The sequence below is a fragment of the Azospirillum sp. UENF 111221 genome (assembly GCF_058780625.1).
Window position 1 is genome coordinate 528,778 of the sequence record NZ_JBSNCH010000003.1, and the last position, 57,099, is coordinate 585,876.

Annotated in this window: 51 protein-coding genes and 1 pseudogene (2 of these 52 cut by a window edge); 23 read left to right on the forward strand and 29 right to left on the reverse strand. The window is 66.9% G+C overall.

The window, feature by feature from the left end:
• From ACWPN3_RS10540 to ACWPN3_RS10580, 9 genes are all read right to left on the reverse strand, one after another.
• A protein-coding gene (locus ACWPN3_RS10540) for a flagellar export chaperone FliS (protein ID WP_109447158.1) crosses the window boundary here: on the reverse strand, positions 1-293 show its 5' portion. Its footprint begins 187 nt before the window's first position; only the first 293 of its 480 coding nucleotides appear in the window; it begins with the start codon at positions 291-293; the stop codon falls past the left edge of the window.
• Between the two features lie 39 nt (positions 294-332).
• The gene (gene fliD, locus ACWPN3_RS10545; RefSeq protein ID WP_492242735.1) at positions 333-2,012 is read right to left on the reverse strand and encodes a flagellar filament capping protein FliD; all 1,680 of its coding nucleotides are present in this window, start codon (positions 2,010-2,012) and stop codon (positions 333-335) included.
• Between the two features lie 166 nt (positions 2,013-2,178).
• Complete coding sequence (locus ACWPN3_RS10550) at positions 2,179-3,003, reverse strand: flagellin (protein ID WP_098736547.1); 825 nt, start codon at positions 3,001-3,003, stop codon at positions 2,179-2,181.
• A 122-nt stretch (positions 3,004-3,125) separates the two neighbouring features.
• The gene (locus ACWPN3_RS10555) at positions 3,126-3,947 is read right to left on the reverse strand and encodes a flagellin (RefSeq protein ID WP_492261427.1); all 822 of its coding nucleotides are present in this window, start codon (positions 3,945-3,947) and stop codon (positions 3,126-3,128) included.
• 96 nt (positions 3,948-4,043) lie between these two features.
• Entirely contained in the window at positions 4,044-5,801 is a 1,758-nt protein-coding gene (gene flgK / locus ACWPN3_RS10560) for a flagellar hook-associated protein FlgK (RefSeq protein ID WP_492242737.1), read from the reverse strand.
• A 49-nt stretch (positions 5,802-5,850) separates the two neighbouring features.
• On the reverse strand, positions 5,851-6,411 hold the full coding sequence (locus ACWPN3_RS10565) for a hypothetical protein (protein ID WP_492242738.1): 561 nt from the start codon (positions 6,409-6,411) through the stop codon (positions 5,851-5,853).
• Between the two features lie 101 nt (positions 6,412-6,512).
• Positions 6,513-6,770 carry a hypothetical protein gene (locus ACWPN3_RS10570; RefSeq protein WP_109447148.1) on the reverse strand — a complete coding sequence of 86 codons (258 nt, stop codon included), beginning with the start codon at positions 6,768-6,770 and terminating at the stop codon, positions 6,513-6,515.
• 4 nt (positions 6,771-6,774) lie between these two features.
• Positions 6,775-8,085: a flagellar hook protein FlgE gene (gene flgE, locus ACWPN3_RS10575; protein WP_492242739.1), complete on the reverse strand. Its 1,311-nt coding sequence runs from the start codon at positions 8,083-8,085 to the stop codon at positions 6,775-6,777.
• A gap of 36 nt (positions 8,086-8,121) precedes the next feature.
• A complete protein-coding gene (locus ACWPN3_RS10580) occupies positions 8,122-8,817 on the reverse strand; it encodes a flagellar hook assembly protein FlgD (RefSeq protein ID WP_492261347.1) in 696 nt (231 codons plus the stop codon).
• Between ACWPN3_RS10580 and ACWPN3_RS10585 the strand changes: the two genes are divergently transcribed.
• Positions 8,744-8,998 carry a hypothetical protein gene (locus ACWPN3_RS10585; protein ID WP_247873021.1) on the forward strand — a complete coding sequence of 85 codons (255 nt, stop codon included), beginning with the start codon at positions 8,744-8,746 and terminating at the stop codon, positions 8,996-8,998. The genes ACWPN3_RS10580 and ACWPN3_RS10585 overlap by 74 nt on opposite strands.
• An 87-nt stretch (positions 8,999-9,085) precedes the next feature.
• Here the strand turns inward: ACWPN3_RS10585 and ACWPN3_RS10590 are convergent, their stop codons facing one another.
• Positions 9,086-9,595, reverse strand: a complete 510-nt coding sequence (locus ACWPN3_RS10590; protein WP_492242742.1) for a hypothetical protein — start codon at positions 9,593-9,595, stop codon at positions 9,086-9,088.
• Positions 9,596-9,767: 172 nt separating this feature from the next.
• On the reverse strand, positions 9,768-11,891 hold the full coding sequence (locus ACWPN3_RS10595) for a 3-hydroxyacyl-CoA dehydrogenase NAD-binding domain-containing protein (protein WP_492242743.1): 2,124 nt from the start codon (positions 11,889-11,891) through the stop codon (positions 9,768-9,770).
• A 224-nt stretch (positions 11,892-12,115) separates the two neighbouring features.
• On the opposite strand from ACWPN3_RS10595, the gene ACWPN3_RS10600 reads away from it, so the two are divergent.
• On the forward strand, positions 12,116-12,901 hold the full coding sequence (locus ACWPN3_RS10600) for an SDR family oxidoreductase (protein ID WP_492242744.1): 786 nt from the start codon (positions 12,116-12,118) through the stop codon (positions 12,899-12,901).
• Between the two features lie 56 nt (positions 12,902-12,957).
• On the forward strand, positions 12,958-13,239 hold the full coding sequence (locus tag ACWPN3_RS10605) for a GNAT family N-acetyltransferase (RefSeq protein ID WP_109452797.1): 282 nt from the start codon (positions 12,958-12,960) through the stop codon (positions 13,237-13,239).
• On the opposite strand, the gene ACWPN3_RS10610 is transcribed toward ACWPN3_RS10605, so the two are convergent.
• The 3 genes from ACWPN3_RS10610 to ACWPN3_RS10620 all read right to left on the reverse strand — a co-directional run bounded on the left by ACWPN3_RS10610 (position 13,236) and on the right by ACWPN3_RS10620 (position 15,884).
• Positions 13,236-13,922, reverse strand: coding sequence for a cupin domain-containing protein (locus ACWPN3_RS10610; protein WP_109447136.1), 687 nt, complete (start codon positions 13,920-13,922; stop codon positions 13,236-13,238). The genes ACWPN3_RS10605 and ACWPN3_RS10610 overlap by 4 nt on opposite strands.
• Positions 13,919-14,506, reverse strand: coding sequence for a sigma-70 family RNA polymerase sigma factor (locus ACWPN3_RS10615; protein WP_492242745.1), 588 nt, complete (start codon positions 14,504-14,506; stop codon positions 13,919-13,921). Before ACWPN3_RS10615 ends, ACWPN3_RS10610 begins: the two co-directional genes overlap by 4 nt.
• Positions 14,507-14,645: 139 nt before the next feature.
• Positions 14,646-15,884, reverse strand: a complete 1,239-nt coding sequence (locus ACWPN3_RS10620) for an MFS transporter (RefSeq protein WP_492242746.1) — start codon at positions 15,882-15,884, stop codon at positions 14,646-14,648.
• Positions 15,885-16,169: 285 nt separating this feature from the next.
• Between ACWPN3_RS10620 and ACWPN3_RS10625 the strand changes: the two genes are divergently transcribed.
• From ACWPN3_RS10625 to ACWPN3_RS10640, 4 genes are all read left to right on the forward strand, one after another.
• Positions 16,170-16,985 carry an enoyl-CoA hydratase/isomerase family protein gene (locus ACWPN3_RS10625; protein ID WP_109447130.1) on the forward strand — a complete coding sequence of 272 codons (816 nt, stop codon included), beginning with the start codon at positions 16,170-16,172 and terminating at the stop codon, positions 16,983-16,985.
• A 32-nt stretch (positions 16,986-17,017) separates the two neighbouring features.
• Entirely contained in the window at positions 17,018-18,199 is a 1,182-nt protein-coding gene (locus tag ACWPN3_RS10630) for an acetyl-CoA C-acyltransferase family protein (RefSeq protein ID WP_492242747.1), read from the forward strand.
• Between the two features lie 244 nt (positions 18,200-18,443).
• Positions 18,444-19,625: a quaternary amine ABC transporter ATP-binding protein gene (locus ACWPN3_RS10635; RefSeq protein WP_109447126.1), complete on the forward strand. Its 1,182-nt coding sequence runs from the start codon at positions 18,444-18,446 to the stop codon at positions 19,623-19,625.
• Complete coding sequence (locus tag ACWPN3_RS10640) at positions 19,618-20,544, forward strand: ABC transporter permease (RefSeq protein WP_492242748.1); 927 nt, start codon at positions 19,618-19,620, stop codon at positions 20,542-20,544. The genes ACWPN3_RS10635 and ACWPN3_RS10640 overlap by 8 nt, the downstream gene beginning before the upstream one ends.
• A gap of 2 nt (positions 20,545-20,546) precedes the next feature.
• Here the strand turns inward: ACWPN3_RS10640 and betI are convergent, their stop codons facing one another.
• The gene (betI, locus tag ACWPN3_RS10645; protein ID WP_109447122.1) at positions 20,547-21,122 is read right to left on the reverse strand and encodes a transcriptional regulator BetI; all 576 of its coding nucleotides are present in this window, start codon (positions 21,120-21,122) and stop codon (positions 20,547-20,549) included.
• A gap of 192 nt (positions 21,123-21,314) precedes the next feature.
• Here betI and ACWPN3_RS10650 point away from each other — a divergent pair, with 192 nt between their 5' ends.
• From ACWPN3_RS10650 to ACWPN3_RS10675, 6 genes are all read left to right on the forward strand, one after another.
• Complete coding sequence (locus ACWPN3_RS10650) at positions 21,315-22,289, forward strand: choline ABC transporter substrate-binding protein (protein WP_492242749.1); 975 nt, start codon at positions 21,315-21,317, stop codon at positions 22,287-22,289.
• A 243-nt stretch (positions 22,290-22,532) separates the two neighbouring features.
• Entirely contained in the window at positions 22,533-25,220 is a 2,688-nt protein-coding gene (locus tag ACWPN3_RS10655; protein ID WP_492261348.1) for a sensor histidine kinase, read from the forward strand.
• The gene (locus tag ACWPN3_RS10660; protein WP_492242751.1) at positions 25,221-26,843 is read left to right on the forward strand and encodes an ABC transporter substrate-binding protein; all 1,623 of its coding nucleotides are present in this window, start codon (positions 25,221-25,223) and stop codon (positions 26,841-26,843) included.
• Between the two features lie 46 nt (positions 26,844-26,889).
• Entirely contained in the window at positions 26,890-28,329 is a 1,440-nt protein-coding gene (locus ACWPN3_RS10665) for a sensor domain-containing diguanylate cyclase (protein ID WP_492242752.1), read from the forward strand.
• Between the two features lie 380 nt (positions 28,330-28,709).
• Positions 28,710-29,684, forward strand: coding sequence for a pyridoxal-phosphate dependent enzyme (locus ACWPN3_RS10670; RefSeq protein WP_492242753.1), 975 nt, complete (start codon positions 28,710-28,712; stop codon positions 29,682-29,684).
• A 234-nt stretch (positions 29,685-29,918) separates the two neighbouring features.
• A complete protein-coding gene (locus ACWPN3_RS10675) occupies positions 29,919-30,575 on the forward strand; it encodes a YitT family protein (RefSeq protein WP_492242754.1) in 657 nt (218 codons plus the stop codon).
• Between the two features lie 32 nt (positions 30,576-30,607).
• Here the strand turns inward: ACWPN3_RS10675 and ACWPN3_RS10680 are convergent, their stop codons facing one another.
• From ACWPN3_RS10680 to ACWPN3_RS10690, 3 genes are all read right to left on the reverse strand, one after another.
• Complete coding sequence (locus ACWPN3_RS10680) at positions 30,608-31,330, reverse strand: protein tyrosine phosphatase family protein (RefSeq protein ID WP_109447108.1); 723 nt, start codon at positions 31,328-31,330, stop codon at positions 30,608-30,610.
• Between the two features lie 79 nt (positions 31,331-31,409).
• Positions 31,410-32,408, reverse strand: a complete 999-nt coding sequence (locus ACWPN3_RS10685; RefSeq protein WP_492242755.1) for a hypothetical protein — start codon at positions 32,406-32,408, stop codon at positions 31,410-31,412.
• A 5-nt stretch (positions 32,409-32,413) separates the two neighbouring features.
• A complete protein-coding gene (locus ACWPN3_RS10690; RefSeq protein ID WP_492261349.1) occupies positions 32,414-32,893 on the reverse strand; it encodes a hypothetical protein in 480 nt (159 codons plus the stop codon).
• Between the two features lie 467 nt (positions 32,894-33,360).
• Here ACWPN3_RS10690 and ACWPN3_RS10695 point away from each other — a divergent pair, with 467 nt between their 5' ends.
• Positions 33,361-33,483, forward strand: a complete 123-nt coding sequence (locus ACWPN3_RS10695; RefSeq protein WP_492261350.1) for a hypothetical protein — start codon at positions 33,361-33,363, stop codon at positions 33,481-33,483.
• A 22-nt stretch (positions 33,484-33,505) separates the two neighbouring features.
• On the opposite strand, the gene ACWPN3_RS10700 is transcribed toward ACWPN3_RS10695, so the two are convergent.
• Positions 33,506-35,095, reverse strand: a complete 1,590-nt coding sequence (locus tag ACWPN3_RS10700; RefSeq protein ID WP_492261351.1) for a bifunctional metallophosphatase/5'-nucleotidase — start codon at positions 35,093-35,095, stop codon at positions 33,506-33,508.
• A gap of 180 nt (positions 35,096-35,275) precedes the next feature.
• Between ACWPN3_RS10700 and ACWPN3_RS10705 the strand changes: the two genes are divergently transcribed.
• The gene (locus ACWPN3_RS10705; protein WP_492261352.1) at positions 35,276-36,022 is read left to right on the forward strand and encodes a type 1 glutamine amidotransferase; all 747 of its coding nucleotides are present in this window, start codon (positions 35,276-35,278) and stop codon (positions 36,020-36,022) included.
• Here the strand turns inward: ACWPN3_RS10705 and ACWPN3_RS10710 are convergent.
• From ACWPN3_RS10710 to ACWPN3_RS10745, 8 genes are all read right to left on the reverse strand, one after another.
• Complete coding sequence (locus tag ACWPN3_RS10710; protein WP_492261353.1) at positions 35,932-37,584, reverse strand: NTP transferase domain-containing protein; 1,653 nt, start codon at positions 37,582-37,584, stop codon at positions 35,932-35,934. The genes ACWPN3_RS10705 and ACWPN3_RS10710 overlap by 91 nt on opposite strands.
• A gap of 126 nt (positions 37,585-37,710) precedes the next feature.
• Entirely contained in the window at positions 37,711-38,427 is a 717-nt protein-coding gene (locus ACWPN3_RS10715) for an XdhC family protein (protein ID WP_492242760.1), read from the reverse strand.
• The gene (locus ACWPN3_RS10720) at positions 38,424-38,753 is read right to left on the reverse strand and encodes an XdhC family protein (RefSeq protein WP_174469352.1); all 330 of its coding nucleotides are present in this window, start codon (positions 38,751-38,753) and stop codon (positions 38,424-38,426) included. The genes ACWPN3_RS10715 and ACWPN3_RS10720 overlap by 4 nt, the downstream gene beginning before the upstream one ends.
• On the reverse strand, positions 38,750-39,967 hold the full coding sequence (locus tag ACWPN3_RS10725) for a vWA domain-containing protein (RefSeq protein WP_492242761.1): 1,218 nt from the start codon (positions 39,965-39,967) through the stop codon (positions 38,750-38,752). Before ACWPN3_RS10725 ends, ACWPN3_RS10720 begins: the two co-directional genes overlap by 4 nt.
• A gap of 7 nt (positions 39,968-39,974) precedes the next feature.
• The gene (locus tag ACWPN3_RS10730; protein ID WP_492242762.1) at positions 39,975-40,898 is read right to left on the reverse strand and encodes an AAA family ATPase; all 924 of its coding nucleotides are present in this window, start codon (positions 40,896-40,898) and stop codon (positions 39,975-39,977) included.
• Between the two features lie 217 nt (positions 40,899-41,115).
• Positions 41,116-41,907 (reverse strand): FAD binding domain-containing protein, encoded by a 792-nt coding sequence (locus ACWPN3_RS10735; protein ID WP_109447090.1) that lies wholly within the window; start codon positions 41,905-41,907, stop codon positions 41,116-41,118.
• Positions 41,908-41,935: 28 nt separating this feature from the next.
• The gene (locus ACWPN3_RS10740) at positions 41,936-44,332 is read right to left on the reverse strand and encodes a xanthine dehydrogenase family protein molybdopterin-binding subunit (RefSeq protein ID WP_492242763.1); all 2,397 of its coding nucleotides are present in this window, start codon (positions 44,330-44,332) and stop codon (positions 41,936-41,938) included.
• A gap of 79 nt (positions 44,333-44,411) precedes the next feature.
• Complete coding sequence (locus ACWPN3_RS10745; protein ID WP_492242764.1) at positions 44,412-44,912, reverse strand: (2Fe-2S)-binding protein; 501 nt, start codon at positions 44,910-44,912, stop codon at positions 44,412-44,414.
• Positions 44,913-45,257: 345 nt separating this feature from the next.
• On the opposite strand from ACWPN3_RS10745, the pseudogene ACWPN3_RS10750 reads away from it, so the two are divergent.
• The 6 genes and pseudogenes from ACWPN3_RS10750 to ACWPN3_RS10775 form a co-directional block, all read left to right on the forward strand.
• Positions 45,258-45,827, forward strand: a pseudogene (locus ACWPN3_RS10750) (TAXI family TRAP transporter solute-binding subunit); the annotation flags it as partial.
• A 64-nt stretch (positions 45,828-45,891) separates the two neighbouring features.
• Positions 45,892-46,233: a TAXI family TRAP transporter solute-binding subunit gene (locus ACWPN3_RS10755; RefSeq protein WP_492261354.1), complete on the forward strand. Its 342-nt coding sequence runs from the start codon at positions 45,892-45,894 to the stop codon at positions 46,231-46,233.
• A gap of 25 nt (positions 46,234-46,258) precedes the next feature.
• Positions 46,259-48,349, forward strand: coding sequence for a TRAP transporter permease (locus ACWPN3_RS10760; protein ID WP_492242765.1), 2,091 nt, complete (start codon positions 46,259-46,261; stop codon positions 48,347-48,349).
• A gap of 1 nt (position 48,350) precedes the next feature.
• Positions 48,351-48,728: a DUF1850 domain-containing protein gene (locus ACWPN3_RS10765; protein ID WP_109447080.1), complete on the forward strand. Its 378-nt coding sequence runs from the start codon at positions 48,351-48,353 to the stop codon at positions 48,726-48,728.
• A gap of 171 nt (positions 48,729-48,899) precedes the next feature.
• Positions 48,900-50,333: a sodium:proton antiporter gene (locus tag ACWPN3_RS10770; protein WP_492242766.1), complete on the forward strand. Its 1,434-nt coding sequence runs from the start codon at positions 48,900-48,902 to the stop codon at positions 50,331-50,333.
• 265 nt (positions 50,334-50,598) lie between these two features.
• Positions 50,599-51,753, forward strand: coding sequence for an acyltransferase family protein (locus tag ACWPN3_RS10775; RefSeq protein ID WP_492242767.1), 1,155 nt, complete (start codon positions 50,599-50,601; stop codon positions 51,751-51,753).
• A gap of 167 nt (positions 51,754-51,920) precedes the next feature.
• Here ACWPN3_RS10775 and ACWPN3_RS10780 read toward each other — a convergent pair whose 3' ends face one another.
• Entirely contained in the window at positions 51,921-55,043 is a 3,123-nt protein-coding gene (locus ACWPN3_RS10780) for an efflux RND transporter permease subunit (RefSeq protein WP_492242768.1), read from the reverse strand.
• On the reverse strand, positions 55,040-56,158 hold the full coding sequence (locus ACWPN3_RS10785) for an efflux RND transporter periplasmic adaptor subunit (RefSeq protein WP_492242769.1): 1,119 nt from the start codon (positions 56,156-56,158) through the stop codon (positions 55,040-55,042). The genes ACWPN3_RS10780 and ACWPN3_RS10785 overlap by 4 nt, the downstream gene beginning before the upstream one ends.
• 90 nt (positions 56,159-56,248) lie before the next feature.
• Between ACWPN3_RS10785 and ACWPN3_RS10790 the strand changes: the two genes are divergently transcribed.
• Both ACWPN3_RS10790 and ACWPN3_RS10795 read left to right on the forward strand, forming a co-directional pair.
• Positions 56,249-56,890 carry a TetR/AcrR family transcriptional regulator gene (locus ACWPN3_RS10790; protein ID WP_492242770.1) on the forward strand — a complete coding sequence of 214 codons (642 nt, stop codon included), beginning with the start codon at positions 56,249-56,251 and terminating at the stop codon, positions 56,888-56,890.
• Between the two features lie 33 nt (positions 56,891-56,923).
• Positions 56,924-57,099, forward strand: the 5' portion of a protein-coding gene (locus ACWPN3_RS10795) for a YchJ family protein (protein WP_492242771.1). 298 nt of this gene lie beyond the right edge of the window; only the first 176 of its 474 coding nucleotides appear in the window; it begins with the start codon at positions 56,924-56,926; the stop codon falls past the right edge of the window.

Consider the following 57,099-nt stretch of genomic DNA (forward strand, 5'->3'; position numbering starts at 1 on the left):
CTGGCGGCGGCGCCGGCCTGCGCGATCAGCCGGTGGTAGAACCGGCGAAGCGTCAGCGCGACATCCTCATTTTTGTCGAAAACCAGAATGGAATCAAGGCCCGCGAACACCATGACCGCGTTTCGGATCGCGGTGTGGTGCGCCTCGAAGCGACGGTCGGCAGCGGCATCGCGGGCGGCGTACAAATGGGTCATCGCCCGCTCGTACAGCCGCACCACCGCCATCAGCGGCGGCACCGCGCTGTTGGCGACGGCATAGGCGTTCAGGGCCTTCGAATAGGCGGAATTGCGCATGGCGCCAAATCCTCATCGTTGGATGAACCTCGACCGGTGTCAGCTGTCGCTGCTGCTGTCCTTGTAGGTCAGCTGTTTCAGCAGCAGCGCCGCCTGTTCCGCCGCCGCCTCCAGCCTGGCGTAATAGGCGGTCAGGGTGCTGCGGTAGGTCTCGGCCTTGGTCTTGATGTCGGTGGACCGGCTTTCCAGCTCGGTGTCCCGGGTTTCCAGATCGTCGATGGCGGTGGCGAGGTCGCTGCCGTAGGTTGCCGACGCATCGTCGATGACGCCGAACAGCTTGTCGGCCAGACCCTGCGAGAAGTCGATGTCCACGCTGCCGCTGTTGCCGGTATAGACCAGCACGATGCCGTCATAGGCAGTGCCGGCCGCGCCGATGATGCGGTTGCCGCTGACGGTGAACAGGCTGCTGTCGCCATTAACGGAGGCGGAGTTGAGCGTCCCGTCGTCGCCGCGCACGATGTCCAGCGTGAAGGAGAGCGCCGAGGCGCTGCTGGTGTAGCGCAGCAGCGACATCTGGCTGGACGACGAGGTCATGTTGAGGCCGAGCAGTTGCTTGACCGCGTCGACGTCGCTGCTGAGGATGCTGTTCAGCGTGTCCTCGTCCAGCTCCAGCTCGTTGGAACTGTTGAAGCTGATGCCCAGCGAGGCCATCGACAGAACCGTGCCGTCGTCGGTGGTGATGGAGGTGTTGAGCGCGCTGTTCACCGACCGGACGATCTGCCGCAGCAGGCTGTCGGAAAACAGCGTGGCGTCGCTGGACGCCGTGCCGTCGCTGGTCGTCGCCTGCTGCGTCACCACGAAGTCGCGATATTCGTTGTAGGCATCGACGAAGCTGGTGATCGCCGACTTGATCGAGGACAGGTCGGTCGATACCTCCATCGAGATCGCCGTGCCCGGGCTGGCGCTGTAGAGGTTCAGCGTCACGCCTTCGATGGCGTCGTCGATGGTGTTGGAACTGCGGGTGATGGTGACGCCGTCCACCTCGACGATCGCCTTCTGCACGGCGACCAGCTCGTTCTTGATGGCGCCGTCGCTGTCCGTCAGCCCGAGCGAGGAGAGGACGCCGTCGCCGCCGTCGGTCATCGAGATGGCCTGGCCGGTGTTGGAGGTCAGGATCAGCTGATAGCTGCTGTCGCTGACCTGCACGATGCTGGCGGTGACGCCGCTGGTCGACTTGTTGGCGTTGATGGCGTCGCGCAGGTCGGTCAGGCTGTCGTCGCTCTCCATCGCGATGGTGACGGCGCTGCCGTCGGCCGCCTGGAGCGTGAAGCTGCCGGAATAGCCCAGCGCGTTTGTTTTGCTGGCGACGCCATCCGCCGCGATCTTGTGCTTGGTGGCGAGCTGCTGCACCACGACCGAATAGGTGCCGACCTCCGTATCGTCGTCCACCGTGGCGCTGAACACGTCGTCGTCGCCGACATAGGCGGTCCGCTGACCGAACAGGTTGGAGGACGCGCCGGTGGAGACGCTGCGGTTGCGCAGCCCGTCGATGGCGTCGCCGACCGCCTGCAGCTTATCCTGAAGGTCGGTGTAGGCGGTGATCTTCGCTTCGTTCGCGGTGATCTTGGTGTCGATGCGGTCGGCCTTGGCCAGCCGCGCGTTCACCTTGGCCTCGATCAGCAGGGAATAGTCGATGCCGGTGCCGGAATCGCTGGAGGACAGCGCCGAATAGCCCGTCGTCGCGGCCGTGCTGGAGGTGGTGGAGCTGACGGTGGTCATGGCAAGGCTCTCCCGGTTCCGGCCGCGCGGGACGCGGCGGATGGCACGGCGATGCGGGCTTTTGCGGCACTGATGGTGGTAGGAAAGCGGCCGCCGGCGGGGGCGCCCCACGAGTGTGTGAGGCTGTGCGGGACGCGGCACCCTTGCCCGGCGGCCTTGCGAACCGTCAGCGGAGAAGGGAGAGCAGATTCTCGGGCATCTGGTTCGCTTGGGACAGCACGGCGATGGCGGCCTGGGTCAGGACCTTCTCCGATGCCAGTTTGGATTGTTCCTCGGCCACGTCGACGTCCATGATCTTGGACTGGGCGGCCTCGGTGTTCTCGATGGTGGTGTCGATCATGTCGCTGCGGAATTCGAAGCGCGAGATCAGCGCGCCGACATCGGCACGGGCATCCGACAGGGTGGTCACCGCGGTGTCGAGCGCCGTCAGGGCGGCGGCGGCGGTGGCCGAGGTGCCGACATCCAGCGTGTTGATGCCCAGCCCCGTCGTGGTGACGCCGGCGATCTGCACGGTGATGTTGTCGTTCGACGTGGTGCCGACGCGGAAGGAAACGCCGGTCGACCAGTTGGTCGCGCCGTCGAGCAGGGATTCGTCGTTGAAGCGGGTGCCGGACGCGATGCCGTCGATTTCATCCTGCAACTGCTGGAATTCGGCGTCGAGGTAGGAGCGCTCGTTGTCGGTGACCGAGCCGGACAGCGACTGCGTGGCGAGCGAGCGCATGCGCTGCACGATGTCGGAGATGCTGGACATGCCTCCGTCGGCGGTCTGGAGGATCGACGAGCCGTGCGACGCATTGGTGGCCGCCTGGTTCAGCACCGTGACGTCGGATTTCAGCGAGGTGCCGACGGCGAGACCGGCGGCATCGTCCGACGCCTTGGTGATGCGCGAACCGCTGGCGATCTTCGAGACCGAGTCCGATTGGTTGGTCGAGTTGATGTTGAGGTAACGAAGGGCCGAATTGGAAGCCGTGTTGGTCGAGATGACGGGCATGATGTGGTCTCCTGATCGAACCGGGCCGTTTCGGCGACCCTCACTGGGACTCACGGGGCACGCGGCGAAAGCTGGCGGACTTTTTCGATGGGGTTAGCGCTTTTTTGCGAAGCCCCCGATCCTCACAGGTATTTGGACAGGTTGTTCTCTTCGAGGATCTTCATCAGGCTCATGGTCGCCTCCAGCGAGGCCTGGAGCTGCGACAGCTTGGTGGTGGATTCGGCCAGATCGACGCTGCGGATGTCCTCCACCTGGGTTTGCAGCACCAACTGCTCGTCGACATGGCGGTCGATGGTGTTCTCCAGCGAGGAGCTGGCCGCACCCAGCTTCGCCTGGACCATCGACAGTCCGTCGGTGGCGTCGGAGGCGAGCTGCGTCGCCTCCGCCAGCAGATCGGTGTCGACAGGATCGGTCGACATGTTGGCGATCAGGCTGAAGGCGCGCAGGGCTTTCTCGAAGGCCGGCTGGTCGGCGGTGACGCCGTAGGACAGCACGAAATCGTCGGCGGCCTGGAAATGGGCGACGGTGGAATCGCCCTGGTAATAGCCGGTATCGGCACTGGAGGGATAGGTTGCCGCACTGTAGCTGTCGAGGTCGACCGCCGGCTGGTCGGTGCGCCCCCCGGCGAACAGATAGCGGCCGTCCTGCCGCGTGTTCAGCAGCCCGCCGAGTTCCTCCATCAGCTGTCCGGCCTCCGCCACCACGCCTTCGACGCCGGCCGCATTGTTGCCCTGCAGGCCGGTGATCAGTGCGCTGAGGCGGGAGGTCAGGTCGGACATGCCGCCGACGGCGTCGTACATCGACTGGATGCGGCCATTCACGACCTCGCCCTCGTCGATATACTGCTCCAGCCGGCGGTAATGGCTTTCGAGATTGACCAGCCGGCCGCTGTCCGAGGCGATGCCCTTGTAGTCGGTGGAGTTCAGCCCCGATGCCGAGCGGATTCTGTTCCGCGGCCACCTTGGCCTCGGCCTTCATCATGTATTGGACGAGCGTGTTCTGATGGTTGTAGGTCGCGACCCGTTCCATCGCGGTCTCCTCTACTGGACCATGTCGAGCGCCGTGCTGAACATCTCCTGCAACGTCTTCATGACCGCGGCGGCGGCCTCGTAGGCGGATTGCAGGGTGGAGATCGCGGCGGTCTCCTCGTCGACATTCACGCCGCTCTGCGACGAGAAGGTCGATTCGAGGCTGCTGGTGTAGGTGTTCTGGCTGTCGTAGGCGGTGGATGCCTTGTCGGCGAGCGTCGCCGCCCCCTGGATCACCGCACCGGCATAGCCGGCGAAGCTCGTGCTGCGGGCGCTCAACGACCCGGCGGCATCGAAGTCGTAGCTGGCGGAAAAGGCCGCCGACAGCGCCTTCGCCACCGACCCCTCGCCGCTGGTCAGCGCCGTACCGCCGGCGGCCATTCCGCTGGCGGAGGACAGGACCCCGGTGGCGAGAAGGCTGCTGTCGTTGGCGATGCGGGACGCGACCTTGATGTCGGAGGCCCCGGTGCCGGTCAGCAGGTCGTTCAGGCCGTAGGCGTCGGAGAAGTTGCCGGTCGTGCCGTCGTTGGCGTCGCCGCCCAGCGCGATGCCGTTGCCGGTGCCGGTGGTGGCGATGACCAGCTTGCCGTCGGCGGAGATCGAGGCCGACGCGCTGCTCATTGTGTTGATGGCGTCGACGACGTCCTGAAGGGTCGATTTGGTCGACAGCTCGATGTCGAGGACCTCCGCCGCCGTGCCGGAACTGTCGGTGACGGCGACGCGCAGGGTGCCCTCGGTCACTTTCAGCGCATCGCTGGCCGAGACTGTCTCGGTGCCGGTCAGGCTTTGCGGGGCGGGGTAGGAGGTTCCCTGGTTCTGGATGGCGTTCAGCCTGTCCATCAGGGTGGTCGCCAGCTCGTCCAGGCCGGCCTGTTGCGCCGGCAGGTCGGTGTCGCGCAGTTGAACCAGCGCGCCCAGGGTACCGCCGAGCGACGAACCGGTGATGTCCACCCCGTTCAGCATGATGCCGCCGAAGCCGCTGCTGCCGCTGGCGCTGTACACCGTGCTGGCGCTGACCGAGGCAGCCGGCGTGTAGGACAGCTCGTGCACCTTGCTGTCGAGCAGGGACTTGCCCGACGCGGTCGAGATGCGCATCAGCCCGCTGTCGTCGACCTGATAGGTGACGTCGATGGACTTGGACAGGCTCTTCAACGCTGTGTTGCGCTGGTCCTCCAGGTCGGTGACGTTCTGGCCCAGCGCCTTGCCCTTCACGATCCGGTCGTTGAGGGAATCGATGCTGCTCAGCGTCTCGTTGATGGTGTCGACGGTGGTGGCGATCTCGTCGTCGGCCTGGGCGCGCAGCGACTGGATGGATGAGGAGGTGTTGCGCAGCGTCTCCGCCAGGTCCGACAGATCCTGCACGGTGGCGGCCTTGGCGCTCTCGCTTTCGGGAGAGGTCGCCAGCGTGCCCAGCGTGTCGGCCAGCGCGTCGATCATCGACCCGATGTCGGTGCCGCCGCTGTCGTCGCTGCTGACGCTGCCGAAGGCCGACTGCATCTGGTCGAGATAGCTGTTGCGGGTGTCGGTGTAGCCGAGGTCGGACTGGGCCGAGACGAGCGTCTTCAGCAGATAGCGGTCGACGTTGCTGCTGACCGCGGTGACGTCGACGCTGGCGACATTCACGCCGGTGCTGCGGGTGACGTTGGATGCCGTCTTGCGGGTGTAGCCGTCGGTGTCGGCATTGGCGACGTTGGAGGAGGCGACGGCGATGCCGACCTCGGACGTGCGCAGCGCCGATGTGGCGATGGAACTGGCGACGCGAAGCGACATTGCAGGCCTCCTTTCCGTTTATCGGCGCGAAGCCGTCAGGCCGAAACCGTCAGGCCGTCAGGCCGACGACATGGCCGGTGGTGCGCATCGCCACCCGTGCGCCATAGCGGGCACCAGGGCCATAGGCGACGCCATAGACGCCAGCCGGGGCGGTGGATGCGGCGCGCAGGGCGGCGCCGATGGCGTTCTGGCGGGCGCGATGGACCTTGATTTGCGCCTCCATCTCCCGCATGCGGGCGGCCAGTGTCGGCAGGACCCGGTCGGCGGCGGCCTTGGCGGCGCCGCGCACGGCGGGGGCGACGCGCTTGCTGCGCGTCTGCGCCAGCGCATCGGCCAGCCGGTCCTTCCAGCTGCGCAGCAGCGTCTGCATGTCGCCCGCCGCCAGCAGCGCATCGCGCGGCCGTCCTTCGCGCACCGCCGCCTCGGCCCGCGTTGCGGCGCGGTCCAGTTCGGCGACGAAGGCCTCCAGCACCTCGACCGCATCGACGCGGAGGAAGACGGTCGGGGTTTCCGGCTTGCCGGTCTGGTCAGCGAGTTGGGCGGGGGCCTGGGCCTTGGTCAGAACGGGCTTCGGCGGGGCCGGCTTGCGCAGGGTCTGCTTGAGCGCCATGGCGATAGCTCCGGGTTTTGGATGTCGGTTCCACGGCGGGCGGTCCGAAAACTGGCGGGGAATTTTCGAGGGGAGCGTCGGCTTCGGTTGCGCACGCCCGCTCACCGCCGCGCCGCCATCGCCCGCCCATAGGCGCTCATTGCGGCATTGGCGACCCGGCCGCGGTGGATCCGGGCTCCCAGCGCCCGCTTCTCCACATCCAGCCCGTCGATCAGCGCGATCAGATCGTCGGCCATCGCCAGCCGTTCGGCCTGCGTGGCGGTCCTCGCCAGCAAGGCCCGCGCCTGGACCGTCAGCCGCCGGTGCTCCATCAGCAGGGCGTCGGCGCGGGCGAAGCGTTCGTCGGGTGCGGCTGCCATGGCGTCAGCGCTTCATCGAAATCAGCGTGTCGATCATGTCCTGCGCCGTCGTCATCACCTTGGATGCGGCGGAATAGGCCTGCTGCGCGACGATCATCCGGCTGAACTCGTCGGTCAGCTCCACGGTGGAGCTTTCGAGCGAGCCGGCCTCTATCTCGCCGGCCTTGCCGTCGCCGGCGGTGCGCAGCTGGTAATTGCCGGACTCGAAGGTCTGGGTGAAGGTGGTTCCGCTCTCGCTCTCCAGCCCGTTGGCATTGGCGAAGGTCGCGATGGGGATCTGGTAGATCGCCCGCGTCTCGCCATTGTCGAAGGTGGCGCGCACCACGCCGTTGCTGTCGATGGTGGTCCCGGTCAGCGTGCCGGGCTCGTAGCCGTTGCCGGTGGCGGTCCAGTCGCCGATGGCGGCGGTGCTCTCGCCCGATGCGTATTGCGTCAGCCCGGTCGTGCTGTTGGCGCCGCCGATCGACATCGTCACCGTGCTGTCGCTGGCGCCGGTGGTCCAGCCGCCGACCGAAAAGCCGATGGCCGACGGATCGACGCTGGTCGTGGTGCCGCTGCTGTCGGTCTGGGTGGCGCTGGCCAGCGAGCCGTCGCTGTTGAAGGAGATGGAGATCGGGAAGCCGGAGATCGTGCCGGTCGTGGTCGTGCCGTCGGCCGAGCTGGTCGGGTCGGATGCGTTGAGCGACCAGGTGTTGTCGGCCGTCTTGCTCCAGCTCATCGTCACCGAATGACTGTTGCCGAGGGCGTCGAACAGTTCCACGTCGGTGGTGAAGCTGTCGCCGGTCGCGGCGTCGGACGGCAGGTTGGCCTCGATGTCCAGCGTCGAGGTCGCCTTGGGCGTGCCCTTGATGCTGGTCAGGTTGATCGCCTCCAGGCTGTCGGTGGAGGTCTTGTTGCCGGCCTTGATGGTGCCGTCATCGCCCACCGCCCAGCCATAGAGGTAATACCCCTCCGAATTGACCAGATTGCCGTTGGAATCGGTGGAGAAGGAGCCGTTGCGCGTGAAGTAGGTGCCGCCGCTCGACGTCTTGTCCGACACGACGAAGAAACCGTCGCCGTTGACCGCCATGTTGGTGGTGGTCGCCGACGACTGGATTTCGCCTTGGCGGCTGACGCTGCGGGTGTTGGACGCGATGACGCCGCCGACCTGCTCGTCCACCGTGGTGGTCTTGTTGATGTAGGAGGTGAACTCCGTCACCGTGCCCTTGAAGCCGGTGGTGCTGGAATTGGCGATGTTGCTGGAGATGCTGGCGAGCGCCTTGCTCTGGGCGGTCAGCCCGGACGTGGCGCTGTACATTGCGCTGGTGAGGCTCATGGCGGCACCTGTCTTTGAAATTGTCCGGGGGAGGGGTCAGGAAACCGTCAGCACCTTGTCGGCCGACAGGCTGACGCCGCCGACGCTCAGCACCGCCGTGCCGGACGAGCTGTCCACGGCGGTCACGGTGCCCTTGAAGCGAGTGGTGGTGTCGATGGCCTTGCCGTTGGCGTCGAGCGCCGTCACCGACAGGGTGTAGGTTCCGCTGCTGTAGCTCTTGCCGTTGGTGCCGACGCCGTCCCAGGTCACCTCGTGCGTGCCGGCGGCGGTGGAGGAGCTGACGTCGCTGTAGACGGTGTTGCCGCTTGAATCGGTGATGGTCAGCTTGACCGAGGACGCGGCGGAATCGAGGTCGTACTCCCAGCTCGCCTCGCCGTCCTGCAACGGGGTGGTCGAGCCTTCGGCCTCGACCGTCTTGCCGTAGTAGTTGACGGCGCCGCTGCCGGACCCGAGGGAGGAGGACAGGGTGCTGCTGAGGTCGGACACCGTGCTGTTCAGCTCGTCGAGCTTGTCGTTGATCGACATTTGCTGTTCCAGCCCGGACAGTTGGACGAGCTGGGTGGTGAAGGTGGTCGTGTCGACCGGGTTGGTCGGATCCTGGACCTCGAGCTGCTTCATCAGCAAAGTCAGGAATGTCTGATAGCTGTCGGTCGCGCTCGTGGCTGACGAGCTGCTCGACGTGGACTTCGTCGACGTCGTCGACGTTGTTGAGCTGACGGAATCGACCAGCATCGCCTTCTCCACCCAATCGCGGCCCGTTCGCGGAATCCGGGCGGGATTTCGCGGCGGTTCAGGCCGATGGCTTTTCGGGATGGGCGGCGGGCTGGCGCCGCCCTGTTCGTTCTGTGGCTATCCACGGAACGGCGGGCGAAAGCTGGCGCAGATTCTTCCGGAAAAATTTAGGCGGACATAAAAAGCCCCGGCGGGATGGATCCGGCCGGGGCGAAAAGGCAGTTGAGACGACGACGACTGCGGAAATGAAGCGGTTACGACAGGACGGTCACGAAACGTGGCGCAGATCGGCGGAACCGGGGGAGGTCGGCCGCCTCTGCGTCACGGTTGCGGGGAAGACCAGAACCGACGGGCGGCGGTCGGACACCAGAAGGGCATCCGCGGGCTCCCGCCCGTTCAACAGCCACTGGTAGGCGGCGGCGATGGCGACCCGGTCGCGTCCATCCGCGGACAGCACGCGCAAACCGGCAGCCATTTCCCCATCGGAACCGCTGCGGCGAACCGCATCGCACAGCGCATGGCCGAGCCGGAGGTCCGACACCAGAACCGCACTGTAGCCGGCCTGTGCGACGACCGATGCCAGGGCTCCCAGATGGGACGGCGGCAAGGGGGAATTGCCGACCTCCCGCAGGTCCAGGAACAGGTTGCGGCCGGTGCCAGCACCGGACAGCGCGTTGCGCAACGTCCCGATCCAGACGGAGGGAGGAGCGTCACGAAGGCCGCTGCAGGCGACGGCGTGGAGACCCCAGTCGGTGGCTGCGACGGTGATGTCCTTCATGCTCTTCCCCTTCGGTGTGGTCCGGGTTCCTCGGGTCAGGTCCGCTCCGTCGATCCCGCCGGCTGGGGGGCCGGTCGGGGGCAGCGGGGCATCCCTGACGACAGAGTATAGGGAAGATTCCTAACAATCAGTAACAGAAACTAGTTTCCGGTTTGAAATCCACATTCCGGTTTCAGCATCCGAGGGCCCGGCCTTCGGCGGCGCATTGCAGGAGCAAAGCCGACGGCCGCCATTGCGGGTCGCCGATGTCACGGTGGTAACGCTGGACCGCCCCGGCGATCTTGCCCAGCCCTTCCTGGGTGGCCCAGAACAGCAGGCCGCCGCGCCAGGACGGAAAGCCGTAGCCATGCAGCCAGATGGCGTCGATGTCCACCCCGCGGGCGGCGATGCCTTCCTCCAGGATTTTGGCCGCCTCGTTCACCATCGCATAAAGGCAGCGTCCGCGGATCTCCCCGTCGCCGACCGGACGCGGGACGATTCCGCGGCGGCGGCGGTCCTCCTCGATCACCGCCGCCACCTCCGGATCAGGGATCGGGACACGGCTGCCGGGCTCGTAGCGGTAGACACCGGCCGAGGTCTTCTGGCCGTAGCGCCCACGCTCCGCCAGGGTGTCGAGCCAGTCGGGCGATTGAGCCTCCGGATCGCCGGCCTTGCGCCGTTCCTCGCGGATGCGCCAGCCGACATCGATCCCGGCAAGGTCTGTCATCGAGAAATGGCCGAGCGGGAAGCCGAATTCCGTCAACACGCGGTCGACCTGCTCCGGGCTGGCGCCTTCCTCGACCAGGGCCATCGCCTCCCGGCCGCGCTGGTGCAGGATGCGGTTGCCGACGAAGCCGTAGCAGACGCCCACCGCCACGCCGACCTTGCCGATCCGGCGCGCGAGCCCCATCACAGTTGTCAGCACCGTGTCGGAGGTCTTGGCTCCGCGCACCACCTCCAGCAGGCGCATGACGTTGGCCGGGCTGAAGAAATGCATGCCCAGCACGTCCTGCGGCCGGCCGGTCGCTGCGGCGATGGCGTCCACGTCCAGCGTCGAGGTGTTGGTGGCGAGGATCGCCCCCGGCTTGCAGGTCCGGTCCAGCGTCCGGAAGATCGCCTGCTTGACCTCCATGCTCTCGAAGGCCGCCTCAACCACCAGATCGGCGTCGGCCAGCTCATCGTAGGACAGGGTGGGATGGATCAGCGCCATCCGCTCGTCCACCTGTGCCGCGGTCAGGCGGCCCTTGCGGAGGGTGGAGTCGTAGTTGCGGCGGATGGCGGCGATGCCGCGCTCCAGCCCCTCCTGCGCGCTGTCGACCAGCACCACCGGAATGCCGGCATTGGCGAAGCACATGGCGATGCCGCCACCCATGGTGCCGGCGCCGATCACACCGACCTTGCGGATGTCGCGCGTCGGCGTGTCGGCCGGCAGGCCGGGGACCTTCGCCACCTCGCGTTCGGCGAAGAAAGCGTGGATCAGGCCGGCGCGCTGGGGCGAGTCCATGCAGGCGAGGAACAGCTCCCGCTCGCGCGCCATGCCCTCATCGAAGGGCAGGGTGACGGCTGCCTCGACCGCGTCGACGATGCGGTGGGAGGAGAACAGGTGCGGCAGCCGTTTGGCAAGCTCGGCCCGCTTCGCGGTGAACAGGGCGGGATCGGTGCCGGCGATGCGGTTGGTGCGGGCACTGACCGGCTGCGGGCGGCTCCCATCGGCCAGAAGCCGTTCGGCGGCGCGCAGTCCGGCCTCCAGGGCGGAGACGCCGTCCTCCACAGCATCGATCAGGCCGAGGGCCAGCGCCTCTTCGGCACCCACGGGATCGCCGGACAGGATCATGTCCAGCGCCTTGGCCGCTCCGATCAGACGCGGCAGCCGTTGCGTGCCGCCGGCGCCGGGCAGGAGGCCCAGCTTGACCTCCGGCAGGCCGAGCTTCGCCGACTTCAGCGCGACGCGAAGATGGCAGGCCAGCGCCACCTCCAGCCCGCCACCCAGCGCCGTTCCATGGATGGCGGCGATCACCGGCTTGGTGGCGGCATCGAGGTGCGCCACCACCTCCGGCAGGGTCGGCGGGGCGGAGGGCTTGCCGAACTCCCGGATGTCCGCGCCGGCCATGAAGGTGCGGCCAGCGCAGACGATCAGCAGCGCATCGGCCCCGTTATCGGCCAGCCCGGCGTCCAATGCCGCAACCAGCCCTTTGCGTACGCCATGCCCGACGGCGTTCACCGGCGGGTAATCGACGGCGATGACGCCGATGCGTCCCCGGCGCGCATACTGGACAGGATTGGGCGAAACCGCTTCAGTCTGGGCCGGCGACGGCATCGGCACTCTCCGGAAAGCCAAAGGTCCGGGCCGATCCGATCCCGGACGGCAGGGTGGATCGGAGGCCGGCGGATCGCCAATCTATCAGGCGATCCGAGCAAATCAAAGTTTCGGAATATAGTTTCTTTATACGGAATTTAATTGGCGAAGAGACGGCCATGGGAACCGAACGGCGCGGTCACGGGTTGGCACTCGCGTCGAAGGTCATTGGCTGGAGTTGAGTTATGGATTTGACGGGGAAGGTCGCGCTGGTCACCGGTGCGGGGTCCGGGATCGGCCAGGCGTCCGCGATACGCTTTGCCCAGTCCGGCGCCTCGGTCGGCGTGCTGAGCCACACCGAGGACGAGATCGCCAAGACCGCCCTTGAGATCCGTGCTGCCGGTGGAAAGGCGATCCCCTTGACCGCGGATGTCGGCGACGACGAGGCGATGCGGCAGGCGGTCGGGCGGTTGGTGGAGGAGTTCGGGCGGCTCGACATCGTCTTTGCCAATGCAGGCATCAACGGCGTCTGGGCGCCCATCGACGACCTGACGCCGGACGAATGGGACCGCACCATCAACACAAACCTGCGCGGCACCTACCTGACGCTGCATCATGCGGTTCCGCATCTGAAGAAGGCGGGTGGCGGCTCGGTGATCGTCACCGCGTCGATCAACGGCACGCGGGTGTTCAGCAACACCGGCGCCACCGCCTATTCCTGCACCAAGGCGGCACAGCTCGCCATGGTGAAGATGCTGGCGCTGGAACTGGCGCCGAGCCGCATCCGCGTCAACGCGATCTGCCCCGGCATCATCGATACGAACATTCCCGACAACACCAAGATGCGGAATATTGAATCGGTAAAGACTCCCATCGAGTATCCGCAGGGTAAGGTGCCCCTGACCGGCGGCAAGTCCGGCGACAGCTTCGACGTGGCGGAGCTTGCGCTGTTCCTGGCGTCCGACCGGGCAAAGCACATCACCGGCACCCCGGTCTGGATCGATGGTGCGGAATCCCTGATGGTCGGCTGAGCTTCCGCAATCCCGCGGCCCGGCCGCAAAACCGAACAACTATGGCGAAGGACATCATGAGCTTGCATGACAAGGTGCGGAAGAACGAGGAACTCGGCCGCTATGAGCTGACGGTGGCGGGCTCGACCGCGCTGGTCACCTACGACATGCGCGACGGCAAGATCGCATTGACCCACACCGAGGTGCCGGGTGCCCTGACCGGCCAGGGGGTGGGGTCTGAACTGGCGAAGGGCACGCTCGACGACATCCGGGCCCAGGGGCTGAAGGTGCTGCCGATCTGCACCTTCATCGAGGCCTACATCAAGCGCCACCCCGAATATCAGGACCTCGTCGGCTAAAGCGGATTCCCGTCCTCGTCGAGGAAGATCAGATCGCCGTCCAGCAGGAAGAGGCAGATGCAGTCTTCCTCGCTGGCGCCGAAGGCGTAATGGTCGGTGCCGGCGACGTAGTGGGCGACGTCGCCGAGCCCGTAGCTGCCATATTCGTCGCGGAAGGCGCCGCGCAGGACCAGCAGCAGTTCGTCCGCGGTGTGGCGGTGCGCCGGAACCGGAGCACCCGAAGCCATACGGAGCAGGCGGACCGTCGTGCCGGACTTCGTCGTGCCGGACAGGGTGCGCTCCCAGCCCGACAGCCAGACCCCCTTGGAGATCTCCCGCCAGGACCCGTCATCGGTCGGCGTGTCGATGGCGTCCGGCAGCCAGCTGCGCAGCGGTTCCGGCACCAGCCGTCCGCATGTCCGGCCGGCTGCGGGCAGCTCGATGGGGGCCGGCTCCTGTTGTATCCGCGCGGCGGTCAGCAGGCCGTCCATGCGGTCCAGCAGCGCATCCAGCCCATCGTCACCGGCGCAGGGCAGCTCTTCTAACCAGTTCCCGCACAAGGCTTCGTAAGACGCGACGCGCTGGCGGCAGTCCGGGCAGTAGGCGAGGTGGGTGGCCACCAGCAGTGACTTCCCGGCCCGCTCCTGCCCGCTGGCATAGCCGATCAGAAGCTGGTCGTCCGGATGGTGGAACGGCACCGTCACGCCTTGTCCCTCATGCTGCGTTTCAGATGGCCGAGCGCGAGGCGGAGCCGGGTCTTGACCGTTCCCAGGGGCACCTCCGTGTCTTCGGCGATCTCTTCATGTGTCTGTTCGAGAAAATACGAACGGCGCAGCACCTCGGATTGGTTCTCCGCCAGAGTTTCGATTGCATCCTGAAGCTGGCGGCTGCTCTGGACCATCTGGGCGGTCTCCTCCGGCGTGGCGAGGGAGGCGGGGGTCATCGCCGGATCGTCCGGGTCGGGGGCGGGGCGCATCTCCTTGCGCAGGCGGTCGATGCGCCGGTTGCGGGCGATGGTGAACACCCAGGTGCCGACGGTCGCCTGGGCCGGATCGAAGCTGGCGGCCTTCAGCCAGACCGTCAGCATCACGTCCTGGACCAGTTCCTCCGCCGTGCTGCGGTCGGCGCCGAGCCTCAGGCAATATTGCAGGATCTTCGGCGCGAAATATCGGAACAGCGCAGCGAAAGCCGAGCGGTCGCGATCCTGCGCCACCGCGTGGACCAGCTCCCCGAACTGGTCGGCTTCGGTCCGGGCGGCATCCGGGCTCCCAGCCCCGTCCCTGTTCAACGTCCCCGGCAAAAGGGGCCCACGCGAAAACGGCATTCAACCACCAGTCAGCATTCCAGCGGGCGGCAGTCTATCCCGAACTTCTTAACGGAGCATTCCCGAAAATCGTCAGTGTACCATTGGCCTTCCGAGTGTTCTCTCAGCGTGCTCTCAGCGCACTCATGGGATCGAGGGGAGACACGGTGGGGGTGGTCTGCGGCAGCGGGCGGAAGGCGGCCTGCGCCTCGGCGGGCAAGGGCGGGCGCATGCGGGTCCGCCACAGGCCATAGAGAGTGGCGCACAGCGCGCCGCCGGTGACGAAGCTGAAGAGCCCGGCCGGCCCGCTGGCGGTCATCAGTGCCGACGCCACCGGCGGGCCGATGATGGCGCCGACGGAATTGGCCAGGATCAGGCCGCCGCTGGCCGACACCATATCCTCCCGCCGGACGTAATCGTTGGTGTGGGCGAGGCAGACTGGATAGAGCGTGAAGGCCAGCCCGCCGAACAGCGGCGCCACCAGCATCAGCGCCAGCGGCTGGTCCATCCCGGCGGCGGCGATCATGCCCAGGCTGGTCAACGACAGGGCGGCCGACAGGCCGATGATGACGCTGCGCCGGTCGAAACGGTCCGACAATCGGCCGAGCGGCCATTGTAGCGCCATGCCGCCGAGGATCAGCGCCGACATGAACAGCGCCGTGCCCGACACGCCGAAGCTGGAGGAGGCCCCGAACACCGGGGCCAGCCCGTAGATCGACCCGGTGATCGCCCCGCTGATGAACACCCCCGCCACCCCCAGCGGCGAGCTTCGATAAAGCCGCCCGATGCCGAAGGAGGAGACGTTGGGCAATTGCGGCGGCGTGGTCCGCGTCAGGGCCACCGGCACCAGGGCCAGCGTCAGCAGGATCGACACGATCATGAACAGCCGCACGCCCGCCTCGTCGTCCAGGCGCAGCAACTGCTGCCCGACGCCGGAGGAGCCATAGAGCGTCACCATGTAGGCCGACAGCAGCTGCCCGCGGCTTTCGTTGGTGGCGGTGCCGTTCAGCCAGCTTTCGATGCACATGTAGAGACCGGCCATGCAGAATCCCTGCGTCAGCCGCAGCACGGCCCAGAGCGGCGCATCGACGAACAGCGCGTGCGACAATGCTGCGACCGACACGACGGAGGCGAAGGCGGAGAAAGCCCTGATATGGCCGACACGGGTGATGATCCGATGCGCATAGAGCGATCCCAGCGTCAGCCCGGCATAATAGGCTGCGGTGATCATGCCGACCGCCGTCGCACCGGACTCCGTCGCCGACAGCCTCAGCCCGATCAGGGTCGACATGGCTCCGTTCGCCAGCATCAGAAAGGCGACGCCCAGCAGAAGCGAGGCGACCGAACGCACAACAGGTGGCATGCCTTAACTCCTCCTCCGCCGTCAGTGGGTCAGGGCCGGAGAGCCGGTCGGGGGCCGATGATGCATGGCGATGCTCCAAATCTCTGTTGGCGTGCGGTGACGCGGCCTGTCGCAAGGTCCAACAGCGAAGCCATGGATTTGGTCCGCCACCGGGGCGGGGAGCAGGGATGCGGCCCCGGGTTGTGGCCCGGAGATATGAGTGACCGTTGGGTCAACCGGACCGTTGACAGGTCATACCGATCGGTAACATACCTTCCATCAGGTAGAGATTCGGGAGACGCCAGGATGTCAGACACCGCGCCCGCCACCCCATCGCCGGTCCAACTCGTCCGCGAGGGGGCGGTGTCCTGGATCCGGCTGAACCGCCCCGGCGTGCTGAACGCGCTGGACGAGCCGACCGCCGCCGCCTTCCTCGACGCTTGCCGCAGCGTGGCGGAGGAGGGCGGGTCAGGGCCGACGCGGGTGCTGGTGATCGCTGGCAACGGCCGCGGCTTCATGGCCGGCGGCGATGTCGGCCGTTTCAACGACGATCCTGCCGCCGCACCGGCGGTGGCCGGCGCCATCATCGCCCATCTGCATGAGGCGCTGCGCGTTCTCGACTGGCTGGACGTGCCGGTCCTGGCCTCCGTCCATGGACCGGTGGCCGGGGCGGGGATGAGCCTCGCCAGCGCCGCCGATCTCTGCATCGCCGCCGACGACGCCAAATTCACCATGGCCTATGCCCGCATCGGCGCCACGCCGGACGGGTCGGGCAGCTTCCATCTGCCGCGCCTTGTCGGTCTGCGCCGTGCCATGGAACTGGCGATGCTGTCCGATGTGATCGACGCGGCGGAGGCGCTGCGGATCGGGCTGGTCAACCGGGTGGTGCCGGCGGCATCCTTGGCGGAGGAGACGGCCAAGCTGGCCGGACGGCTCGCCGCCGGCCCGACCGTCGCCTATGCCGGCGTCCGCCACCTGATGCGCCAGTCCTTCGACCGGACGCTGGACCAGCAGCTGGATGCCGAGCGCGACCGCTTCCTCGCCACCGCCGCCACCAGCGACTTCATCGAAGGCATCAGCGCCTTCGTCGCCAAGCGCAGGCCGGACTTCACCGGCCGCTGAGCGTCCTTATTGTCCGAGAAGTGGACCGAACCATGCAGAACGACATCGTCATCGTCGGCGCCGCCCGCACCGCCATCGGCGGCTTCGGCGGCAGCCTCAAGGATGTGCCGCTGACCCGGCTCGCCACCGTGGCGGTCAAGGCGGCGCTGGAGCGGTCCGGCACTGCGCCCGACACCGTCGGTCATCTGGTGATGGGCAACGTCATCCCGACCGAGACCAACGACGCCTATCTCAGCCGCGTCGCCGCCATCGATGCCGGCATCCCCATCGGTACGCCCGCCTTCAACGTCAACCGGCTCTGCGGCTCCGGCCTCCAGGCCATCGTCTCGGCAGCGCAGTCCATCGCGCTCGGCGACTGCGACGTCGCCATCGGCGCCGGTGCGGAGTCGATGAGCCGCGGCCCCTATTTCGTGCCGAGCGCCCGCTGGGGCACCCGCCTGGGCGACGGGGCGCTGGTCGATTACATGAACGGCATCCTGCACGACCCATGGCAGAAGATTCACATGGGGGTGACGGCGGAGAATGTCGCCGCCCGCTACGGCATCGACCGCGAGGCACAGGACGCCCTGGCGCTGGAAAGCCAGCGCCGCGCCGCCCGCGCCATCGCCGAGGGCCGTTTCAAGGACCAGATCGTCCCGGTGGAGATTGCGTCCCGCAAAGGCACCATCGTCTTCGACACCGACGAGCATGTCCGCGGCGACGTCACCCCGGAAGGGCTGGCGAAGATGAAGCCGGTGTTCAAGAAGGACGGGTCGGTCACCGCCGGCAACGCCTCCGGCCTGAATGACGGCGCCGCCGCGGTGGTGCTGGCCGATGCCCGCCGTGCCGAGGCGCTGGGGCTGAAGCCGCTGGCCCGCCTCGTCGGCTATGCCCATGCCGGCGTCGAGCCCGACTATATGGGCATCGGCCCGATCCCGGCGACCCGCAAGGTGCTGGAGCGCACCGGCCTGTCGGTGGGCGACCTCGACGTCATCGAATCCAACGAGGCTTTCGCGGCCCAAGCCTGCGCGGTGATCCGTGAGCTGGATTTCGACCCGGCCAAGGTGAACCCCAACGGCTCCGGCATCTCGCTCGGCCATCCGGTGGGTGCGACCGGCGCCATCATCACGGTGAAGGCGATCCACGAACTGCACCGCACCGGCGGCCGGTATGCCTTGGTGACCATGTGCATCGGCGGCGGCCAGGGCATCGCCGCCATCTTCGAGCGCGTCTGAGGACCCGGTCGGAGGATCAGGGCAGGTACGGGCGGGCAACCCCGCCCGTACCCAAAACTCTCATCAGGTTTTTCATTGAACGATCAATCAAAATAAAATCGGCGTCTGTCTGCGGCCAATTGCGCAACAGCACCATCAAAATGCAGGTTTCGTGAACGCAGCTATCGACCGCGCCCCTCGTCTCGGGGCAATCTACGGCCCGATTGCCTGCACCCTGGTCTGTTGCGTTCCGGAAGCCTTGCCCATGACGACAATTCTGCCCACGCCCACCGGTTCGTCTTCGGCGACGATTGGACAGGTGCGTCTGGCGGTACGCGGCCTGCGCAAGGTCTTTGCCGACGATCCGCGCCCGGCGCTGGAGATGCTGCGCCGCGGGGCGACCAAGGCGGAGGTCCTGCATCGGCTGAACGTCAATGTCGGCGTGGCCGAGGCCAGCTTCGACATCCGGGCGGGCGAGATCTTCGTCATCATGGGCCTGTCCGGGTCGGGCAAATCGACCATCATCCGGCTGCTGAACCGCCTGATCGAACCGTCGGAGGGGGAAATCCGGCTGGACGGCAGGGATCTGACCGCGCTTCCCTACGCCGACCTCGTCGAGGTGCTGCGGCGGGACATGAGCATGGTCTTCCAGTCCTTCGCCCTGCTGCCCAACCGCACCGCGCTGGAGAACGCCGCCTTCGGGCTGGAGGTGGCCGGGGTGAAGCGGGCCGAGCGGCGCCGGGCGGCGCTGGCCGCCTTGGAGCGGGTCGGTCTGGCGGACTATGCCGACCGCTATCCGGACGAGCTGTCCGGCGGCATGCAGCAGCGGGTGGGGCTGGCCCGCGCACTGGCCAAGAATCCGACGATCATGCTGATGGACGAGGCTTTCTCGGCACTCGACCCGCTGATCCGCACAGACATGCAGGACGAGCTTCTGCGGCTCCAGCGCGAGGATGCCCGCACCATCGTCTTCATTTCCCACGATGCGGAGGAGGCGATGCGGATCGCCGACCGCATCGCGGTGATGGAGGATGGCCGGATCGCTCAGATCGGCACCCCGGCGGAAATCCTGCGCGCGCCGGCCGACGACTATGTCCGCGCCTTCTTCCGCGGCGTCGATGCCTCGCGCGTGCTGCGCGCCCGCGACCTCGCCCGGCCGCCCGACGACGGGACCGCGGGGGAGCCTGGACGGTTCCGCTACCGCACCGATGCGGCCGGCTATTTCCGCGGCGTGCTGGCCGGCGACGGCGCATCGGCCCTGTTCGGGCTGGAGCCGGTGGCGGCCGACACGCCGATCCATGCCCTGCTCGGCCGGGTCGCTGCGGCCCCCTGTCCGCTGCCGGTCGTCGAGCCGGACGGCCGGCTCATCGGCGTGATTTCCCGCGCGGCGTTGCTGGCGGCGCTCGACCGCGGCGAGGCCGCCGGGCGCGAGGTGCGGCATGGCTGACATCGCGCTGCTGGATATCGAGTGGCTGAACGAGACCATCGGCGGCAGCATCGCCCGCGGCGCCGAATGGCTGGTGACGACGATCCTCGACCATGGGCAGCCGGCGCTGACGCTCATCGCCGCGACGGTGGATGGGTTGGGAGAGGCGTTGGACGGGCTGCTGCTGGGGGTGCCGCCCTGGCTGCTGGCGCTGATGCTGTCGGCGGTCGCGCTCTGGCGGGTCGGGCGCGCCTTCGCGCTGTTCACCCTGCTGTCGCTGGGCGGGATCTTCGTGATGGGACTGTGGGAGCCGACGGTGTCCACCCTTGGGCTGGTTCTCGCCTCCACCGTGCTCAGCCTGATCGGCGGGGTGCCGCTCGGCATCTGGATGGCGCGCAGCAAGATCGCCGACGGGGTGGGCAAGACGCTGCTGGACCTGATGCAGACGATGCCGGCCTTTGTCTATCTGATCCCGGCGGTGCTGTTCTTCGGTCTGGGCCGGGTGCCCGGCATCATCGCCACCGTGGTCTTCGCCATGCCGCCGGCCGTTCGCCTGACGGCGCTCGGCATCCGGCAGGTGCCGGCGGAACTGGTCGAGGCCGGGCGCGCCTTCGGTTGCCGCGACCATCAGCTCCTGTTCAAGATTCAGCTGCCCAACGCCCTGCCGTCGATCATGGCCGGGGTGAACCAGACCATGATGATGGCACTGTCGATGATCGTCGTCGCCTCGATGATCGGCGCCGGGGGGCTGGGGAACGTGGTGCTCCAGGGCATCCAGCGTTTGGACATCGGCCTCGGTGTGCAGAGCGGCTTGGCCGTGGTTCTGCTGGCCGTCGTGCTCGACCGCATCACGCAGAGCTTTGGCCGGGGGGTTGGTCGCGGTGCCGGCCGCCGCCGGGTCGCCGCCGGGGCTGCCGGACGGCGCTGGTGGCGGCGGTGAGGTCAGGCGTTCAGCTCGGAATCGAGGTAGCCCAGCGCCACCGCCCGGGCGGCGCTGCCGTCGATGGCGCCGGTCAGCGCGAAGCGCAGCCACAGCCCGTCGATCATCGCCGCCAGCCCGACGGCCACCCGCTCCGCCCGGTCCGGCGGCAGCAGAGGACGCAGGGCATGCAGCAGGTTGGAGTGCAGCCGGCGGGCATTGATCCGTTGCAGCCGGGCCAGCGCCGGGTTATGCGGCGCCTGCGCCCAGAAGCCGAGCCAGGCCGCGACCACCCGCGGTTCGAACTGGCCGGGGGCGAAGTTGCAGTCGACGATCGCCTCCAGCCGGGCGCGCGGCGAATCGGCGGTCGCCAGCCGCTGGGTCGCGTCGTCGCGCAGCTGTTGCAACATGCTGCGCATGGTGGCGGACAGCAGCTCGTCCTTGCCGCCGAAATAATGGTGGATGATGCCCGGCGAAACGCCGGCCCCCCGGCTGATCGTCTGGACCGTGGTGTCGGCCAAGCCATGCTCGCCCATCGAGGTGATGGTGGCGTCGATCAACTGGCGGCGGCGGATCGGTTCCATTCCGACTTTGGGCATGGGGCTGGCGGTCTCCTGTCCTGTTCAGCCAAGACGGTTTCAACCGGGACCTTGGCCTGTATCGCAACAAATGCGCCATTTTCGCCGGTCCGTCGATGGCGAAATCGGCAGACCCGGTGACGCAGACCGGATGGACCGGAACGGCAAAGCCCGGACAACAAGCCCGAACGACAAGAAAGAGGAGTTGAGGATATGAACGGATGGATGGCCCTGGCCAAGGGTATCGCGGGTGCCGGCATCGCCGCGGTCGTGACGCTGGGCGCCAGCGGGGCGCTGGCCGCCGAACCGGCCTCTTGCAAGGCAGTGCGCTTCGGCGACGTCGGCTGGACCGACATCGCGGCGACGACGGCGCTCGCCTCCGTCACGCTCGACGCGCTGGGCTACAAGCCGACCACCACCATGTCGTCGGTGCCGCTGGTCTACACGGGCCTGAAGACCAAGTCGCTGGACGTCTTCCTCGGCAACTGGATGCCGACGATGGAGCCCTTCGTGAAGCCGGTGCTGGAAGACGGCTCGGTCGAGGTGACGCGCGTCAATCTGGAAGGCGCCAAATACACGCTCGCCGTGCCGAAATACGCCGCCGATGCCGGGCTGAAGACCTTCGCCGACATCGCGAAGTTCAAGGACAAGCTGAGCGGCAAGATTTACGGCATCGAGGCCGGCAACGACGGCAATCTGATCATCGACAAGATGCTGAAGGCCGACGCCTTCGGGCTGAAGGACTTCAAGCTGGTGGAATCCAGCGAGGCCGGCATGCTGGCCGAGGTGAAGCGCGCGACGCGCAACAAGGGCTGGGTGGTCTTCCTGGGCTGGGAGCCGCACCCGATGAACAAGAGCTTCGAGCTGACCTATCTGGAGGGCGGCGACGACTGGTTCGGCCCCAACCTCGGTGGCGCCACGGTTTCGACCAACGTCCGCAAGGGCTATGCCGCGGAATGCCCGAATGTCGGCAAGCTGCTGTCCAACCTGTCCTTCACGCTGGCGATGGAAAACGCCGTGATGGATGACATCATGAACGGCAACAAGAAGCCGGACGCCGCCGCGAAGGCTTGGCTGAAGAAGAATCCCGACATTCTGAAGAGCTGGCTGTCGGGCGTTACCACCATTGATGGCAAGGATGGGCTGGCTGCGGTGCAGGCCAAGCTTGGCGTCGCAACCAAGTCGTAAGGGGCCTAGTCGGAAACGACGTCGGATGGGGCGGGATGGAGCGGCCATTCGCCCCATCCGGCCTATCGCTTTCTTTCCGGTGGCTTTATCCCTTTGCCACGGTCCATTGCTCTGCTAAGGCCCTTTAGGTGCTGAGTGCGGAGCGTTCGTGGCGGATCGCCATTCACCCTTGTCCGGGAGCCTGCCCCTCTCCCGGCACTCTTGCCGGGCGGCCGGCGCGCGTGATTGCGTGGCGGAACGCGCATGAGGATTCGCTCGCGCATCGCGGTCGTTGGGGGCGTGCCGGTCTTGGTCGCGGCGGTCATCGCGGTGGCCGGCGGGCTGCTTCTGGCCCGCAGCGAGCGGGTTTACGAATCGGCGGTGCTCGCGGGTTCGGTCTATCGCGACGTGCTGGCGGCGACCGCAGCCCGCATCGACTATCTTCAGGTGGCTCCCACCGACCGTGCCAGCCGCGCTGACCGTTTCGAAAGCATGTCGGACTCGGCGGCGGCCGAGTTGCGCCAGTTGGACAAGGCCGGATCCGCCAACACCCATCGGGCGGAGGTGGAGCGCGCGACCGCCGTGCTGGCGCGCTATGTCGACCAGATGCGCAGCTTCATCCAGGTGACCGCCGCGAACGACTCCGCCGTGGCCGACATGGGGCTTCACGCCTCCACCCTGATGGCGCTGACCGACCGTGCCCGCGAACGCCAGCATGCCGCCAACGTCGATTCCCTCGGGTCCCTGACGGAGGCCGACCAGCGCCTGCGGGACAGCCGCGACGTGGTCGACAGCGCCCATGAGCTGCGCGAGGCGATGCTGGATTTGCAGCGGGCGGAGGCCCAGCATGTCGCCGCCCTCGGGTTCGGAGTCGGGTTGTTCGGCAGCGGCCGCCCCCTGACCCCGGCCGATTTCCACATCGCAATCGACAGGCTGACTGGAACCGCCGACCGGTTGCAGTCGGCCTTGGATCGGACCGACCCGCTGGTCGATCGCTATCCGGCGAGGCAATCGGCCGCCCGCTATGCCGCCACGGTGGACGGGTTGCAGGCGGCCGTCACCGAACTGCGTGCGGCCCAGGCCGAACGTGACGCGGCATTGAGCCGCTTCGAGGCGGCTGTGCAGGCGGCAGCGGGCCTGGGGGGAGACGATGCCGAACGGCCGGCCATCAGCAGCCCCTTGGGCGAGCGGATGCTGGCCGAGCAGATCATCCGCACGCTGCCGGTGGTGCGGGCGCTGGTGCTGACCGGAACGCTGAACCGCCAGCCCGACGTAACCTTCCTGTCCTCCATGTTGCCGTCCTTGCGTGTGCCGCTGGACGGGCTTTACCGGGTCCAGGCCCGTGCCGCTGCGGCCCAGCAGGCGCTCGAAGCCGCCCAGCGCGCCGGGGCGGACGCGGCATCCACCATCGAGGGGCTGACCGCCCGCATCCTGATGGTCAAGGCCACCGGTTACACCGCGATCCAGGACGAGGTGGTGCAACTGATAGCCTACGCGATCCAGGCCAACGACACCGAGCAGGAGACGCAGAACGTCGCCGTCGTCGCCCTGCGTCTCGGCCGTCGGGCCGCCGACGCGGTGGCGGTGCGCGACGCCGAGGAGGCCGACCGCATCGTCGCCGATGCCGGCGCCCTTCTGGAAACGGTGCGCGGCCTTCCCATGTCGCCGCTGTTGCAGGACGAGGTGCTGTCGGCCATCCGCAACTGGCGGGACAGTCTGCGCCGCACCGCCGAGGGGCTGCGCCGCCTCAATCAGCTGCTGATCACCATGGACCGCGATGCCGGCGCGCTCGTGGAAACCGCAAGGCAGCTGGACGAGACCTTCCGGGACGAAGCCGCGCGCATCGGCGAGCTGCTGACCCGTATCCTGGTCATCGGGGCGACCATCGGCCTGCTGCTGGGCGGCGGCGCCGCGGCGGTGGTGGCCCGGTCGATCAGCCGGCCGGTGCTGCGCCTGCAAAAGCAGATGACCCGGCTGGCCGAGGACCCGCTGGCCGGCCCGATCGACGGCACGCGCCGCCAGGACGAATTCGGTGCGATGGCGCGTGCTGCCGCCTTCTTCATCCGCGAGATCGGCCTGCGCGAACAGGCGGCCCGGCAGGCGAAGGACCGCGCCGACCGCGCCCTGGAAGACCTGCGACGCACCCAGGCCGACCTGATCCAGGCTGAAAAGATGGCTTCGCTGGGTGGCTTGGTTGCCGGCGTGGCGCACGAGATCAACACGCCGCTGGGCAATGCCCTGATGGGAGCCACCCATCTGGAGGATCGGCTGGCGATCCTGGCGCGGCAGGCGAGCGGGAGCAATCTGCGCCGCAGCGACTTCGCCGAGTTCCAGGAGACGGCGGACGAGATCGCCCGGCTGCTGGTGCTGAACCTCCAGCAGGCCTGCGAGCTGGTGCAGAGCTTCAAGCAGGTCGCCGCCGACCAGACCAGCGGCGAGGAGCGGCTTTTTCTGCTCAAGCCTTATCTGGAGGATTTGGCGACCAGCCTCAGCCCGTCCTGGCGCCGGGCGGGCCATAGCCTGCGGGTGGACTGTCCCGAAGCCATCGAGATCGACGGCTTTCCCGGCGTTCTGGCACAGATCCTGACCAATCTCGTGATGAATTCGATCACCCACGCCTATCGCGAAGGACAGAGAGGCCAGCTGCTGATTGCCGCCTCCGCGCAGGGCGCCGACATGGTGACGCTGGTCTACTCCGACGACGGCCGCGGGATTGCCCCCGCCGATCTGGGCCGGGTGTTCGATCCCTTCTTCACCACCCGACGCGGTGCGGGCAGCACCGGTCTCGGCCTGCACATTGTCTATAATCTCGTGGTCAATCGGCTCGGTGGAAAGATCGCGGTGGATAGTCTTCCCGATAGAGGCGTGCGGTTCACCATTCGCTTTCCACGACGATTTGCCACTGATAACATGACGTTGGTCGCCGCAGTGCAATCCCCGCAGGAGCAGTGAATGCCTTTGCCGCCGCAGACGTTGACGGGGACTCTTGCCATGGGGGCGGCTGTTCTTTTCGGGCTTGCGACCATGCCCGGCGCGGCGCTGGCGGAAAAGTCTCTCGTCTACTGCACCGAAGGAAATCCGCAGAGCTTCAATGCGCAGTTCTCGACCTCCGGCACCACTGTGAATGCGGTGACGCCGCTGTTCAACAATCTGGTTGAAATGGGGGCGGATGGGCAAATAACGGACAGCGGACTGGCCGAATCCTACACGATCTCGGCCGACGGTCTGATCTATGAATTCCATCTTCGCCGGAATGTAAGCTTCCATTCCAACGAACTGTTCACCCCGAGCAGGCCGCTGAATGCCGACGACGTTCTATTTACCTTCGAGCGGCAGTGGCATGCCGACCATCCCTATCACAATGTCGGTCCGGCAACCTATGATTACTTCAAGGATATGGGGCTGCCGACCCTGTTGAAATCGGTGGTGAAGTTGGACGACCACACCATCCGCATCACTCTGGACCATTCGGAAGCGCCCTTCCTCGCCGATCTGGCGATGCCGTTCCTATCGGTCCAATCCGCTGAATATGCGGATTTCCTGCTGAAATCCGGCCGCCAGACATCATTCGACGAGATGCCCATCGGAACGGGACCGTTCCGGCTGGTGTCCTACCAGAAGGACGTGGCGATCCGGTACAAGGCCTTCGACGGCTATTGGCGCGGGCGCCAGCCGCTGGACAATCTGATCTACTCGATCACGCCGAACATCGCGGTTCGCCTGAACAAGCTGCGGTCGGGTGAATGCCATGTGATGATTTTTCCCAATCCGGCCGAGTTGGGGAACATCGAGAAGGATCCGAATCTGGTGCTGGAACGGCAGGATGGGCGGAACGTCGCCTATATGGCGCTCAACACCCAAAAGCCGCCACTCGACGATGTACGGGTGAGGCGGGCGATCACGCTGGCGATCGACAAGCGCACCCTGGTCGATGCGGTCTATCAGAATGGCGGGATGCCGGCCAAGAACCCGATTCCGCCCGGCATGTGGTCCTACAATGACAGCATCGAGGATCACCCGTTCGATCCGGTCGAGGCGCGCCGCCTGCTGGTCGAGGCGGGCTATCCCGAAGGCTTCACCCTGGACCTGTGGTACCCGCCGGTGACGCGCCCCTACCTGCCCAACGGGAAGCGTGCCGCCGAAATGATCCGGGAGAATCTCGAACGCGTTGGGATCAAGCTGACCCTGAAGACCGAAAGCTGGGGCAATTATCGCAGGCAGGTGACCCAGGGCGAGCAGGACATGGTGCTCTATGGCTGGACCGGCGACAATGGCGATCCGGACAACTTCCTCTATTTTCTGCTGAACTGCGGTGCTGTGCGTCCCGGCGGCGCCAACATCGCGAGATGGTGCAATTCCGATTTCGAAGAGCAGATCACCAAGGCCAAGGTGACCAGCGATGTCCCCCGCAGGACTGCCCATTACCGCAAGGCCCAGCAGATCTTCCATCAGGAAGTCCCGTGGTTCCCCATCGCGAACTCGATCATCGTCGTTGCCCACCGCAAGGAGGTGAAAAACTACACGAACAACATTTTCAATCAGGATTTTTCTGGTGTCGACATCGAGGCCCGGTGAGTACAGGTTTATGCAACCCTCAACTGGGCAATTCCCGGCAGGTGACATGTCGCCCGATGATCTGATGTTCGAGGATGACGAAGCCGACACGGTGTCGGCGCGGCTGACGACGACGGCCGTGCCTTGGCCGGTGCTGGTGGTCGATGACGACGAGCAGGTGCATGCGATGACGCGCGTGCTGCTGAACGATTTCGAGTTCCAGGGCCGCCGCTTCGCCATCGTCAGCGCTTTTTCCGCAGCGGAGGCGCGGACGATCCTGGCCGAACGGCCGGACCTGCCCGTGGTCCTTCTCGACGTTGTGATGGAAACGCAGGATGCGGGCTTGCGCCTGGTCCATCACATCCGGCGCGACCTGGGCAACCGCCACATCCGCATCATCCTGCGCACCGGCCAGCCCGGACAGGCGCCGGAACGCGATGCCATCGTCGCCTATGACATCAACGATTACAAAAGCAAGGCGGAGCTGACCGCCCAGAAGCTGTTCACCAGCCTGGTCAGCGCCGTGCGCGGCTGGTGTGATCTGGTCACCATCGAGACGCTGAACCAATCGCTGGAGCATCGCGTCGCCGAGCGCACGGCGGAGCTGGAACGGCAGACCGCTCTGGCCGACGAGCAGCGCCGCTTCATCGAGAATCTGGTGGAGCTGATGCCGAGCCCGGTCTGGTACAAGGACTCGGCCGGCCGCTATGCCCTGTGCAACCGTGCCTTCCGCGAGCTGTTTCCGAACGCCGCCGACGGCACCGAATGGTCATCCGAGGATCAGGAGCTTCCTGGCCAAGTTCTCCCGGAACAGGCTTCGTTCGGCACAGGCGCCTTTTCCTTCGAAACCAGCGTTGCCGGGCCGGGTGGCGATGTGCGTGAGTTGCTGGTGGTGAAGCGTCCGCTGACCTCGCCGGACGGTGCCGCGACGGGCGTGATCGCCATCGCCACCGACATCACGGAGCGGCGGCGGATGGAGCGCGAACTCCAGCGCCTCGCCACCACCGACCCGCTGAGCGGCGCCCACAACCGCCGGCATATTCTGGAGCTTCTGGAGCGTCTGCTGACCGGGCGGGATGTTGTCATGGAAGGGCGTCAGGCCGCCGGCATGGCTTGCCTGATCATGCTCGACATCGACCATTTCAAGCGCATCAATGACGAGATGGGCCATGGCGCCGGCGACATCGCGATTCGCCGGGTGGTCGAGGTGATCCGCGGCCAGATGCGCGCGACCGACCAGATCGGCCGCATCGGTGGAGAGGAATTCGCCATCCTGCTGCCGGACAGTTCGCAAGCCGACGGTGTGGCCATCGCGGAGCGGCTGCGCAGCGGCCTCGCCGCGCTGGCAATCGAGCTGCCGGATGGCCGGAACTTCCAGCTGACCGGAAGCTTCGGTCTGACCGAGGTGCGGACGCTGGGAGATACAGTGGAAAGCGTGCTTGGGCGGGCCGATCAGGCGCTCTATCGCGCCAAGGCGCTCGGGCGGAACCGGGTCGAGGTGATGTGAAGCAGGGTATCGACCTGCGACAATTTGAACGATGACGGCTTGACCGCCGCTGCAACAACGGGTATCCAGATCCCATGAACACCACCGACACCATGCGAATGCGAATTACCGGCCCGGCGCTCTGAAGCGTCGGAGAGTTGCCGTCTTCGTGTTTAATGGTCGTGTGGAGTGTGTGGCGTGTCGCTGCACCATGTGGTTCCCGGAACCCTCAATCCGGTTCATGACAGGTCCAAGGCTTTGACCGCTGCTGCGGTGCCGTCTTTTGGCGTCCGTTTCGGCGAGCGAATGTGTGGCTCGGCGCGAATTATTCTCCCGGTCCGCTGAGGCGGTCCGGGGCACGCCCGACTTACCCAAAAATTCGTTCGCCAAGGATCTTCGCGATGTTCACCGCGCAAGCCGATGCCGCGCGCACCCTTTCCGTCTGCGCTCCCCTCCACCGATCCCTTGAAGACCGCCTGCCGGCATGGCTGCCGTTTTCGGCGGTGACGGATGCCGCCAAGCGGCTGTCCGGCCAGATCGTCCGCACGCCGCTGCTGCATGCGCCGACGCTGGGCCGGGATCTGTGGCTGAAGGCGGAGGTGTTCCAGGCCACCGGCGCCTTCAAGGAGCGCGGCGCGCTGAACCGCCTGCTGCGGCTGACGGCACCGGAACGGGCCGGCGGCGTGGTGGCGATGTCGGCCGGCAACCATGCCCAGGGGGTGGCGCTGCATGCCGCCCGGCTGGGGGTGCGGGCCACCATCGTGATGCCCGAGACGGCCCCGCGCTGCAAGGTGGAGCGCACCGCGGAACTGGGCGCCGAGGTGGTGCTGCACGGCGCCACGGTCGGCGAGGCGAAGGGCAGGGCGCTGGAACTTGCCGCTGAACGCCGGCTGACCTTCCTTCACCCTTATGACGATCCCGACGTGATCGCCGGGCAGGGAACCGTCGGACTGGAGATCCTGGCCGACCGGCCGGATGTCGACACGGTGGTGGTTCCGGTCGGCGGCGGCGGCCTGCTGGCCGGGGTGGCCGCCGCGGTGAAGGCGCAGAACCCGTGGGTGCGGGTGATCGGCGTGCGCCTGGCCCGGCGGGGCGGTCCGACGCTGGCCGACGGCATCAACGTCCATGCGCTCGGCAAGCTGCCCCAGGCAATCGTGAACACCCTGGTCGACCGGGTGGTCGAGGTCGAGGAGGCGGAGATCGCCGCGGCAATGAGGGCTCTGCACCGTTCTTTCGGCGTGGTTGCCGAGGGAGCCGGGGCTGCGGGGATCGCCGCGGTGCTCGGCGGCCGGCTGGGACGGACCGGACGGACGGTGGCGGTTCTGTCCGGCCGCAACGTCGATGGCGACACGCTGGCAAAGACGCTGGCGGCGTGAATTTCGGTCACTCATCAATCGGCTCGGCCACCTGTCCTCTTTCCCCATCCAACGCCGTCCTGGCAAAAGGTTGGGAGGAGGACGGGCTGGCACCAAAGGACCATCGCATCAGCCATCCCCCCGCAAATCGCATACCTCGTCTCTTCACCGAAGCGAAGTATGGATAGGTCAGCAGAAATGACCTATATTGGTCGTCGCCTGTAAACACACAGGCGACACCGAGGGGTAGCTGGCATGACGAACAATTCCGCCTCGACCATTTCGTCATCCCCTGCATCTGTCACTTACGAACGCCCGAAGGCGGCACACAGTGTCTTTGATAATTTGCAAGGACAACTGTTCGGCATTGTCATGACATCCTTCGGGATTGCCATTCTTCATGCCGCCGGCCTGGTCACCGGACAGGCGGCCGGGCTCGCCTTTGTGATTTCTTATGCAACCGGCATCGATTTCGGAACTCTGTTCTTTCTGGTCAATCTTCCCTTCTATTTTCTTGCGCTGGCACGCATCGGCATCGGCTTTACGGTCAAGTCGCTGATCGCGGTGACCGGCATCGCCCTGCTGTCCGGCCTGCTGCCGACGATGATGAGCTTCAGCGCCATCAACCCCTATGTCGCGGCGGTGCTGGCGGGCTTCTGCGTCGGGATCGGCGTCATCGCCCTGTTCCGCCATGGGGCCAGCGGTGGCGGGGTCGGCATCCTTGCCTTCTACCTGCAGGAGAAGACCGGCTTCCGCGCCGGTTGGCTGCAGTCGCTGTTCGATCTGGCGGTGTTCTCGGCCGCGGCCTTCGTGCTCGATTGGCCGGCGCTGCTGGTGTCCATCCTGGGGGCTGCGGTGCTGAACGCCTTCGTCGCCTTCAACCACCGCGCCGACTGGTACGTCGCCCGCTGAACGGATTTGGTACGCCTGGGGGACGGGCCGCTCTATTCGCGGCCCAGCACCCGGTCGACCACCGCGTCGGCCCATTCGCGCGACCGGAAGCTCGCCTTGGCTTCCACCGGATCATAGACGCGCTCGACCCAATCCCAGAAAGCGATGGGGCGCTTCTGGTTGTAGGCGGCGTACAGCTCGAAGAAGTAGTCGAGGATGCCGGTCTTCGCCTGCTTGAAGTGGCCGTATTTCCAGGACAGCTGCTTCATCGCCTGTTCGAGCGGCTGGCCTTCATGGGCGAACAGATACAGCGTCGACATGAAGCCGGCGCGGTCGGCGCCCGACTTGCAGTGCATCAGCGCCGGATAGGTCATCGTCTTGAACAGTTCGCGCGCCTTCAGAAGGGTTTCCTTCTTCGGCATGTCACGCGAGTTCACCGGGAAATCGACCAGTTCCAGCCCATGGGCGCGGCAGGCCTCCGCCTCCAGGATGTAGGAGGCACAATCGCGCGAGCCGCGCAGGTTCAGGATCGACTTGACCCCGTTGCGCGCCGCCGCCGCGATGTGCGAGGGCGAGGGCTGGCTCGCCCGGTACATGTTGGGCGAGATGCGGTAGGTGTTGGAATAGATCAGCCGGAAACAGGCATGGTCGATGAATACGGCTTCCAGATGGCCGAGCGCACGCTGCCATGGCGTCGCCATGCGGCTTCGGCTGCGCTTGATCGCATCGGCAAGCGCGGTGGTGGTGACCGCCCGCAGGGTGCTTTTCTTCGCCAACTCAAACCTTCCGACTCTGACGGAACGCCAACATAGGCATGGTCGCCGTTCCGTCAAGAACCACCATCGCGTAAAAGGGTCAGGCCACCCTGTCCTGCATCCGCACATACATGCCGTATTGGGCGGCCAGCGTCAGCACGATTTCCATGTACAGGTTGATCAGGCCGTTGGCGTAGAAAGCCGGGCAACCGGTGTAATGGCGTTCCCCCGCCATCGCGGTCGGCTCGATCAGGTCGGTGTTGAGCACGATCAGGTCCTTGTCCGGATCGTAGAGGAAAGCCGACTGGTCGGTGCGCAGCGGATGGATGGCCTGATGGTCGTCGGCCTCGATCTTTCCCGCCGCCATGAATTGGCACAGCATGCCCAGGCTGCCCATGGCGAGCGGCAGCACCTGCTTCAGGCTGCGGCGGGCGAGGTCGTCATAAGCCGCGGCCTCCAGCCCCGGCCGCAGCAGCGGCGCCGCTTCCACCAGATTCCAGCAGACATGCAGTGCGGTGTGGCTGCCGGTCTTGGTGATCGACAGCATGTCGTAGCCGGACGGGCCGTGCAGCACCGACTTCTGCAACTCGCGCCCCAGCACATAGCCGGCGGCGGCCATGTCGGTGATGGTCCCCTCCGTCCGGCAGCGGTCCTCCTCCACCATCACCTTGATCGCCCAATCCTTGATGATGGCGTCGAGCAGATGGCAGACGGAATCGCGAAGGAAGCCGACCATGCGGTCGGGATCGGCGGCGGACAGCCCGTCCGGATCGGCGAAATCCAGCCCATGCGGCGACTCCGGCGGGGTTGCCAGCAGCAGATGCCCGTTATCGTCCAGCGGCATGCGGGCGATGATGTGCTCCCGCAGGTCGGAATAGAGGAATCCCAGCAGCGTGTTGATCGCGACCTTCTCGAAATCCTCCTTGCGGGTGTCGGCATGGGCCGGGCAGTGGCCGGCCAGCGTCAGCAATTCCTCGCTGAGCAGATAGTTCGGGTCTTCGGCGATGCGGTGCAGGATCGGCGCGAGGTTGATCCGGGTCATCCCGGCATCCTCATGCGCGCCGGCATAAGTCAGGGCAAAGTCATTGGTGCGGGCCATCGGGCTCAGCCCTCCTGCAGGCGGTCGTAGACGGAGTAGTCGAGCGCCAGCCCGGCGACGATGTCGAGATACAGCTTGATCAGGTTGGTGGTGTAGAAGGCTGGGCAGCCGGTGTAATAGCGCTCGCCCGGCTTGGCGAAGGTGACGATGGGATCGGCATTCAGCCGGATCAGCCCGTTGGCGTCCAGGATGAAGGCCTTCTGGTCCTTGGGCAGCCGGTGCACCGCAAGGCCGTCGGGCGGTTCGATCCCGCTTTCCTCCATGTAATGGACCAGCATGCCCAGGCTGGACATCGACAGCGGCACGATCTGCTTCAGGCTGCGGTGGACGAGGTCGTCGTAGAAGGCCGCGTCCCGTCCCGGCACCAGCAGCGGTGCGGCTTCCACCATCGCCCAGCAGATGTGGATGGCGGTGTGGCTGCCGGTCTTGGTGATCGACAGCATGTCGTAGCCGGCGCGCTGGTAGAGCGGCGAATGTTCCAGCACCGTGCGCAGGACGAAGGTCGCCGCCGCCTCCAGCGAGATCTTCGCCGGAGCCCTGGGAGCGGAAATACTCCTCCTCCCGCACCAGATCGACGGCCCAGCCGGTGATCAGCCCATCCAGCAGATGGCAGGTGGCGTCGCGCAGGACGGAGCAGAACACGTCCGGCGCCGCCGCGGCCATGGCGTCGCGGTCGGCCGGGTCGAGCCCGTGCGGCGAACGCGGCGGGATGGGGAGCATTGGCCGTCCGTCCTCATCGAAAGGCAGCTTGCCTGCGATGTGGTCGCGCAGCCGGTTGAACAATAGGGCCAGCAGGCTGTTGACGGCCACCTTGTCGGCATCGTCCTGCGGGATCGGGGCCGTTCCTTCGGCAGCGCCCTCGGTCTTGCCGGCATGGAACGGGCATTGCCCGGCACCCTGGCGGAACTCCTGGCTGAACAGAAAACTCGGATCGGTCTGGACGCGCTGCAAAATGTGCGCGATCGACACCCGGCCCAGCCCGGCCTCGCCATGGGCGGTGTTGAAGGTCTGGGCGAAGTCGTTGGAACGGGCGGTCAGGGTGTCGGACATGCGGCGGCCTTGGGCGCTGGTCTGAGGGCGGATCCGGGGCGGACGGGCTACCCTAAAGGGAAATGGCCGCCACGCGCAACGGAGTGACGGCCCAGGGCACTATAATGTCCCGGCTGCTGCGTTATTTTGCCACGATCCTGCCATCCACCGCCGGGGCCACCGTTTTCTTGGCCTCGACGTAGTTCATCACGATGGTTGCCAGCAGCACCGCGCCCGACGCATCGACGATGACTTTGGAACGCGGGAAGGCGGCATAGCCGTCGCCGCCCTTCAACATGTAATCGTTGGTGGCGACGCGGTAGGTCGCCTGCGGGTCCACCGGCTTGCCGCCGACCATGATCGACGTCACCCGCCGCCCGGCCGGCGCCTTCGGGTCGTAGGTCATGGTCAGGCCGGAAACCTGCGGGAATCTGCCGGCCTTCTCCTCCACCTTGCTGACGCCGTGTTCGAGGGTGGAGATCGAGATCCTGCCCCGACATGTCCACCAGCACGCCGACATTGCCGAAGGGCAATTCGGCGAAGATGTCCTTGCGGGTCAGCTTGGACCCGGCGGGATGCAGCGCGTCGGCGCGGATGCCGCCGCCGTTGGTGATGGCGACGTCGGCCTTCAGCGTGTCGCGCAGGGCGTCGGCGATCAGGTTGCCCATGCTGGCTTCGCGGCTGCGCACCACATCCTTGCGGCTGTCGAGCTCCGTCGTCGTCGTACCGATCACCACCGCCAAGTCGCTGTCCAGGCGCTTGGTATAGCCCTCCACCACTGTCTCGACCTTCGGGTCGGGAGCGACGCCGGCGGTGGTGACGAAGCGCCATTCGGTCGGGACGGTGGTGGTCGCCGGACCCTTGCCGGCATCCTTGGTCTCGACGGCCAGCTTCACGACGCCGAGATACTGTGCATCGTGCCCGGCCTTCAGGATCAGGGTGGACCCCTCATAGAAGCTGATCGGGTCATGGTCGTGGCCGCCCAGGATCAGGTCGATGCCCTTGACCTTGGACGCCAGTTCGCGGTCCTCCTCGATGGTCAGGTGGGTCAGCGCCACCACGACCGAGGCTCCCTTGGCCCGCAACTCCTTCACCGCCGCCGCCGCCGTCTCCAGCACCGGCGGGAAGTCGAGGCTCGGACCGGCGCTCGACAGGCGGGCGGTGTCGGGGGTGATCAGGCCGAGGAAGCCGACGGTGATGCCGTCTATGGTCCGGGTCCAGCTCGGCACCGTGCTGGCGAAGGCGGAGCCGTCGGCCGACCGCACATTGGTGCCGATCCAGGGAAACTTCGATTCTGCCATGCGCTGCTTCAGCAGGTCGGGACCGAAGTCGAATTCATGGTTGCCGAAGGTCACTGCATCGACGCCGATGGCATTGAACAGCGTGATCATCTGCTCACCGCGTGTCGTGCCGGACAGCAGCGAGGGCGACAGGAAATCGCCGCCGACCGTGGTGATCGCATCGGGGGCGGCGGCGCGTTCGCGCTTCAGCAGCGTCATAAGCGGCCCGAACCCGCCCTGTCCCTTCACCGGCGCGATTTCATACACGTCGTTGACGTGCAGGAAGGTCAGCGTGCCGCTTTGCGACCAGGCGGGCAGTGCGGTGCCGAGCATGATGGCGAACAGCGGTGCTGCGACGAGACGGGTGCGGGACAGCATCTGAACGAACCTCCGGCGGAAAGAGGGTGCCTGACGCACTCTAGATCAGCTTTTTATCGTGGCGCATAGCGGCTTTGCACATCGGGGCATGCGGTTGGGAAAGGCTGTGTCTTGAACTCTGCCCGCAACGGTCTCACAACTTCATGACAGCCTTACCAACGACGCGAGCCGAGCAGACCCATGCGCATTCTGGTCGTCCAGAACAGCCGTACCGCCCCCATCGGTCTGGTGGGCGATGCGCTGACAGACAACGGCGCCACCCTCGTCACCATCGCCGCCAACGAGGGGGAGGCGATCCCCGACAAGGACGGCTATGCCGGACTGGTGGTGCTGGGCGGTCCGCAGGACGCCTGGGACGATGAGAAGGGGCCGCATTTCGGCCGGGTGATCGAGACGATCCGCGACTTCACCGAAGCCGACCGGCCGGTGATGGGCATCTGCCTGGGCGCGCAGCTGGCGGCCCGCGCCTATGGCGCCAAGGTCTACCGCCACACCATTCCGGAACTGGGCATCCACCGCGTCAGCCTGACCGACAGCGCGCAGGACGACCCGCTGCTTGGCGGCTTCGGTTCCGAACTGAATCTCGCCCAGTGGCATTACGACACCTTCGAGTTTCCCGAGGGCGCCGTGCCGCTGGCCTACAGCGAAGCCTGCGACCGCCAGGCCTTCCGCCTCGGCCGCGCCACCTATGCCTTCCAGTTCCACCCTGAGGCCACCGGCGACATCCTGCGCGGCTGGGCCTCGCGGATCAGGGAAGAGGCGCGGCAGAACAATGCGGAGATGCTGCACGGGCTGGAAGAACTCGATCGTCACCCATCTGCCGGTGGCGGAGCAATTCACCCGGGAGATGACCCGGCGCTGGCTGGATCTGGCGCGCTGACGGTTTCCGCGAAGCGGGCCAGCAGGTCGGGGGTGTCCACGTCGTAGAGGATGCCGGCATCGTCGACCGGCACCTCGCACAGCCGGTCGGCATGCTGGCCGATCAACCGCTTGGCACCGGCGTCGCCGCTCAGCCCCGCCATTTCGGTGAAGAAGGCCCGGTCCCACAGCACCGGATTGCCCTGCTTGCCGTGGGTGGTCGGGATGCAGATCGCGCGGCCTTCCAGCGGGCTGTAGGCGGCGATCAGCCGGTCGATCACGGCGGACGCCACCCGCGGCATGTCGCCCAGGCAGACGACCACCGCGTCAGAGTCGCCCGGCATCGCCGCCAAACCGGCACGCAGGGAGCTGCTGAGACCCTCGGCGAAGGCGGGGTTGTGGACGAAGGTGACCGGGCGGTCGGCCAGCGCCCGCGCCACACGCTCCCCCTGATGACCGGTGACCACGATCACGGTGGCGGCCTGCGAGGCGAGGGCCGCATCGACGGCGCGGGCGACCAGCGGAGCGCCGTTGACCTCCGCCAGCAGTTTGTTGGTCTGTCCCATGCGGCTGGAACGGCCGGCGGCCAGCACCAGCGCCGTGACGCGCGGCGCCCGTGGCGCTTCCGTCGCCACGCCGGCGCGCGGCAGCGGGCGTGTCGGGATCTCCGCAAGCAGCCCGCCGACGCCCATCCGCATCACCTCGGCCCGGCTGGGCGGAATGCCGGCGGCGATGCGCTGCAACACCCAGTCGAAGCCATTCAGCTTGGGCGAGCGCGCACAGCCCGGCAGCCCCAGCACTGGTTTACCGTCGCGCCGCGCCAGCAGCAGCAAATTGCCGGGATCGACGGGCATGCCGAAATGTTCCACCACGCCGCCGGCCCGCCCGATGGCGGCAGGCAGCACGTCGCGGCGGTCGGTGATGGCGGAGGCGCCGGCAATCAGCAGCAGGTCGGCGGTCGGTGCCCCGGCGATCTGCGCTGCCAATTCCGCCTCGTCATGGGCACAGCGCGAGTCGTGGATCAGCGTGCCGCCGATGGCCTCGACCCGCTCCCGCGTCACGGCGACGGTCTTGTCGAGAACGCTCTCCTTCACCCCCGGAAGCCGTGTCTGGATCAGCGCCACCGACAGCGGACGGTAGGGCAGGACGGCCAGCGGGGGCGGTCCGTCCATGGCGATCCGCTCAGCCTGCTCCACCGCGCCGGCGGGGGCGGCAAAGGGGATGATCTTGACGGTGGCCAGCATCTGTCCGGGCTCGACCGGGGCGAAGTCGGGCAAGGTGGCGATGGTGACGCTCTCGTCGATCTCGTTGATCGCGTCGATGCGGGATGGGGCAAGCCGCAGCAGGCCGTGCGATTCGGCGAACAGGTTGACCCGGCCGGTGAAAGCGGCGGCGACCTGGACGGCGTCGCCCGCCACGGCGGCAGCGATGCGGTTGGCGGCGGCATCCTCGCCGATGTCGCTGTCGGACAGCTTGGCGGCGATCACCTCGGCGATGCCGGCCTCGCGCAGGGCTTCGACGTCATCGGTCGACAGCCGGCGGCCCTTCTTGAAGGCGATGGAGCCCAGACGCAGGGAATGGGCGAGAATCGCGCCCTCGGCGTCGGACAGGGGAAGCGGGCCGAAGAACATGGGGGCTCCGGATGGGCGCGGTCGGTGTTCACCGACGGATATGGCGACCGGGCCGGAGCGGGGCAATGGGCGGAAGGTGTGGGGTGGGGGAGGCGTTCATGGCTCCTCCACCCCGGTCCTCAGCCCTCAGCAGGGATGGTTCTCTCCCCGCCGCACGCAGGTGATCTGGCCCATGATCGCAATGGCGATCTCCGCCGGGGTGACCGCGCCGATGGAGAGGCCGACGGGACCGCGGATGCGCTTGACCTCGGCTTCGCTCAGCCCCTCGTCGCGCAGACGGTCGAGGCGCAGGGCGTGGGTGCGCTTGCTGCCCAGCGCGCCGACATAGAAAGCGGGGGACCGCAAGGCGGCGATCAGCGCCGGGTCGTCCAGCTTCGGATCGTGCGTCAGCGTGACCACGGCGGTGCGGACGTCGGGCTTCAGCTCTGCCAGCGCCTCGTCCGGCCAAAGATGGTTCAGCTTCACGCCGGGAAAGCGCGCCTCGGTGGCGAAGGCGCCGCGCGGGTCGACCACCGTCACGTCATAGCCGGTCAGCGCCGCCACCGGGGCCAGAGCCTGGGCGATGTGCACGGCGCCGACGATCAGCAGCCTCATGGCCGGGTTGTGGACATGGACGAACAGCCGGAAGCCGTCCTCGTCCTGCGGATCGACCAGCAGGCCGGACCGGTCCTGGCGGATGCGCCGGCGCACCTCGTCCAGCAGGTCGGGCTCCAGCCCGAAGCCGCCATGCACGGTGTCTTCGAAAACAAGCGTCTGGAGGCCGCTGTTAAGATCGGTCACCAGGGCAGCCGGAATTGCGTCGGCCTTCGCCGCAAGCAGCCGGTCCAGAATTTCGCGTTTCATTCCACGGCCTCGACATAGACCTGCACCTGTCCGCCACAGGCCAGCCCGACTTCCCAGGCCATTTCGTTGGTGATGCCGAAGGACAGCAGACGCGGTTCGCCGTCCTCCATCGTCTTGGCCGCCTCATGCGCCACGGCGCTTTCGATGCAGCCGCCGGACACGGAGCCGGCCATGGACCCGCGGTCGTCGACCGCCATCTGGCTGCCGACCGGCCGCGGCGAAGAGCCCCAGGTCGACACGACGGTCGCCAGGGCCACCCTGCGGCCGGCTGTCCGCCATGCGGCTGCCTGCTCCACGATGTTGTCCGCCATCAGGGTGTCGTTCATCCCGCCGCCTCCTTCAACCAGCGGCGCAAGCCCGGGCTACGACGCGGACCGTCGGCCGACAGGGCGCCGGCCAGATCCGCGAGGCTGTTCAGGCTGTGGGCCGCGAGAAAATCGTCCACATGCGGCAGCAACGCCCGGATGCCTGAGGACTTCGGCGCGAAGCCTTCCCAGCGCAACAAAGGATTCAGCCAGACGAGCCGCCGACAGCTTTTGTGCAACCGTTCTGCTTCTGCCGCAAGCCCTTCCCCTGCATCCCTGTCCAGCCCGTCGGTAATGAGAAGAACCACCGCGCCCTGGCCCAACACCCGGCGTGCCCAGGTCCGGTTGAAGGCGTGCAGCGCGGTGCCGATCCTGGTGCCTCCCGACCAGTCGGCGACCGCTCCCGAAACGGCGTCCAGCGCCACATCGACGTCCTTGTGCCGCAGGTGGCGAGTGATGTTGGTCAGCCGCGTGCCGAAGACGAAGCTGTGGACCCGGTCGCGGTCGTTGGTGACCGCATGCATGAAATGCAGCAGCATCCGCGAATAGCGGGTCATCGAACCGGAGATGTCGCACAGCACCACCAGCGGCGGCGGCCGGGTGCGGCGGCGCTTGCGGGCAAGGTCCGACAGGTCGCCGCCGCTGCGCAGCATCCGCCGCAGCGTGGTACGCGGGTCCACCCGCGGTCCCGCCGGGTCCGAACGGTGGCGCCGCGTCGTGACCTCCGCCAGCGGCAGGGCGAGGCGGGCGAGCAGGCGCTTGGCCTGCGCCATCTCCTCCCCCGTCATCTTCTCGAAATCCTTGTCCTGCAAACGCTCGGCGGTGGAGACGGTGAAGGAGGCATCGATCTCGATCTCCGTCTTTTCCGGCTCCTCCTGTCCGGTGCCGCTGCCGTGCAGGGCCTCGGCAAGGCGCTGGGCCATTTCCGGCTGGTCGGGCGGCGCCTCCGTCCGCACCTTCGGCAGCATCAGCGACATCATCTTCTTCAGGATGTCTGGATTGCGCCAGAAGACGTGGAAGGCCTGGTCGAACAGCTCGCTCTGGTCGTGGCGGTTCACGAAGATGGCGTGCAGCGCCCAATAGAAGTCGGTGCGGTTTGACAGCCCGACCGCCTCCACCGCCTCCACCGCTTGCAAGACCTTGCCCGGCCCGACCGGCAGTCCGGCGGCGCGCAACGCGCGGGCGAAATGCATCAGATTGAGCGTGAGGCGACCGGCCGGCGCGTCGTCCGTCATGACAGCCTCACCGGGCGGTGGTGGCGGCCAGCTCGGTCTTGACCTGGGTCAGGATGCGCGCCGCCTCGCTGCCCTGGATGCGGGCGATGTCGTCCTGGTATTTCAGCAGCGTGCCTAGCGTGTCGTTGATGACGGAGGGCTCAAGCTCCAGCTGGTTCAGCTCGACAAGAGCCTGCGCCCAGTCCAGCGTTTCGGCCACACCCGGCGCCTTGTAGAGGTCCATGCCGCGCAGTGTCTGGACGAAGCCGACCACCTGGGCCGCCAGCCGGGCATCGGCCTGCGGCGCCTTGACCGACAGAATCTCCCGCTCCCGCGCGGCGCCGGGGTAATCGACCCAATGGTAGAAGCAGCGCCGCTTCAACGCGTCGTGGATCTCGCGCGTACGGTTGGAGGTGAGGATGACGACGGGCGGTTCCGGTGCATGGACGGTGCCGAATTCCGGAATCGAGACCTGATAGTCGGACAGGATTTCCAGCAGATAGGCCTCGAACGGCTCGTCGGTGCGGTCCAGCTCATCGATCAGCAGCACCGGCGGTCCGGCAATGTCCGGCTCAAGCGCCTGGAGCAGCGGCCGCTTAACCAGGAAGCGCTCGGAGAACAGGTCGGAGGCCAGCGAGTTGCGGTCCTGCCCGCCGGACGCCTCCGCCAGCCGGATTTCCATCATCTGGCGGGCATAGTTCCATTCATAGACGGCCGACGAGGCGTCCAACCCCTCATAGCATTGCAGTCGCAGCAGCTTGCGGCCGAGCGTCGCCGACAGGACCTTGGCGATCTCCGTCTTGCCGACACCGGCCTCGCCCTCCAGGAACAGCGGGCGCTTCAGCTTCAGCGCCAGGAAGAGTGCTGTCGCCAGCGAGCGGTCCGCGACGTAATTGCCGCGGGTGAGAAGCGCCAGCGTGTCATCGACGGAGGCGGGGAGGGCTGCGGTCATCAATTACCTTCAAGGCTCAATCCGCAAATCCGCCTCTCCCCCCTGGGGAGAGGTCGGGCGGCGAAGCCGACCGGGTGAGGGGGGCGGACCCTCTCCCTCGGGGAGAGGGTGGCGCCAAGGGCGCCGGGTGAGGGACTTTGCATCGCTTGGATGCTCCACGCAACGCATCCCCCTCACCCTAACCCTCTCCCCAGGGGGGAGAGGGAGACTTTCCCGATCACCCCGCCGCTTCCACCGCGCGCTTCGCCATCACGGTGACGAGGTGGGCGCGGTAGTCGGCGCTGGCGTGGATGTCGGCGTTCAGGCCGTCGGCGTCCACCGACAGGCCGTTCAGCGCTTCGGCACGGAAGTCGGCGGCCAGCGCCGCCTCGAACGCCTCGGCGCGGAAGACGGAACCGGCGGCACCGGTCACCGCCACCCGCACGTCGGCGCCGAACTTCGCGACGAAGACGCCGACGATGGCATAGCGGCTGGCCGGGTTGCGGAACTTGGCGTAGGCCGCCTTGTCCGGCCGGGAGTAGCGGACCGACTTGAGGATTTCGCCCGGCTCCAACGCGGTTTCGAACATGCCGGTGAAGAAATCGTCGCCGGAGATGGTCCGGCGGTCGGTGGTCACCGTGGCCTTGAGCGCCACCACGGCCGACGGGTAGTCGGCCGACGGATCGGCGTTGGCGATGGAGCCGCCCATCGTGCCCATGTTGCGGACCTGACGGTCGCCGATGCCCTCGGCGAGGCTGGCGAGCGCCGGGATCACCCGCTTGACGAGGTCGGAATGGGCGACCTCGGCGTGACGGGTGAAGGCGCCGATCTCCAGCCCACCATCGGCCTCACGGATGCCCTTGAGTTCCGGAATGGCGCCGAGGTCGATCAGGTCGGTCGGGCGGGCGAGGCGCTGTTTCAGCGTCGGCAGCAGGGTCTGGCCGCCACCCAGCAGCTTCGCCTCTTCCGCCTGGATGGCTGTCGCCGCGTCAGCGAGCGATGTCGGCCGTTGGTAGTTGAAAGCGTACATTCTCCAGCCTCCTTCTTCTTCGGCCGTCTTATTCCGCCGCCATTGCCGGAGCAGGGGCAGCGTCGCGGATGGTCCGCCACACCTTTTCCGGCGTCGCCGGCATGTCCATGTGGGTGACGCCGTAGTCAGACAGCGCATCCACCACCGCGTTCATCACGGCGGCGGCGGCGCCGATGGTCCCGGCCTCGCCGCAACCCTTCACGCCCAGCGGGTTGTGGGTGCAGGGCTGGTCCTCGTGATAGCGCACGGTGAAGGATGGGACATCGTCCGCACGCGGCATGCAATAGTCCATGTAGGAGCCGGTGACGAGCTGGCCCGACTCCTCGTCATAGACGCAGTTCTCGTACAGCGCCTGACCGATGCCCTGGACCAGGCCGCCATGCACCTGCCCCTCGACGATCAGCGGGTTGATGACGTTGCCGAAATCGTCCACCGCGGCGAAGCTGACGATGGTGGTGACGCCGGTGTCCGGATCGATCTCCAGCTCGCAGACATGGCAGCCGTTGGGGTAGGTGAAGTTCTTTGGGTCGTAGAAGGCCTGCTCGTCCAGACCCGGCTCCAGCTCGTCGAGCGGGAAGTTGTGCGGGACATAGGCTTGGAGGGCGATGTCGCCGATACCCAGGCTCTTGTCGGTGCCGGCGACGGTGAAGCGGCCCTCCTTTACCTCAATGTCGGTCTCGGCGGCTTCCAGCATGTGGGCGGCGATCTTCCTCGCCTTGCGCTCCACCTTGTCCATCGCTTTCACCAGGGCCGAGCCGCCGACCGCGAGCGAACGCGAACCGTAGGTGCCCATGCCGAAGGGGATCTTATTGGTGTCGCCGTGGACGATCTCGACATTCTCGATCGGGATGCCGAACCGCTCCGCCACGATCTGGGCGAAAGTGGTCTCATGGCCCTGGCCGTGGCTGTGAGCGCCGGTGAAGACCGTCACCGAACCCGTTGGATGGAAACGGACTTCCGCGCATTCATAAAGTCCTGCGCGAGCGCCGAGCGCACCGGCGACATTGCTGGGCGCGATGCCGCAGGCTTCGATATAGGTCGCGAATCCGATGCCGCGCAGCTTGCCGCACGCCTTCGATTCGGCACGGCGCTGCTGGAAGCCGGGGTAATCGACCAGCGGCAGGGCGATGTCGAGATTCTTGGCGAAGTCGCCGGTGTCGTATTGCAGCGCCACCGGCGTCTGGTAGGGCATCGCCTCCTTCGGCACGAAGTTGCGGCGGCGGATCTCGGTCTTGTCCATGCCCATCACACCGGCCGCGACATCGACCAGCCGTTCGATCAGGTAGCAGGCTTCCGGCCGACCGGCGCCGCGATAGGCGTCGACGGGAGAGGTGTTGGTGAAGACCGCCTTCACCTCGGCATAGATCGCCGGGGTCTTGTACTGGCCGGCCAGCAGCGTGGCGTAGAGGTAGGTCGGGATCGACGGCGCGAAGGTCGACAGATAGGCGCCGAGATTGGCCAGCGTCGAGACGCGGAGCGCCAGGAAATTGCCGTCGGCATCCATCGCCAGTTCGGCATGGCTGACATGGTCGCGGCCATGGGCGTCGGTCAGGAAGCTTTCCGAACGGTCGGCGGTCCATTTCACCGGCCGACCGACCTTGCGCGCCGCCCAGGTGACCACGGCCTCCTCGCCGTAATGGAAGATCTTCGATCCGAACCCGCCGCCGACGTCGGGGGCCACCACGCGAAGCTTGTGTTCCGGAATGCCCAGCACGAAGGCGCCCATCAACAGGCGGGTGACGTGCGGGTTCTGGCTGGTGGTGGTCAGGGTGTATTCGCCGTTGGACTGGTCGTATTCGCCCATCGCCGCCCGCGGTTCCATCGCGTTGGGGACCAGGCGCTGGTTGACCAGATCGATCTTCGCGACATGGGCCGCATTGGCGAAGGCGGCATCCGTCGCGGCCTTGTCGCCGAGATGCCAGTCGTAGCAGACATTGTCCGGCGCATCGTCATGGACCAGCGGCGCACCGCCGGCGACCGCGCGGGTTGAGGACCCGACCGCCGGCAGTTCCTCGTAATCCACCACCACCATCTCGGCGGCGTCGCGCGCCTGCTCGCGGGTCTCGGCGATGACCACCGCCACCGCGTCGCCGACATAGCGCACGCGGTCGCGCGCCAGCGGATAATGCGGCGGCTCCTTCATCGGCGAGCCGTCCTTGGAGTGGATCTGCCAGCCGCAGGGCAGGCTGCCGACCTTGTCGGCCTCCATGTCGGCCCCGGTCAGCACGGCGACCACGCCCGGCATCGCCGCCGCGTCCGTGAAGTCGATGCCCAGGATGCGGGCATGGGCGTAGGGCGAGCGCACATGGACCGCATGGGTCATGTTCAGGCGCTTGAAATCGTCGGTGTAATTGCCGCGGCCGGTCAGAAAACGCTGGTCTTCGCGCCGGCGCACCGAGGCGCCGATGCCATTGGGGTTCGCCATCTCGTGTTTCCTCCCACAGGAACGCTGAAGATGCGGAAATGCCTGATCTGAACTCTGTTCTGTTGCGGGCGTTTCGCCCTTATTCGGCGGCCACCGGCGTCGCCTGTGCCCCCGCCATCGCGTCGGCCCCCGCCTTCACCGCCTTGACGATGTTGTGATAGCCGGTGCAGCGGCAGATGTTGCCCTCCAGCCCCTCGCGGATTTCGGCCTCGGTCGGGTTGGGGTTGTCGCGGACCAGATCGACCGCGCTCATCACCATGCCCGGCGTGCAGAAGCCGCATTGCAGGCCGTGATGTTCGCGGAAGGCGGCCTGCATCGGGTGCAGCGTGCCATCCGCCGCCGCCAGACCTTCGATGGTCATGACCTCCGCCCCGTTGGCCTGGACGGCCAGCGTGGTGCAGGACTTGACCGACCGGCCGTCGACATGGACGACGCAGGCGCCGCACTGGCTGGTGTCGCAGCCGACATGGGTGCCCGTCAGGCCAAGATGCTCGCGCAGGAAGGCGACGAGCAGCGTGCGCTCCTCCACCTCGCGCGAGACCGTCTTGCCATTGACGGTCATCGAAACGGTACAGGACATCGGTTTTCCTCCCGCTGGCTGAAGTCTGGCTTGCAGTCGTATGGCGTGCAGTTGGGACTTATCACTGTCGATTGACGCGCCGTTGGCCGAAGCCATGGGGATGTCCGCTTTGGCCGGCGGTCTTGCGCCACAAGGATAGGGGGTGTCTGCCCTTCGAGGTCAAGGAGCCTGTGCATGGCTTGGCCGAAAGAATGGCATTGCAACCATCGTTATGTCGGATTGTACGTACTGGCGCGCAATTTTGTGGCGCGTTACAGTGGGTTGGGGCTGCCCACGCTCTGTGGGCCCAAAATAAATCCGCCCGGCAACGATCCGGGCACGGCAATGATGACGGGGAGAGCCACCATGAATCGCCCATCTGTGAAGCGTCGCGTCCTGGCCCTGTGCACGGCCGCGGGCTTCGGCATCGGTCTTGGCTTCGCCGCACTTCCGGCGCAGGCGGAGGCCTTCATCACCGTCCTGACCGGCGGCACCAGCGGTGTCTATTATCCCCTCGGCGTGGCTCTGTCGAACGTGTACGGCAAGGCGCTGCCGGGGGCGAAGGTGACGGCGCAGGCGACGAAGGCGTCGGTCGAGAACCTGAACCTGCTCCAGGCCGGCCGCGGCGAAATCGGCTTCACTCTGGGCGATTCGCTGAGCGATGCCTGGAAAGGCAACGAGGAGGTCGGCTTCAAGCAGAAGCTGGACAAGCTGCGCACCATCGCCGCCATCTATCCCAACTACATCCAGGTCGTCGCCGCCAAGGAATCGGGCATCAAGACGCTGGCCGACCTGAAGGGCAAGCGGGTGTCGGTCGGCGCGCCGAAGTCGGGGACGGAGCTGAACGCGCGGGCCATCTTCGGCGCCGCCGGATTGGCCTACAAGGATTTCGCCAAGACGGAATATCTGCCCTTCGGCGAGTCGGTCGATCTGATCAAGAACCGCCAGCTCGATGCGACGCTGATCTCGGCCGGCCTCGGCGTGGCGGCGATCAAGGAATTTGTCCTCGTCGCAGGAGATCACCGTCGTCAGCATTCCGGCCGAGCTGGTGCAGAAGGTCGGCGACGCCGCCTACATCACCGAAACGATCCCGGCCGGCACCTATCCCGGCCAGACGGAAGCCGTGCCGACCGCCGCGGTGCGCAACCTGCTGGTCAGCCATTCCGGCGTGTCGGACGATGCCGCCTATGCGATGACCAAGACGCTGTTCGAGAATCTCGACGCGCTGGCCGCCGCCCATGTCGCCGCCAAGCAGATCAAGCTCGACCAGACCGCCACCCAGTCGCCGGTGCCGCTGCATCCGGGCGCCATCAAGTATTTCAAGGAAAAGGGGCTGATGTAAGAATCCGACGGGCGGAGAAGCCGTGGTGAACGCACAGAAAAATCAGGCGGACTCCGAGATCCGCCAAGCCATCGACCGGGAAAATCCGGCGACCGTGGCCGCATTTGAAGGATTCGACGGGCGGGCGGTCTTCGCCATCGCCGTCGCCTTCTCCGCCTTCCAGATCTGGACCGCCGCCTTCAACCCGGTTTCCACCATGGTGGTGCGGGCGGTCCATGTCGGTTTCCTCCTGCTGATGACCTTCACCCTGTTCGGCTTCCACCAGACGGCGGAGCGCCGGCGGGTTCCCTGGTACGACTGGCTGCTGGGCCTGACCGCCTTCGGCGTCGGCCTCTACCATTACGTGTTCGAGGTCGACCTGATCCAGCGGGCGGGCGACCCCAACACCACCGACCTGATCGTCGGCACCATCGCCGTGGCGCTGGTGTTCGAGGCGGCGCGGCGCATCATGGGGCTGGCTCTGCCGATCATGTGCGGGGTGTTCATCCCCTACGCCCTGTTCGGCCGGCATCTGCCCTTCGGGCTCGCCCACCGCGGTTACGACATCGATCAGGTGATCGACAATCTCTACCTGTCGACGGAGGGGCTTTACGGCACGCCGACCTTCGTATCGGCCAGCTACATCTTCCTGTTCATCCTGTTCGGCGCCTTCCTTGAGCGCGCCGGCATGATCAAGCTGTTCAACGACGTGTCGCTCGGCCTCGTCGGCCATGCCAAGGGCGGTCCGGCCAAAGTGGCGGTGATCTCGTCCGGCCTGATGGGCACCATCAACGGGTCGGGCGTCGCCAATGTGCTGACCACCGGGCAGTTCACCATCCCGCTGATGATGCGCTTCGGCTATCGCCCGGCCTTCGCCGGCGCGGTGGAGGCGACGGCCAGCATGGGCGGGCAGCTGATGCCGCCGGTGATGGGGGCGGCCGCCTTCATCATGGCGGAGACCATCGGCGTGCCTTACAGCGAGGTCGCCATCGCCGCGGCGATCCCCGCCATCCTCTATTTCGGCAGCGCCTTCTGGATGGTCCATCTGGAGGCGGGCATGCGCAACCTCGTCGGCCTGCCCAAGGACCAGTGCCCCAGCGCGCTGCGCGCCGTGGTGGAGGGCTGGTACCTGATTTTGCCGCTGGCGGCGCTGATCTACCTGCTGTTCTCCGGCTTCACGCCGCTGTTCGCCGGGGTGATCGGCATCGCGGCGACGGCGGCGCTGATCCTCGGCACCACCATCGTCGGCACCATCGGGCCGATGGCGTTGCGCGTCGCCTTCTGGGTCGCGGTCGGCCTTGTCGCCGCCGGCTTGTGGAAGCTGGGCTTCCGGACCGAGCATCTGGCCTTCACCATGGTGGTGCTGCTCATCATCCCCTGCCTGCTGTTCAAGGGCGGCCGGCAGACCCTGGTGCTGGTGGTCAACAGCATCGCCGACGGTGCCAAGAACGCGGTCGGCGTCGGCGTCGCCTGCGCGCTGGTCGGCGTGCTGATCGGCATGATGACGTTGACCGGGCTTGCTTCCAGCTTCGCGTCCACCATCGTCGACTGGTCGGGCGGCAATCTGCTGGCGGCGCTGGTGCTGACGATGATCGCCTGCATCGTGCTGGGCACCGGTCTGCCGACGACGGCCAACTACATCATCACCGCGTCGATCGCGGCGCCGGCCCTGCTGACCATGGGCGTGCCGCTGATGGTCAGCCACATGTTCGTCTTCTATTTCGGCATCATGGCCGACCTGACCCCGCCGGTCGCCCTGGCGGCGCTGGCGGCCTCGTCGATCTGCAAGGCCGACCATATGGAGATAGGCTGGATCGCCACGCGGGTGGCGATGGCGGGCTATGTCGTGCCCTTCATGGCGGTCTACGACCCGGCCCTGGTCCTGCAAGGCGGGAGCTGGCTGGCGGTCGCCTATGTGTTCGTCAAGGCCTGCGTCGCCATCGCCCTGTGGGGGGCCGCCACCATCGGCTTCTTCTGGACGCCGCTGTCGCTGGTCGCCCGCCTCTATGCCGCGGCAGCGTCCTTCCTGTTCATCGTGGCGCTGCCCCTGACGGACGAGGCCGCCTTCGTCATGACCGTTCTGTTCCTGCTGTGGCAGCACCGGCGCCGGAGCGTGCCGACCGCCGCCGCAGCCTGAGGTGGGCGGTCTCTGCCTGTTCGCTCTCGGCGGTGCGCTGCTGGCGTCGCTGCCGGGGGCGGCGTTCACCCTGTCCTGGACCCACTCCATCGAGAAGACGGAGTGGCGGGAGCAATGGAGCGTAGACTCGGGACGGTTGCGCCTGGTCGAGGCCCGCATCCGCGGTACCGGCGCTGGCATGGAGCCCGGCCCGGATGCCCGGATGACCGAAGATGGCTGGATGGCCTGGACGCCGGAACTGCCACCGCAGGACAGCGTCACGCTGGCCGCATCCGGCTTCACCGCAGACCATCGGTTGTGTGCGGGCAGCGAATGCCGGCCGCTGTCGGACTGGACGGGGATGGCGGACCGGGCAATCACCCTGCGGGCCTGCCCATAGGGCCGGCGCATACCCGATTACGAAAGTTCATGGCGCCGCCGCCCCTTCCGGCTTGGCTTAGGCTGCGTCAGTCCGCATACTCCCGTTCCTTTCGTCAGCCTATTTTCCGGACCGATGATCAATTCTCCCACGCACCGACGCCGCCCATCCATCCTTCCGACCGCCGTCGGCGTGACACTCGCCGTCGGCGGCGTGCTGCTGGGCACGCATGGGGTGCACGCCGCAGAGGTGGCGGCGAAGGTCGCTCATGCCGGCGTCCCGCATCTGGATGGACGGCTGCTGAGTGCGGCGTGGGTGGTGCCCTTTGCGGGTATCCTGCTGTCGATCGCGCTGTTCCCGCTGTTGGCGCCGATGGTCTGGCACCATCATTTCGGCAAGATCTCCGCGGCCTGGGCCTTGGCCTTCCTGGTCCCGTTCGCCGCAACCTTCGGGGTTGACCTCGCCACCTACGAACTGCTGCACACGGTCCTGCTGGAATATATCCCCTTCATCGTGCTGCTGACCGCGCTGTTCACGGTGGCGGGCGGCGTGCGGCTGACCGGGTCTCTGGTGGGGACGCCGATGGCCAACACGGTTGGGCTGGCGCTGGGCACCATGCTGGCCAGCCTGATGGGGACCACTGGCGCCTCGATGCTGCTGATCCGCCCGCTGCTGCGCGCCAACGAACATCGGCGCCACAAGGTCCACACGGTCGTCTTCTTCATCTTCTTGGTGTCGAATGTCGGCGGGTCGCTGACCCCGCTGGGCGACCCGCCGCTGTTCCTGGGATTCCTGAAGGGCGTCGATTTCTTCTGGCCGACGGTCCATTTGCTGGCGCCGATGGCCTTCCTGTCTGGCCTGCTGCTGGCGATCTATTTCGTACTCGACCTCTTCCTGCACACCCGCGACCCGGGCAAGCACCCGCTGATCGAGGGCGTGCACGAACGCGAACCGATCCGAATCGAGGGCAGCGTCAACCTGCTGCTGCTGATCGCCATCGTCGGCGCGGTGCTGCTCAGCGGCATCTGGCATCCGGGGACGGGCGTCACGCTGTACCATGTGACGGTATCGCTGGAGACCATCGTGTCGAACCTGCTGCTGCTGGGCATCACCGGCCTGTCGCTGGCTCTCACCAGCAAGCAGAGCCGCCGCCTGAACGGCTTCAGCTGGGGGCCGATCCTGGAGGTGGCGAAGCTGTTCGCTGCGATCTTCCTGACCATCATCCCGGCGATCGCCATCCTGAAAGCCGGCACCGACGGCGCACTGGGCGCCATCATCTCCGCGGTGAACGAAGGCGGGAAGCCGAACCCCGCCGCCTATTTCTGGGCCACCGGTATCCTGTCCAGCTTCCTGGACAATGCGCCGACCTACCTGATCTTCTTCAACACCGCCGGCGGCGACGCGAAGGTGCTGATGTCCGATCTGTCGCTGACGCTGGCCGCGATCTCGGCCGGTGCGGTGTTCATGGGCGCCAACAGCTATATCGGCAATGCTCCCAACTTCATGGTCAAGGCAATCGCCGAGGAGCGCGGCGTCGCCATGCCCAGCTTCTTCGGCTATATGGCCTGGTCCTTCGGTATCCTGGTGCCGCTGCTGGGCCTGACCACGCTGGTCTTCTTCCTGTAACGGTCCCCAATCTGTAACAGCCTCCATCGAAACCAATCGTCACCTCCGCCGTTAACCCGCACTGGGGCCGCCTTTCCGTCCGATATCGGACGGGTGTCGCGCGGCGTAACGGCTGGAGGATGACGTGGTTTCGATGGGTCTCGGCTGGAACACGGGTGCGGGCTTCAAGGCGGGGCGGCCGATGGCCGCGCCCAGGCAATCCTGCTCGGATCAAGTCCCACTGAGCGGGCAGGGTCCATCGGCCTGATCGGCCGGAGCCTGCGCCATGAGCACGCAGACCAATCCCCGCCACCTCCACTCCCTGACCCCGCTGCGCGGCATCGCGGCCTTGTGGGTGGTGCTGTACCACTACAGCTTCCAGTATTTCCCCAACCTGCATCCCGACAGCTACACGTATCTGGTGCAGAAAGGCTATCTGGCCGTCGATCTGTTCTTCATGCTCAGCGGCTTCGTGCTGACCCATGTCTATCACGGCACCTTCACGGACTCGGTCGGCGACAAATACTGGAGCTTCCTGCGGGCGCGCATCGCCCGGCTCTATCCGCTGCATCTGGCGGTCCTGCTGCTGTTCGTGGCGACGGCACTGGCCGTCCGCGCGGTGGAATACGCCGCCACCGGCAGCTTCCCGGCAATCCCGCTGAAAGGGGCTGAATCGGTCTGGGCGCTGGTCGCCAACCTGTTCATGCTCCAAGGCCTCTATGCCAGCATGCTGAGCTGGAATTACCCGGCCTGGTCGATCAGCCTGGAGTTCATGGCCTATCTGGTCTTCCCCTTCGCGCTGCCCTGGGTCTGGCGGTCGAGCGGCCGGACGCAGGCCCTGCTGGCGGTCGGTGCATTGGCGACGCTCTTTGCGCTGGCCTGGGCGACGCAGGACAATCTGAACCAATGGGACGGGCCGCAGACTCTGCTGCGCTGCCTGCCGGAATTCCTGTTGGGCACCCTGCTCTACAGCGCCTTCCGCAGCGGGCTGGCCGCATCGGTGCTGTCGAGCGACCTGACGATGGCCGGGGTGGTGGTGGCGATCCTGCTGCTTCTGCACACCGGCGGGCCGGACCTGCTGGCCGTACCCCTGTTCGCCCTGCTGATCCTGGCGGCCGTCGCCAACCACGGCCGGGCCGCGCGGATGCTGAATGTCCGGCCGCTGGTCTGGCTGGGCGACGTGTCCTATTCGCTCTACCTGATCCATGGCTTCGTCGAATATGCGACCACGCGGCTGCTGGGACTGGGGCTCGGCATCCATGACCGCAAGGCACTGCCGGAAAGCTGGTCGATGGCGCTGCTTCTGGTGATGGTCACGGCCTGCCTGCTGATGGCCGGCCCGGCCTATCGCCGGATCGAAGTCGGCGGACGCCAATTTCTGCGGGATGGTCCGCGCTTCGGCCGGTTGACGCTGGCGACGGCAGGGCGCCGGGCGAACTGAAGCAAAAAAAGCGCCCGGGGGCCGAGGCCGCCGGGCGCAAAGGCACAGTACGAAAGAGGATCATCAGCAGTGATGATGCAATCGGGAGATCGATTGTGGCGCCACCCTGTCACTGCTCGTGTGCGCCCCCCTTGACCGCGGTCAAGCCTGAGAAAAAGAGTGGGGCATCAGTCTCCCAACGCCGGCTTCGGCAGCGCGCCGGCCATGCCGTTCTCCTCCACCTCCTCCCTTTCCGGCCGGGGCACGCGGAACCATGCTGCGTAGAGGGCCGGCAGGAAGAAGATCGTCAGCACGGTCGCACCGGCCAGACCGCCCATGATGGCGACCGCCATCGGACCCCAGAACACGCTCTGCGTCAGCGGGATCATGGCGAGGATCGCCGCGGCCGCCGTCAGGGCGATGGGGCGGGCACGGCGCACGGTCGCCTCAATGATGCTCTCCCAGCGTGACCGGCCGCCGCGGATGTCCTGCTCGATCTGGTCGACCAGGATGACCGAGTTTCGCATGATGATGCCGGCCAGCGCGATGACGCCCAGCATGGCGACGAAGCCGAAGGGCAGGTTGAACAGCAGAAGCGAGGCGGTGACACCGATCAGCCCCAGCGGCGCCGTCAGCAGGACCATGAACACGCGCGAGAAGCTCTGCAATTGCAGCATCAGCGTGGTGACCATGATCAGCAGCATCACCGGCATCATGGCGTTGATCGAATCCTGGCCCTTGGCGCTCTCCTCGATGGCGCCGCCCATGGTGATGGCGTAGCCGTCGGGCAGGGTGGCGCGCAGGGCATCGAACTGCCCGTTCAGCTGGGTGCTGACCACCGGGGCCTGCAAGCCGCCGGTCACGTCGCCCTTGACCGTCATCGTCGTCTCGCGCGCCCGGCGCCACAGCACCGGTTCCTCCAGCTCGTAGCGCACGGTGGCGACCTGGCTCAGCGGCACGGTGGTGCCGCGGCTGGTGCGGATGTTCAGCTCGCCCAGGCGGGACAGGTCCATCCGCTCTTCCGGCGTGGTGCGCAGGAGGACGCCGATCAGCTCGGTGCCCTCGCGGTACTGGGTGACGGACATGCCGTTCAGCAGCAGTTGCAGCGCGTTCGACAGATCCTGCTTCGACACGCCCAGCGCGCGGGCCTTGGCGGTGTCCACCTCCAGCCGGACGCGCTTGGACAGCTCGTCCCAGTCCAGATGGACGTTGGCGGTGTTGGGGTGGGCGCGCATGGTGTCGCGCACCTGATAGGCGATCTTGCGGATGGTCGCCGGGTCCTCGCCGGTGACGCGGAACTGGACCGGGTAGCCGACCGGCGGGCCGTTCTCCAGCCGGCTGATGCGGACGCGGGCGGCCGGGAAATCGGACTCCAGCGTCGGCTCCAGCCGCTGCATGAAATGCTCGCGCTCCTCCAGCCCCTTGGTCATCACCATGAACTGGGCGAAGTTGGCGGTCTCCAGCTGTTGGTCCAGCGGCAGGTAGAAGCGCGGCGATCCGCCGCCGGTGTAGGCGACCCAGTAATCGACGTCCGGGTCCTTGGCGAGAGCCGCCTCCATCCGCTTCACCTCGGCGGCTGTCGCCTCGAAGGAGGCGCCTTCGGCGAGCCGGATGTCGATCAACAGCTCCGGCCGGCTGGCCGATGGGAAGAATTGCTGCTGGACATGGCCGAAGCCGACGAGTGCCGTGACGAAGGCCGCCACCGTCACGCCGATGGTGGTCCAGCGCGCCCGCACGCAGGCCTCGATCATGCCGCGCAGGATGCGGTAGGCGCGGGTGTCGTAGATGTCCAGCTCGTGCCCGTCCGGCACCACATGCTTGGGCTTGGGCAGCAAGAGCCAGCCGAGATAGGGGGTGAAGATCACTGCAACCACCCAGGACAGCAGCAGCGACAGCGCCACCACCCAGAAGATCGAATTGGTGTATTCGCCGGCGGCCGAGGCCGCGAAGCCGACCGGCACGAAGCCGGCGGCGGTGACGACGGTGCCGCTCAACATCGGGAAGGCGGTGGAGGTGTAGGCGAAGGCGCCGGCCTTCAGCCGGTCCCATCCCTGTTCCATCTTCACCACCATCATCTCCACCGCGATGATGGCGTCGTCGACCAGCAGGCCGAGCGCGATGATGAGGGCGCCCAGCGAGATGCGCTGCAAGTCGATGTGCAGGATTTGCATCGCCACCAGCGTCATCGCCAGCACCAGCGGCACCGCCAGCGCCACGACGATGCCGGTGCGCCAGCCCAGGCTGACGAGGCTGACCAGGATGACGATGCCCAGCGCTTCGGCCAGCGATTCCATGAATTCGCCGACGGAATGCTCGACCACCTTCGGCTGGTCGGCGACCTGCGCCACCTCCAGCCCGACCGGCAGTTCGGCGCGGACCTTCTCCATCGCCACGTCGAGCTGTTCACCCAGCTTCAGCACGTTGCCGCCCTTCGCCATGACCACGCCCAGACCGATGGCGTCGCGGCCGTTGTAGCGTAGGGTATAGCGCCGCGGTTCGACATAGCCGCGCTTGACCTCCGCCACGTCACCGATGGTCAGCAGCCGGCCGCCGCTTTCCACCGGGATCGCGCGCACGGCCGCCGCGGTGTCGAGGCCGAGGTCGAGGCGGACATAGACGCGCTGCGATCCGGTATCGACGTCACCCGACGCGGCGATGGCGTTCTCGCGCTGGAGCGCCTGGATCACGGAGTCCACAGGCAGGCCGAAGCTGGCGAGCCGCTGGCTGGAGATCTCGACATAGACGCGCTCCTCCTGCGGGGCGATCAGGTCGATCTTCTCGACACCCGGCAGCTTCAGCAGGCGGGCGCGCGCCTGTTCGGTCACCTTCTTCAGCTGGGCAGGGGTGAAATCCTCGCCCATGAAGGCGTAGATGCCGGAATAGACGTCCCCGAACTCATCGTTGAAGAAGGGGCCGACCACGCCGTCGGGCAGGGTGTAGCGGATGTCGCCGATCTTCTTGCGCACCTGATACCACAGGTCCGCCACCAGCCGGGGCGGGGTGGAGTCCTTCAGCTGGACGAAGATCACCGACTCGCCGGGCTTGGAATAGCTGCGGGCGACATCGTAGTAGGGCACCTCCTCCAGCTTCTTCTCGATGCGGTCGGTGACGAACTGTTCGACCTCGCGCGCGGTGGCGCCCGGCCATTGGGTGCGCACCACCATCACCTTGAAGGTGAAGGACGGATCCTCCGCCCGGCCCAGGGTCTTGTAGGCCAGCGCACCCGCCAGGACGCTGGCGAGCATCATGAACAGCACCAGCGTGCGGTGGGCCAGCGCCCAGGCCGACAGGTTCATGCGGGAATGGTTCATCGCGCCGGCTCCGTCCAGACGCGGACCTTCTGGCCGGCGTCGAGCTTGTGCACCCCGGCGGTGACGACGCGCTCGCCGTCCTTCAGCCCGCCGCCGATCAGGGCGAGGTCGCCGGCATAGGCGGCGACGGTGACGGGGCGCAGCTCCAGCCGGTCGTCCGGCGCGGAGAGCACCCACACCGCCGGCCTCTCCTCCCGCTGGGCCAATGCGCTCAGCGGCAGGCGGGCGACGGGCGCGCCATGGTCGGCGGAGGCGATGACGGTCGCGGTCATGCCGAGCTGGACCGTGGGCGGCGGATCGGCCAGCGTGATCTTCGCCTGGAAGGTCCGGGTGTAGGCATCGGCGCTGGGCGAGACCTCGCGCAGGCTGCCGGCGATGCTGTGGCCCGGATGCGACCACAGCTCCACCGCCAGTTTCTGGCGGGGCAGGGCGGCGACACTCTGTTCGGGGATGTTCGCCACCGCCTCCAGGCTGCCCAGCCGGGCGACGCGCAGGGCGGTCTGTCCGGAGGCGACGACCTGTCCCGGCTCGACCAGAGTCGCGGTGACGATGCCGGCCTCGTCCGCCACCAGCGTGGCGTATTGGGCGGAGTTGTCGAGGACATGAAGCTGCGCCTCCACCTCGCGCACCTTGGACTCCGCCTTGTCCAGCGTGGTCTTGCGGCGGTCGTATTCCTGGCGGGTGGTCCATTCGCCCTGGCGCAGGCTGGCATAGCGCTGGAAATCGCTGCGGGCATTGGCTGCGTCGGCCTGGGCGGAGGCGAGCTGCGCCCGGGAGGCACGGATCTGCAAGTGAAGATCGGTGGGGTCGAGGCGGGCCAGCGGCATGCCGGGTTCGACGCGGGTGCCGACCTCCACCAGCCGCGCGGTCACCTTGCCGCCGATGCGGAAGCCGACATCTACCTCCACGCGCGGGCGGATCACCGCCGGATAGCGCACGCTGTCGACCAGCGGTTCCAGCGTGACGGTGGCGACGCGGACCGGCCGCACCTCGCCTTCCGCCGGGGTGGAGGCGGAGTGCGTTTCGTTGCAGCCGGCAAGCAGGCCCGCCACCGTCAGAAGCGCCGTTGTCGCCAGGATGGCGGACGCAAGCCGCCTTTCGCGGAACAGGGCCATACCACGTCTCCCCACTGGACTGGACTGTATCGTACTGTTACCGTCCTACTCCGGCCCCCAGCCAACGTCAAGAGTGAACGGTACAGTTCAGTGCAGTCATCGGAGCAGAAAGCGTCCCACCCCGCCCCGTCCCTCGACGCGAAGGCGGAACAGATTGTCGCCGCCGCGCGGGAGGTGTTCCTTGAACTCGGCTATGCCGCCGCGTCGATGGATCAGGTCGCGCAACAGGCACGGGTGTCCAAGACGACGCTCTACACCCGCTTCCCATCGAAGGAGGAGCTGTACACCGCAGTGATCTCCGCCGAGTGCGAGCGGCGCGGCCTGCGTTTTGCGCCGGAGGTGTTCGACGGGATGCCGCTGCGCGATGTTTTGGTCCAAGTCGGCCGCCGTTTCACCGACCTGCTGTGGTCGGATGCGGCGATCCGCGTCCATCAGGCGGTGGTTGGGGAGGCGACGCGGATGCCGGTTGCAGCCCAGCTCTATTTCCAGGCCGGTCCGGAGCAGGGAATCGCCAATTTCGTTGCCCTGTTCACCCGGCTGAACGACCGCGGTGCGATCGCCACCGACGATCCGGCCTTCGTCGCCCGGCAGTTCCTGGGCGCCATGCAGGGGGGGGCCTATTGCCAGCTCGTGCTGGGCTTGTGCCCCACGCCGACGGAGGAGGAGCGCCATGCCTTCGTCGACAAGGCGGTGGATCTCTTCCTGCGCGGCATCGCGCCTGATAAACCCTGACCTTTGCCGATGTCTGCGATGGAAGAGTTGTCCATGTCCGCCTGCCCCTGCGGTTCCGGCCGCGAGTTCGACCAGTGCTGCGACCCGATCCTGGCGGGAGAGCCTGCGCCCAGCGCGGAAGCGCTGATGCGGTCGCGCTACACGGCCTTCGTCCGCCGCGACATTGACCATATCGAGCGGAGTTGCGTGCCGGAAACCCGCGCCACCTT

Coding starts and splice junctions, on each gene's coding strand:
- ACWPN3_RS10630 (WP_492242747.1), top strand. CDS start 17,018: ATGCAGAACGACATCGTCATCGTCGGCGCCGCCCGCACCGCCATCGGC.
- ACWPN3_RS10660 (WP_492242751.1), top strand. CDS start 25,221: ATGCCTTTGCCGCCGCAGACGTTGACGGGGACTCTTGCCATGGGGGCG.
- ACWPN3_RS10655 (WP_492261348.1), top strand. CDS start 22,533: ATGAGGATTCGCTCGCGCATCGCGGTCGTTGGGGGCGTGCCGGTCTTG.
- ACWPN3_RS10710 (WP_492261353.1), bottom strand. CDS start 37,584: ATGTTCTTCGGCCCGCTTCCCCTGTCCGACGCCGAGGGCGCGATTCTC.
- ACWPN3_RS10720 (WP_174469352.1), bottom strand. CDS start 38,753: ATGAACGACACCCTGATGGCGGACAACATCGTGGAGCAGGCAGCCGCA.
- ACWPN3_RS10785 (WP_492242769.1), bottom strand. CDS start 56,158: ATGGCCCTGTTCCGCGAAAGGCGGCTTGCGTCCGCCATCCTGGCGACA.
- ACWPN3_RS10675 (WP_492242754.1), top strand. CDS start 29,919: ATGACGAACAATTCCGCCTCGACCATTTCGTCATCCCCTGCATCTGTC.
- ACWPN3_RS10600 (WP_492242744.1), top strand. CDS start 12,116: ATGGATTTGACGGGGAAGGTCGCGCTGGTCACCGGTGCGGGGTCCGGG.
- ACWPN3_RS10565 (WP_492242738.1), bottom strand. CDS start 6,411: ATGGCGCTCAAGCAGACCCTGCGCAAGCCGGCCCCGCCGAAGCCCGTT.
- ACWPN3_RS10685 (WP_492242755.1), bottom strand. CDS start 32,408: ATGGCCCGCACCAATGACTTTGCCCTGACTTATGCCGGCGCGCATGAG.
- ACWPN3_RS10590 (WP_492242742.1), bottom strand. CDS start 9,595: ATGAAGGACATCACCGTCGCAGCCACCGACTGGGGTCTCCACGCCGTC.
- ACWPN3_RS10715 (WP_492242760.1), bottom strand. CDS start 38,427: ATGAAACGCGAAATTCTGGACCGGCTGCTTGCGGCGAAGGCCGACGCA.
- ACWPN3_RS10670 (WP_492242753.1), top strand. CDS start 28,710: ATGTTCACCGCGCAAGCCGATGCCGCGCGCACCCTTTCCGTCTGCGCT.
- flgK (WP_492242737.1), bottom strand. CDS start 5,801: ATGTCGCTTCGCGTCGCCAGTTCCATCGCCACATCGGCGCTGCGCACG.
- betI (WP_109447122.1), bottom strand. CDS start 21,122: ATGCCCAAAGTCGGAATGGAACCGATCCGCCGCCGCCAGTTGATCGAC.
- ACWPN3_RS10635 (WP_109447126.1), top strand. CDS start 18,444: ATGACGACAATTCTGCCCACGCCCACCGGTTCGTCTTCGGCGACGATT.
- ACWPN3_RS10695 (WP_492261350.1), top strand. CDS start 33,361: ATGTGCGCGATCGACACCCGGCCCAGCCCGGCCTCGCCATGGGCGGTG.
- ACWPN3_RS10700 (WP_492261351.1), bottom strand. CDS start 35,095: ATGCTGTCCCGCACCCGTCTCGTCGCAGCACCGCTGTTCGCCATCATG.
- ACWPN3_RS10570 (WP_109447148.1), bottom strand. CDS start 6,770: ATGGCAGCCGCACCCGACGAACGCTTCGCCCGCGCCGACGCCCTGCTG.
- ACWPN3_RS10665 (WP_492242752.1), top strand. CDS start 26,890: ATGTCGCCCGATGATCTGATGTTCGAGGATGACGAAGCCGACACGGTG.
- ACWPN3_RS10580 (WP_492261347.1), bottom strand. CDS start 8,817: ATGCTGGTCGATTCCGTCAGCTCAACAACGTCGACGACGTCGACGAAG.
- ACWPN3_RS10595 (WP_492242743.1), bottom strand. CDS start 11,891: ATGCCGTCGCCGGCCCAGACTGAAGCGGTTTCGCCCAATCCTGTCCAG.
- ACWPN3_RS10650 (WP_492242749.1), top strand. CDS start 21,315: ATGAACGGATGGATGGCCCTGGCCAAGGGTATCGCGGGTGCCGGCATC.
- ACWPN3_RS10620 (WP_492242746.1), bottom strand. CDS start 15,884: ATGCCACCTGTTGTGCGTTCGGTCGCCTCGCTTCTGCTGGGCGTCGCC.
- ACWPN3_RS10780 (WP_492242768.1), bottom strand. CDS start 55,043: ATGAACCATTCCCGCATGAACCTGTCGGCCTGGGCGCTGGCCCACCGC.
- fliD (WP_492242735.1), bottom strand. CDS start 2,012: ATGACCACCGTCAGCTCCACCACCTCCAGCACGGCCGCGACGACGGGC.
- ACWPN3_RS10745 (WP_492242764.1), bottom strand. CDS start 44,912: ATGTCCTGTACCGTTTCGATGACCGTCAATGGCAAGACGGTCTCGCGC.
- ACWPN3_RS10740 (WP_492242763.1), bottom strand. CDS start 44,332: ATGGCGAACCCCAATGGCATCGGCGCCTCGGTGCGCCGGCGCGAAGAC.
- ACWPN3_RS10605 (WP_109452797.1), top strand. CDS start 12,958: ATGAGCTTGCATGACAAGGTGCGGAAGAACGAGGAACTCGGCCGCTAT.
- ACWPN3_RS10730 (WP_492242762.1), bottom strand. CDS start 40,898: ATGACCGCAGCCCTCCCCGCCTCCGTCGATGACACGCTGGCGCTTCTC.
- ACWPN3_RS10550 (WP_098736547.1), bottom strand. CDS start 3,003: ATGCCCGTCATCTCGACCAACACGGCTTCCAATTCGGCCCTTCGTTAC.
- flgE (WP_492242739.1), bottom strand. CDS start 8,085: ATGAGCCTCACCAGCGCAATGTACAGCGCCACGTCCGGGCTGACCGCC.
- ACWPN3_RS10625 (WP_109447130.1), top strand. CDS start 16,170: ATGTCAGACACCGCGCCCGCCACCCCATCGCCGGTCCAACTCGTCCGC.
- ACWPN3_RS10735 (WP_109447090.1), bottom strand. CDS start 41,907: ATGTACGCTTTCAACTACCAACGGCCGACATCGCTCGCTGACGCGGCG.
- ACWPN3_RS10705 (WP_492261352.1), top strand. CDS start 35,276: ATGCGCATTCTGGTCGTCCAGAACAGCCGTACCGCCCCCATCGGTCTG.
- ACWPN3_RS10725 (WP_492242761.1), bottom strand. CDS start 39,967: ATGACGGACGACGCGCCGGCCGGTCGCCTCACGCTCAATCTGATGCAT.
- ACWPN3_RS10640 (WP_492242748.1), top strand. CDS start 19,618: ATGGCTGACATCGCGCTGCTGGATATCGAGTGGCTGAACGAGACCATC.
- ACWPN3_RS10775 (WP_492242767.1), top strand. CDS start 50,599: ATGAGCACGCAGACCAATCCCCGCCACCTCCACTCCCTGACCCCGCTG.